Origin of the sequence: uncultured Gilliamella sp., from assembly GCA_945271295.1 — a bacterium.
GTDB lineage: Bacteria > Pseudomonadota > Gammaproteobacteria > Enterobacterales > Orbaceae > Gilliamella.
In genome coordinates this window covers 57,672-115,342 of the sequence record CALYPG010000006.1, presented here as the reverse complement: position 1 = coordinate 115,342, position 57,671 = coordinate 57,672, and the positions used below count along the sequence as shown (strand labels likewise).

Here is a 57,671-nt window from a genome sequence, read left to right as displayed (position 1 = left end):
TAACTAAAGATGCCAAAAAACGTTTAGAGGCGATTGCTTCATTAGAAGATTTAGGCGCTGGTTTTGCCTTAGCCACTCATGATTTGGAAATTCGTGGTGCCGGTGAATTACTAGGCAGCGATCAAAGCGGCCAAATTGAAACTATTGGGTTTAATCTATATATCGAGCTACTTGAAGATGCGGTCAAATCACTCAAAGAAGGTAAAGAACCGACTTTGGAATCACTGCTGAATAACCAACAAACAGAAATAGAATTACGTTTACCAACTTTAATTCCGGATGACTTTATTCCTGATGTTAACACTCGGTTGTCACTATATAAACGTATAGCGAGTATTGAAAATCTTGATGAATTAACCGAAATCCAAGTGGAAATGCGCGATCGGTTTGGTCAATTACCGGATGCAGTATTGTTTTTATTAGAAACCACCAAAATCCGTTATCATGCCAAACAACTGGGTATTAGTAAGATCGAATTTGGTGAAAAAGGTGGTTTTATTGAATTTGGTACTAATAATACCATCTCCATTGATTATTTGATCTCACTAATTCAAAAAGAACCAAAAAATTATCGCTTAGAAAGTTCAAATAGATTAAAATTGCTCAAATTTGACTTGCAACGTTTAGAACGCATTGAATATATTAAAAATCTTTTAGACGCCTTTTCGCAGCATCAGGAAAAATAACAATATTAGATTTTACACAGGGAATTAATGAACATGAAAAAGACTACACTAGGTATTGGTGTTGTAGCCGTATTAGGTATTGCTTACGTTGGTACTGCATGGTATACGGGTAAAGTTATTGAAAGTAATATTGATAATGAGTTTAAAGAAATTACTAAAAAAGTTAATAATTATCAAAACGAATATAATATAGCTATCAGCCACAGTTATTTGGAAAAAAACATCTTTTCGACTAAATTGCATTTAACTGTGACAATGTCACCTAGGGATAGTTATGACACTGATTCCCAACCTAACAAATTATTTGATGATGATATCATAATCCATCATGGTCCATTCCCAATCGCAGCTTTAGCTAAAGGAACATTTTCACCGCAAATGGCATGGATAGAATACCAAATGTCTGAACAAGCAGCGCCTGAACTCTGGAAACTATTAGGCAACAAGCCATTCATAAGTGGCCAGGCAGGTATAAGTTATCAAAATTATCTACGAGTAAAAGTTACCAACCAAGCGCTGGAAGCTTCGCCAGCTGATTTAAAAAATTTTGATGGCATACTTTCAATTTCCGAGGGGAATTATACTTTTGAAAGCGATGCCGATTTTGAAAAAATACTTGTTAATGCCCGTTTAGATAAGTTAAATTATATTGAAAACGATAATAGTTCACTTTCATTAAAAAATTTAAACCTATCTGCCAAACCAAGTAGCGAGAGTAATGTTGTTGATTTTGATGTAAATGTTGGCAATCTGCTTATGCAAGATGGTCCTTATCGTCATTCGCAATTAGAAACTACCATAGATAATTTTAAATTAAAAGGTAGTGTCAATTATAAAAATAATGATATAAATGTGCAAAATAGCATAGATAAATTAATATATAAACCAATAGGTTTAATGCAAATTCAACCAGTTGAATTAAATAAATTTGTTTTAAACCAAAAAAATAACTTAAATGCATCGAATACCGTTGATGGTTTATTACAATTTAATCTTGAATCCATCTTCTATGGTAAACAAAATCTAGGTTCAGTTACATTTGATTTTGATTTCCAAGGGCTTGATAAGAAGTTCTTCCTTTTCTATAGGTTAGGCGATTTATATCGTAATATAGATGAGTCTGGTATGTCCAATGTTGAACTTAAATTAAAGCAACTCAATTGGCACAATACTGCGGGTGATATTAATATTAGTGCTAATGCTAAAGTGGTTGATACTAATCAAGTCAGGGATGCGTATAATTTTGACAAAATTGATAGTTTTAATCTGAAAATCGATGCACCTTTAGATGTGTTAGCTTACATATCAGCTCAAATTGAGGCTGGTAGTAATCAGGAAAATGAAATTTCACAATCTGATATTAATAAAGCAAAACAATCTTTAGGCATGTTGTCGCAAATGTTCTTACAGAATGTTAAATTCCTGACCTTCAAGAAAAATGATACGCTTGGTATTTTCTCCGATGTTGAATATTCAAGAGAAAATGGCATGATAAAAATCAACGGTATGAACATTCCTAGAGAAGAATTCCTAGAGGATTTTATGCAGGAATAGCTGTAAACTCTAAAATTATTCCGCTGCTTTTACCGGCGGAATAATTTCAAACTTACCACTCTTAAGACTTACTTATAAACACTAATATTGCAAAGGATGATTTAATCTCGCTAATCCAAAGAGATCCAAAAAATTATCGCTTAACAAGTTTAAATAGATTAAAATTGCTCAAAGTGGATTTGCAACATTTAGAACTCATTGAATATATTAAAAATCTATTAGCCATATTTTCTAAACCTACAGAAAAATAGCAACATTATATAGGAATAAACAATAATGAAAAAAACTACCCTTGCCTTTGGCATCATTGCAATATTAGGTATTGGATATGTTGGTACCGCATGGTACACAGGTAATATAATTGAGAGTAATATTGATAATAAACTTGAAGAAATTACCGCACAAGTTAATCATTATCAAAATGAATATAATATAGCAATAAAACAAAATAACTTGGAAAAAAATATCTTTTCCACCAAAATGCATTTAATTGTGACCTTGTCACCTAGAGATAGTTATGATACTGATTCCCTACCTAACAAATTATTTGATGATGATATCATCATTCATCACGGCCCCTTCCCCATGGCGGCTTTAGCTAAAGGTGTATTTTCCCCTCAGATGGCCTGGATTGAATACCAAATGTCTGAACAAGCAGCTCCGGATCTGTGGAAACTATTAGGTAACAAGCCATTTATAAGTGGCCATGCAGCTATAAGTTATCAAAATTATGTACAAGCAAAAGTTACCAATCAAGCGCTATCAGCTACACCAACTGATTTAAAAGATCTTAATGGCATATTCACTATTTCCGAGGGTGATTTTACTTTTGAAAGTGATAAAGATTTTGTCAATCTTCAGGTTGATGCTCGTTTAGATAAACTCAATTATATTGAAACAGATGATAGCACATTGTCATTCGATGATTCGATCGCATCAACAAATAATAATTCATTTTCATTAAATAATTTAACTATATCAACTAAACCAAATAAAGAAAAAGCGATGATTGACTTTGATGTATATATTGGCAATTTGCATATAAAAGATGATATTGATAGCTATTCGCAACTAGACACTTCAGTAGACAATTTCAAATTAAATGGCAGTATCAATTCTAAAAATAATGATTTGGAAGTACAAAATAGCATAGATAAATTGATATTTAAGCTAAATGAGAACCGACAAACACTACCGATTGAATTCAACAAACTTTCATTAAACCAAAAAAATACATTAAATAAAGCCGATACTGTTGACGGTTTATTTCGCGTTAATGTTGATTCAGTTATTTATGGACAACAAAATCTTGGCTCAGGCATAGTAGATTTTGCTTTCCAAGGGCTTGATAAGAAATTATTTGATTACTATGATTTATATGGTGATATTGATGACCAAACCAATCACTTTGAAGTATCTAATAGCAATTTTTCATTAAATACATTCAATTGGCATAATGTTGTAGGTGATATTAATATTAGTTCTAATGCAAAAATGATTGATAGCAATAAAATCCCGGACACTAGCTATTTTCTAAATTTTGAGAATTATGAAAATTTAAACTTAAAACTCGAAATACCTTTTGATGTACTAGCTTACATGGCAGTACAAACTGAAGCCGCTGAAAACAATGAAAGTAATGTTTCGCAAGAACAAATTGATAATGTGAAACAACTTATAAGAATGAATACGCAAATGTTATTAAGTAATGTTAAAATTTTGACCTTTAAGAAAGGTAATACCGACGGTATTTTCTCGGATGTTGAATATACAAAGGAAAATGACATAATAAAAGTCAACGGCGAAAAGATGCTTAGACAAGAACTATTAAATGGCTTTTAAGTAGTTATAAATTATAGAGCCAATATTACTTATTCCATCAGTTAAACTGGTGGAATAAATCTCAATAAACTAACTTTAAAACACCTTATGAACGTAAATTCATCATCACAAAGTGGCAAAAATCAATTTAAACGTACCATGAAAACCCGGCATCTAATTATGTTATCTTTAGGTGGTGTTATTGGTACAGGGCTATTTTTCAATACTGGCTATATTATCGCTACTGCTGGCGCTATTGGTGCTATTATTGCTTATTTAATCGGTGCCTTAGTCGTGTATTTAGTGATGTTATGCCTTGGTGAACTAGCGGTTGCTATGCCAGAAACGGGGGCATTTCATACTTATGCTTCGCGCTTTATTAGTCCAGGGACAGGTTATACGGTAGCTTGGCTTTATTGGCTTACTTGGACTGTTGCTTTAGGTTCAAGCCTAACCGCAGCTGGTTTATGTATGAGATACTGGTTTGATAGTGTGCCGGTTTGGGTGTGGTGTTTAATTTTTTGTGGTGTTATTTTTGGTTTGAATATTATCACTGCGCAGTTTTTTGCTGAAAGTGAATTTTGGTTTTCAATTATAAAAGTTATCACCATTATCATTTTTATTATTGCTGGTAGCGGTGCTATATTTGGTTTTATACCGATGAGAAATGATATGCCGGCACCATTTTTACATAATATTACTGATTGTGGTTGGTTCCCCAATGGCATCACACCAATCATTATGACCATGGTTTCGGTTAACTTTGCCTTTTCCGGTACCGAATTAATCGGTATAGCGGCTGGCGAAGCACATAATCCGGAAAGAACTATTCCTCTTGCAATAAAAACCACTATTTTGCGGTTAATCATTTTCTTTATTGGCACTATTTTTGTATTAGCAGCCCTATTACCAATGGATCAAGCCGGTGTCATTACCAGCCCTTTTGTCATGGTGTTTGAAAATATTGGTTTACCTTATGCAGCTGACTTTTTTAATTTTGTGATTTTAACCGCTATTTTATCGGCAGCGAATTCCGGACTTTATGCTTCCGGGCGCATGTTATGGTCGCTATCTAATGAAGGTACTTTACCTAAGTGTTTTAGTAAATTAACGTCAAAAGGTATTCCAGCCTTTGCAATTGGCATTAGCATGCTTGGTGGACTTTTAGCCTTATTATCAAGTGTGATTGCACCAGATACTGTGTTTGTGGCATTAACGGCTATATCTGGTTTTGCTGTAGTTGCCGTTTGGCTTAGTATTTGTGCATCACATTACTTTTTTAGAAAACAATTAACAGTTGTGGAACAAAGTTCATTAAAATATAAAGCGCCATTATATCCATTAGTACCAATTCTAGGCTTTATCTTATGCTTAATTGCTTGTATTGGACTGGCTTTTGATCCAGAACAACGAATTGCACTTTATTGTGGTATTCCTTTTGTTGGAATTTGCTATATAGCCCATCACTTTACCCGAGTTTATCAAAAACGAGATACCAGCAATGCAAATCAATAATCCAATTATAGAATTATTAAAGCATAAAAATTACATTATTATAGATGGTGCACTTGCTAGTGAATTACAACGCCGAGGATGTGATCTTAATGACAGTTTATGGTCAGCCAAAGTATTAATTGAACAACCAGAACTTATTAAACAAGTTCATTATGATTATTTTAAAGCTGGCGCTGACTGTGCCATAACCGCAAGTTATCAGGCTACACCGCGCGGGTTTGCCCAAAAAGGTATGGATAACACTCAATCAATTGCTTTAATCAAAAAAAGTGTTGAGCTAGCACAGCAAGCCAAACAACGCTATTTAGCTGAAATACCGCAACATAAACCACTATTAATTGCCGGTTCTGTGGGTCCCTATGGTGCCTACTTAGCCAATGGTTCAGAATATACTGGGGATTACCAGCTGTCAGAGTCCGAATTTATTGATTTTCATCGCATTCGTATGCAAGCTCTTATCGAAGCTGAGGTCGATCTGTTAGCTTGTGAAACCATGCCCTGTTTTGCTGAAATCAAAGCATTATCTAAACTATTGCAACAATTTCCGCATATGACCTGCTGGTTTTCGATGACATTAAAAGATGCTAAGCATATTAGTGATGGTACACCATTATCAATAGTCGTTGAGTATTTAAATCAAGTTGATCAAGTCATAGCTATTGGAGTTAACTGTATTGCACTGGATAAAGTCACCTCAGCACTAACAACATTGCAACAGTTGACCGCAAAACCTCTTATTGTTTATCCAAATTCAGGCGAACAATATGATCCAAGCACTAAACAATGGCACCACAATCCGCAACATAATTGTACCTTTACTAATCAAATAGCCATTTGGACTAAGTTAGGGGCAAAATTAATCGGTGGCTGCTGCCAAACCACTCCATCTGATATAGTGGAAATTAGTCATTTATTAGTTAATGAAAAATAACACTATTAATAAAGAGTTAAATAATAAAATGGTTGACAAAAAGTTTCAGGTCAACCATACGCTTCAGTATAAATATTCGTGCTAACCGAATGATTAATGCTTAATATTTACATTCAGATTTATTCAATATTAGCGTGTCTGGATTTCATTACTTCAGGTGATTGTTGCAGTTTATTCATCAAACTTAAAATAATACTGTCATAAATGAGAAGCGAAAGCTGTTCAAACGTGCTGCCCATAGGTTGTTTTGATTTAATTATCGTATTTGGCATAACCACCATAATATCAGCTAATTGAGCTAGCGTTGACGAATTATTAGCGGTGAATAATGCTACTTTTGCACCTAATTTTTTAGCTTGCTCTGCATAACAAATTAAACTTTTGGTTTCACCCGAACTTGAACCAATAATTAATAAATCCCCTGCATTTGCTTTGGGTTTGGTGATCTCATTAACCAAACTCACCTCTAAACCTAGATGCATTAATCGATTGGCAAAAGCACCTATCATCAAGCCTGAACGACCACAACCTGATAAAAAAATATGCTTTGAATTAATCAGAGTGTCAATAAAATGATTTAACTGATCTTCAGGAAGATTTTCTGATTGCGTAGAAATTTCAGTTAATATACTTTGCAATATGGTCTTTATGTGCATAATTATCTTTCACTCCTTAATGTATAGCTTTTTTCAATTTAGCTATATTTTGTTCTAGTTCATTATTATTGAAAATAAAACCGCCTGAAACGATATTATTGGCTCCAGCTTTGATACACGGCAAAATTGTCTCGTCAGTAATATTGCCATCAACTTGAATATCATAATGAAAATTATTTTTTTGTTTTTCACTGCTTAATTGTGCAATTTTACTCAGTGTAAACGGCAGAAAAACTTCACCTTTTTGACCAGGATTAATTGTCATCACCAAGACTAAATCAATAAACGGCAATAACATTTTAATACTCTCAATTGACGTGCTGGGGTTAATCGCTATGCCGACTTTGATACCATTTTTTACTAACATATTAATGATAAATATATGGTGAACGGTTGCCTCAAAATGGAAGGTAATAAAGTCAGGTTTTGCTTCAATAAAATGAGTAATAGACAATTCAGGTTTATCTAACATAAGATGACAATCTAATACAAAATGAGTATGTTTTTTCAGATCTTTGACCAAATTAGCGTTAAAACCTAAGTTAGGCACATAATGATTATCCATAACATCAATATGCAAATGAGTAATACCAAGGGCATCTAACTTTTGTAAATTTTCTTTGATCAAGTAAAGATCAGAATTGAATAATGATGGCGCAAGAATCATAGCGAGTCCTTTTTTTAATTACCCATTACCATAAAACTAACTTTGCGCTTTCTTTCTCGCAATGCATCCCAATCCACAAAATAAAGGCGACCAAGTTCACCCAATAATAATTCTCCATCTTTGATAATAAATACTACCGAAAAATGACCAAATAACGAAGATTTAATATGCGCATCAGTATTGAGCATTACCCACTTTTCAGCAGGATAATTCGGATCGCTTAATCCTAATCCAAACTCGATATGTTTTGGTCCGGGGCTATGATATTGATTTTCACTGGTCATGCGTGGCACAATTTTTTCTAAAACATTATTAATATCCACATGCAAATATTCATCCCCAAAATAATTGGTATCATGCATACATTCATCAAAAAAAAGTGAGCATGTTGTATGGGTTGTTGCAACCGTTAATTGTCCATTTTGGATATTGGATTCTTGGACAACTTGTTTTAATTCGTTGTTGATATCATGGTAAGAATGCCGTCCTGCTACTGTATTAATTTCTATAGAATGATGATAGATATTCATACTGATTAATCCTAATTAGTACACTCACCTAATTAATAAATTTTTAGTCATTTAAGCTAAATAAAACTAGATGAGCATAGTGATAATTGTTATTTAGTTAACTGTAGCTAATTACAGATTTAACCGTCTTTTTAATTCAGAAAAAAACTCGGATAAGTTGACACCCGTTAATAATGGCAAACCATTTATTACTTTAGTTTTTATAGAGTCAGGAACAATTGTGGTACTCACCACCACATCATATGTATCCATTTTATTTAGTTCATCAGCAATTTTTGATTGATAAATTTTTACTTGATCAGTTAATTTTTCATCGCTTAGCCATTTATTAACTTTACTCACTGCGATTGTTGAAGTCGCGTGACCTGCACCACACATTATTAGTAATTTTTTCATTTTGATTTATCCCTTTAGTACATTGCAATTTTCTTAATTTTATTGACATATATAAGCAGACATAGAATCACGACAGCTAAACCAATTAAGCCGATATACCCTAGGTTACTTAACAATAAAACAAATAGTGTTACTGGCCATAATCCACATAAAATAACGGTTACAATACCTGCGGTGCCGACATCATAGTTAGCTAAATGGAAAACATCTGTGATAACCGGTGCAAGCCAGGTCGCCATATATAGACAGATAACTAAATAAATGGTGCCGCCTAAAATGGAGCGAATAATATTACCTTTAAAGAATGGAACCATTAAACAAATACCAAATGCGTAGAAGGCTAAATCACCAAAAGGAAGCACTTTGTTACCAGGTAAAATTAAGGCAAGTAATAATGAAACCGGCACCATGATTAACGCTGTCGCCATTACCGCAGGGTGACCGACAGTTAATGCTGCATCCATCCCGATATTAACTTGTTTGCCATTTAATCGTTTACTGGTAAATTCACGCGCTGCTTCGGCAACTGGTAGTAGCCCTTCCATAAACATAGCCACCATTTTAGGCATGATTTTCATAATTGCCGCAGTTGAAATCGCCAATTGCCCAATATGTGAAACATCATATTTTGCCAAAATACCGACGACTAAACCGATAATTAAACCAATAACCACCGTATCGCCAAAAATACCAAATTTTTTAGTTAATGTTTCTGAATCAGCATTCAATTTATTAAAGCCTGGAATACGGTCAAATAACCAATTTAATGGTATTGCAACTATTGCACCGGATAATGCCATCAAGTGAGTAATTGAAATTCCCGGATAACCAAAAAAAGAACTAACTGGTTTTTGTAATAAGTCAGCAAGCAACCATTGCAACATCACGGCAGTAATACAACCGATAATACCAACCCAATATAAACCGGTTACAGAATAAGAGACCAATCCCAAGAAAATAGCAAACCAGAAATTCCAAATATCAACATTTAAAGTCCGAGTCCAACCTAATGAGATGAATATAAAGTTGATGATCAAAGAGACGGGAATAAGTAATAATCCTAAAGTGGTTGAAAAAGCTAGTGGCCCACCGACACCACAACCAATATCCATGATACTTAGTGAGGTTCCGTATTGCTCACCCATTTGTTGAATCGCTACCCCTAAGGTTTGCGATAATAAAGTAATGACCAAGCCTAAACCAACAATACCAATACCGACAGTAATCCCTGACATAATAGCTTTAGAAAAGCTCACTCTAAAAAATAATGCAATGATAAAAATTATGACAGGCAAAAAGACAACGCCTCCCAAATTTATTAACCATTGAAAAATGTTAATTACACTATCCATTTATATCTCCTTAATTAAAAGTTTGAATACCTTTACTTCACTCCGGCATTATTTAAAATAGCGATAAATTCATTGACTGAGTTACATTGTTCTAATAGTTTTATCTCTTGTTCGTTTTGAAATAAGCTGATTAGATTTTGTAAATTTTCAATTTGTTCATGAGGTTGCTTCATCGCTAACATAAAGATAAATTTGACTGGAATTTTTTCGTTTTGATCTGTCATGCCTGAAAAAATAATTGGCTCACTTAACGAGGCAAAACAAATCTGTGATTGATTGACTTTTGATGAATCGGTATGAGGGATAGCAAAACCAGTTGCATTAACCAATAAACCAGTAGGATACTGTTGTTCTCTTTGCAAAATTCCTTGTAAATAATCTTCCTTAACAATGCCATTAGCAAATAACATTTGTGCCATTTTTGTTAGAATTTCTTCTTTGTTCAATGCCTTAACATTAAAAAGGCATAAATGTTGATCAAAGTACATTTTTTATTCCTCATTGATTGTCTAAAAATATTTTTAATTGCTCAAAACTTGTCACACTTTTTAAGTCAGAAACAATTTGCTTATTTGTGACAATTTCATAAATTTCAGTAAAAACATCATTGATATTATTAATATTCTTTTCCGAAAGACTGACCATAATAATGATGCTGACATCAATCATTCCCCATTTAATCGGTTTATTTAACGTCATCATTGATATGCTTGATTTAGATACAAACATGGGCGAACCATGTGGTAATGCAATACCATTTTCAATTGATGTGTCGCCGATTTCCTCTCGATGTAATACTGAATTTCGATAGTTACTGTGGACATACCCTAGTGCTTCAAGTTTTGCTATTAACAATTCTAAGCATTCAGTTTTATTCGTAATTTCGACATTCAATTGAATAAGATCCGGAGTCACAAATTTTGCTATTGATGGGTAATGACTAGATTTTTCAAGATAATTAGACGGTTTATTTAATACATAATTAGCATATGCTTGAATAATATTTTGATAATCTTTGGTGTTTAAAAGGGATGATATTTTTACCACAGGTTTATTTAGATTATTAATATCAAGAGTGGTAATAATCAAATCGATATTACTAATTTTTTCAGCAGTTAGCTTTGAAATTGAATACACTTCGACATTATCTTTTGATGGTAAAAGTTGACGAACTTTGTTGTGAATTAAATTTGAAGACGCGTTACCATATTGGCAGATAATAACAATATTATTGGCATCGGCAGCTTTATCTAACGCTATCTGAAAATGAATTAATAAAAATGATATTTCGTGATCATTTAAATTTACATCAAATTTACGTTCTAAATCTGAAAGTGCATACCATAACACACTAAATAATTTTGAATACTCGACCTTTATTTCATCCAATATAGGATTGATGATTGTTATTTGTTTTTGTAACCGCGTGATCATCGGTGGGAAATGTGCTAATAAAGAATGAAATAATTTAGTATCCTTCGAAAGATCTATCCCCTCAATTGCTCCTACTTTTTTTATGATTTTGCGAATAATTTCAATATAAAAAGGATCATCAGCTGAAACCGATTCATCAATCATTCGATGCGCAAAAAAGAGCTTGCTTAAATATTTAATATCATTAACTGTAAATTGAATCGTGAAATAATTTTCCAATTTTTTAGCAAGATCGGATGCCATCAAATAAGATTGCATATGCCTAATATGATTAAATAACAAATCATCTTCTTCATCCGTAGAATAACCTAAGGTTAATCGTTTTAACTGGATACTAATTGAGATTAACAGAGAAGATAAATAGTACTCAGAAGACTGTTGAACTAAAGATTCATAATGTTCAAACACGAGATCACTAATCTGACGGAAAGAATCATCACCAATAAACGATTGCATTAATTGATTTAAATAATGACTATCTTGTTTGGTAATATATAAAGATAAGAAGTATTTAATCGCGCGTTGAATTTGACTTTCTGTCCCTTTAACAACAATACTTTTATGAGTAACATTTAATGCGACATTCTCGCGGTCTAGGGAATGATTGATAAATTCAATATCTTTATTTAATGATGTTTTACTAACAATGTAATCACTTGATAACTGTTCTAAAGAAACACGCTCTTGATTAAGTAAACAGCGTTTAACAATATCAAGACGACGATATTCAGGCGTCAATCTTCTTGACTTGTTATTGAAATAACCATGACTATTATTCTTTTCTAAATACGAAATTATTGGCTCGATATTACCTTTATTACCAATTAGCATTAACCCTTTACGTGGTGATTTTTCAATATAAATATCCGTATTGGGAACGGTTAATAAAAGTTCATTTAACTTTTCAATATCACCATAAATGGTTTTAGTTGAAATAGATAATGTTGAACTAAAATAAGTAGCAGGTTTAAATTCTGATTCTTTAAAAAGGTGTTTGAGTAATTCTATTTGTCTATGCATTACTAAACTCCTTTTTTATATCTTGTGACAACTCATTCATAACTCGTGATTAAAAGTATAATTAGATAAATAAATATGACGATTACATTTTTTTCCGGATTAATTTGGAATAGCATGTAATCATGATTGATTAGCAGGAAGTCGGATTGCTCAAACGCCAATAATATCCATTAATTACAGCAATATGATTGGAACAAAATGAATAATTAACAATCAATATTAATGACGTAACATACTATTAAAACGCTACTTTTTTGTTTTTGCTCTGTTTTAAAGAGAAAAATAGTGATTAAATTATTGACGTAACTGTTTAGGTGAAAAACCAAAGCGTTTTTTAAAGTAAAAGGCAAAACGGGAACCTGATTCATAACCTATTGCTTGTGAGATTTGTAGTATAGATTTTTGACTTGTTTGTAATAACATCAATCCATAATTAAGCCTTACATCTAATATAATTTGCGATAAGCTATATCCTTCCAGCGCTAAATGTCGTCGTAATGTCGATTCACTTAAAGCAAATTGTTTGGCTAATTCACTGGCATACCATTTTTTATTAGGTTGCATACCAATAACTCGCCGGATTTTTTGGCTAATTTTGTCAGGATTGGTGGGCATAAAAGCAATGTGCATAGCTGACAATCGAATAAGTAACTCATAAAACAGGTGTTTAACCAAAGTTAAATCACGTGATGAATTATTAAAATCTTCGGTCAATAGTTCATTTCCGATTTGCATTAATCGATCAATAAACGTGGTTGTTAATTGTGTTTGTACGCTAATTTTACTTAGCCTAATAGTTTTAGCTGGCAAGTGAGATAGTGCAAACTGATGCAATAACTCACTACACCAAGTAAAACAAAGCGCTTGATACTGTTGGTCATTAATTGATAAGTTAGTTACATTCATTAGCATGTTGGCCGGAATAGCCATTAGCTGCCCTGCTTTTACTATAAAATGCTCCCCACCACATTCGACATGTTTTTCACCATTTAGCACATATACCATCATGGCATCACTGTTCTCAATCTGCTTAAGCTTTTGATTACAGCCTTGCGTAATGTGATTAATTTGTCCAATTGATGTGAAATTCACAATATCAATACTTAATCAGTTATGCTTTGACTTAGCGAGCGTAATTGTAGCTTACGGTCGCTTTAGCGATCTGATGTGAATTAGCAATAAACCCTATTAATGCTGGCGTAGTTTGATCATTTATTGCTATATGATCAATATCAAGTGCATAAAGCGTAAATTGATAGCGGTGATTAGTCTTTTTTGGAGGGCATGGACCACCATAATGACTCACCCCAAAATCATTACGAATTAATTGACTGCCACTGGGTAACAATTCGCTATGCGTACCGGCAGACTGCACAATAGATTGCGTTGATACTGGAATATTCACTATTACCCAATGCCACCAGCCAGATCCTGTTGGCGCATCGGGATCGAACATCGTTAAGACTAGGCTTTTGGCCTGTTCCGGTAAATTCTTCCATAAAATCTGTGGTGATATATTTTCACCTTGGCAACCAAACTGATTAGCAATAAATTTCGCTGTAAATCCGTGTTGTTCTAAATCAGGGATCGTTAATTCCATTGGTGCAGCAATACAATAAGTTGAACCCAGCAACAATGTACCAAAAAGCATTGACCTAAATTTATTGAAATTGAATTGGTGCATGTTTATTCCTTATAATTACTTAAAAAAAACACAATAAACTATTCATTGCAGAAATTCAGCACAGATTCGCCGAAATTAGGTACAAATTCGCTTAATCTACTTTTTTGCAGCCAGCACTCGTTCAACGGTATCAACAATCGCTCGGGTTTGTGAATCAATTTCGATATTGACCTTGTCACCAACTTTTTTAGTATCCAATGTAGTAATCGCAAGTGTTTCCGGAATAAGATGGATTTCAAAACAATTATCTTTAACATCACCTATCGTTAAGCTTGCGCCGTCAATGCCGATAAAACCTTTATACAGCACATATTTCATAAATTGCTCGGGCATCGCTAACCTCATAGCACAATTCGTGCCGGTTTTTTTAATATCTACGATCGTTGCTGTACAGGAAACATGACCAGACATCACATGCCCACCAATTTCATCTCCGTACTTGGCGCTACGCTCAATATTCACCAAATCATGCTGTTTTTTATCGCCTAATGTGGTTAACGCTAAGGTTTCTTCCATAATATCAAAGGTGACCCAGTCATCTGCAAAATCCGTTACGGTTAAACAACAACCATCATTGGCAATCGATGCGCCAATTTCGATATTACTCGTCAATTTATGGGGTAATTTTACTTTATAGGTTCTTAATTTATCTTGGTCCGAAATTTCGACAATTTGACCAATACCCTGAACAATGCCGGTGTACATAATAATCCTTAGATTGATAGTAAATAGTTGCATCATTTTAACGTAAACTAGCAAAAATTTAATATCATTCACATAATTTATTAGCTTTAAATTTAATTTGAGTCGATTAATCAATCTTTAAGTGGCGTAATAATCAAGCTATTAGTAAATCATTCCAATGTTAAAAAGATATTCATTTTGCTTATCAACTGTTATGATCATCTTTAGTTTGTTATACCTGAAATAATCTTCAACATATTTCTTTAAATGAATTTTTGATTTAATTAAGGATCGTTTTTTATGTTAAAACTCATGATTGCCATTGCCATTGGATCCGTTTTTGGTGGACTGTGTCGTTGGTTTTTATCCCTTAAATTTAATATTATTGCTTTTGCCATTCCTTTAGGCACCTTATTATCAAATTTAATTGCTGGCTATATTATTGGTTTTGCTATTGCCTTTTTTAATCATTCAAGTCTATCACCAGAATGGCGTTTACTTGTTATAACTGGTTTTTGTGGGGGATTATCGACTTTTTCAACTTTTTCGGCTGAAATTGTTGATTTTATTCAAGAAGGACGAATAGCATGGGGACTAATAACCATTGCCATTCATGTAATAGGTTCAGTGTTAATGACGTTTTTTGGTATTTGGTCTTATCAATTATTGCGTTCTTAAAAGCGGCACTAATCAAAATAATATAGAAAAAGCATAAAAATAAAGTTTACAACCGCAAAGCGCTGTATTAATATACACTGTATATTAATACAGTATTGAGGTTATTATGCTTATTATACATTCGTCACCACAACTTATGGCGATTAACTTTGAATCACCATTTCAACAAGTTTTACAACAACAACGACCTTTATTACGTTCATTTAATAAAGCCAAAAAATGGCAACTATGGTTATCCGAGAGACCTATGTTAAAACGTTCATGGGTAAACATAATAGGGCTTGATCAACAAAAAGTTATACATTTAACTAATCTTAATAATGAACATCTTATTTCCACCATTGAAAAAGCTTTAAAAAATAAAACCTGTAGTTATGTCGTTGCTTGCATAAATCATCTTAATGATCAGGATAAACAACGCATTCAACAAGCTGCATCAACTAGTGATACTTGTTTATTATTAGTACAGGATGATCAACCAATCCAATATCATTAAGTCATTAATCTACTAAATAAAATAGGATAACTAATTAAATTATCCTATTTTATTATGTGGTTAAAAATCTTATAGTTAATATTTAAGTGCAAATCGATTTAGTAAAAAATCGTTTCATTCAACTGCAATAAATACGTTGCTATTTTTTTGATTAACAGCAAGTCAAACATAATTAATGCGCTAAAATTAGCTTGTTCCATCACTACCTTCATTTAAAATTATCTGTCTTAATAACAATAACTTATATTAGTAGTGATAATAATTAACTCATTTAGTTGCAAAACTGTTTATAATCATCAAGATAATTTTCAAAAATTTGTTTTACAGCGTCTGGTTTGATATCTTGTTCTAAATTTGGTAATTCCCTTACATGATTAACAACTTTATATACTTGACACCAATCATTGTCTAATTCAATTTGAGCTTGAATTAACCCTAATATGAGCGCAATAGCCAAACTCTGTGGTGCTTTGTTGCTGGCATTTTTAGCTATATCTAATGCTCGTGCAACATTAAAGTAATCATCCATTGCTAATAAGTATGCAAAAATAATAGCTTCTTCTGCTGATGTTAAAATACCCGATACTTCATCATAAGATTTTATATTAGGATTTATTCTATTAAGGTATTTAGCTTCATTATGTTTACCTGCTTGTTTAAAACCTAATGCATTAATTAAAGCTAATTTAGCATCCAGCATCACTGTTTTGTCAGTCAAAAATTGAATGTCATTGTCAGTTAATGTTTTATCCTCCCTGTCATGGGCATTCATAACTTGGGGAAAGTCGGAATAACTAAGATAAAATTCACTCGAGGTTAAAGGTGAATCGGCATAAAGATAAGTTGAGAATACCACTAAAATTATAAATATTAATTTTTTCATCTGAATTTCCTTTTTAGATGTTAACAATAGATGTAGTCTGGAAACTTGTTATCTACGCTTCATTTTATATTAATAACATTACTTATCTTGTTTAAGCGATTGCATATCGATCACAAAACGATATTTGACATCACTTTTCTTCATGCGTGCAAATGCTTGATTGATATATTGGATATTAATCACTTCTACATCAGAACTAATACCATGCTCAGCACAAAAATCTAACATTTCTTGCGTCTCAGGAATACCACCAATCATAGAGCCAGCAACGGTTTTGCGCCCAGATATTAGATCAAAACTATGGACAAATGGTTCTAAAGGTCCAAGATAACCCACCAGCACAATGGTACCGTTTAACGATAAAGTGGCTAAATAAGGATTAATATCATGAACGTTAGGAACAGTATCAATAATTACATCGAATTTGCCTTTTACCGCTTGCATTTGTGCTTCATCAGTGGATAACACAATGTGATCAGCACCTAAACGGATAGCGTCTGATGATTTATTTTTAGAACGAGTAAATAAAGTTACTTCAGCCCCTAATCCTTTGGCTAGTTTTATCGCCATATGACCAAGTCCACCTAAGCCAACTACTGCAACTCGGGTATTTTTACCTACTTGCCAATGTTTAAGTGGAGACCATGTAGTTATCCCAGCACATAATAAAGGCGCTGCAGCCTCTAATGGTATCCCCTTAGGAATTTTCAAAGCAAACCTTTCTGAAACAATGATTCTTTCTGAATAACCACCATAAGTAGGCATATTATCATGGGGATCTATGCCATTATATGTCTCAATAAATCCTGCCTCACAATATTGCTCAAGCCCATGTTCACATGGGGAACAATGTCGACAAGAATCAACAATGCACCCAACACCCGCTATATCACCTACTTTGAATTTGGTTACCTTATCACCCACTTTAACCACTTTACCGACAATCTCATGACCTGGTACTAAAGGATAATGCGACATTCCCCAGTCATTTTCTACTTGATGAAGATCAGAATGACAAACACCACAATATAGGATTTCAATTTCTACATCATCAGCCCGCACTTCTCTACGTTCAAAATGCAAAGGTGCCAGATTCGCTTTAACTTGAGTAGCACCATAGCCTAAAACTTTTATCGTCATACAATATCTCCTGTATAGTTAAATTAACTCATCGCCAAAAGATTGATACTAATATTTTATATAAGTTCAATAATGATAAGTAGGTTGAAAAATGCTAATTAAGAAAAAACAAGATGGTTAAGAGGTAATAAATATTGTATTAGTTTATTAATGATCTGCTTTTTTGAGATTTTTTCATTTTTGCTCGTGTCTTTTTGAATACAAAGAATAATATAAAGAATAATAGAATATCTACGCATAGAATTACAGTGTATAAAAAAATATTTTCTAATAAAATAGCTTCTGTCTCTTCACAGCCACATATAAACTCATCAGTACTATGACTAAGTACATCGTAAAGATCTGTTACCAAAACTACCAAAAATAATAATGTTAATAAACAAATAATTGCTAATGTAATAGTAACCAAAATAAACAGTATTGAGTAAATTGTTTTTTGGCGCATTGAAATTTCCTTATTATCGATGCTTATGCTATGCAGTTGTCGAATATTTTATCCCACTAATTATTTTGTACCAATATGTATTAATACTATCTGTTTAATCATCATTTCCAAACAAGGGTAATTGTCTTTAGATAATTGTAATTAATTTAAATTTGCAAAAAATTGGTTGTAAATTTAATAAGTAATAATATAATATGTACACTTATTATATTAAGGAGCAAATAATGTCAAATATATCCATCACTTTTACTTTACCTACTATCGCTAACCCAGAAAAAGTTTGGCAATACTACACCAATATTTCTTTACGAAAATTATGGGAAACCGATCTTGAGGAATTTAGTCTTCAAGGCGAACTTAAAACTGGGGTAAAAGGAGTATTTAAACTACAAAACATGCCGGCAATGGCTGTAACTTTATCTAAAGTAATTATTAATCAAGAATTCACTGAAGAATTTAATATGACCGATATAGGGAAGTTATATTTTTCCCATCAGATAATAACTGTGGCACCCAATCAATATGCACTGAAAGCAGAAATAGCCTTACAACCTGATAAACAAATGGATGATAAATCATGTTATGATTTTATAAAACAGATATCCGATGATATTATTGATAAAGCCTATTTATTAAAAAGTCTTATTGAAAGGTAAATTATGACCAAAGACGTTAAGTTTTTATCCAAATTCCAAAACGATGCTGATTCAGTCGGTTTTTTATTTATGAGAACTTATTCGTCTTGGCATGGTAGCATAAAAAAATGCCTGAAACAGCAGTCAATTACGCATCCCCAATTTGTAGTGCTAGCTACTCTGGCCTATTTGTCACAACAACCAGATGAAATAACTCAGGTTATTTTAGCCACTAAAACCAATATTGATGTAATGACAATTTCACAAATTCTGGAAAATTTGGAGAAAAAAGCTTTTATAATGCGAACGACATCGATTAAAGATAGTCGAGCTAAATCCATTACCTTGACCCCAAGTGGTTTAGATATGGCCAATAAAACGGTACCTTTAGTCGAACAAATAGATAAGCAATTTTTTGAAATTCTAGGTAAAGATGCTAAGCAATTTCATAAAATGCTGTTGACGCTATTACACCAAGATTAGTTAATTTACTATTGCTAAGCATTTATTTCAGGAGATTAACCAACCAATTAAATTTTAAATATAGGTCTAAATTAAAATAGTATAGCGAAAACTAGATAAAATTCTCAGTGCTAAACGCAAAATGCGATATTTGAAATATACAATTTGAAAGTTATTCTTTAACTGAATAATACTTTATTGCTAATTTATTTTTATCTTCCGCTGAAATGGGTAATTCATTAAAAGAACGATAATCCAACATCTCATCATCAACATAAAGATTATGTCTATCTTTAGCTAAATAAATGAAAGGATATGCTTGTTCATTACTTTTTATTTTTACTATCGAGAATGTTAGTGTATCAATATCCGGAAGAATATAGAAATAACCGCCATCTAATGTAGATTTTAAGTAATAAACGTGATTTTTATCTTTTGAATAATTTGAATGATCAAAATGTTGATAACTGTCAACATCGATCACTTTTGATAATTCTTGATCTTTACCTTGATACCAGATTTTCGATAAATAATTATATTTAGGGCAATCTATATTGGTACTATCAATCATACGAATAAGAAGTTTTCCATCATTATCTGAATATAAATTACCATGAATCAATTGATATTCTTCTTGCAAACAAGGGATGCTATTAACCACAGTGAACGAATTATTTATCAGATAATAAGAATTTTTTTTATCCTGAGAATAACGCGTTACCCCTAAATTATGATAAGTTTCTTTATCCAAAATTTTGTTAATCGGTAGTTTGGTATTATTTACAACAACCTCAGAAATATAAGTTTGCTCATTATCATCATTAAATGATGATATATACAAATATTCATTATTATCTTCATATAGATTTTCTCTTATATGAATATATTCTTTTGTTGCAGATAAGCATACCGCAGTTGGGAAAATTGCTAATACAAAAAAGATAAAAAGCATAGCAGTTAATTTATTTTTCATTGAACTGACCAAGTAAATGTTACATTAAAACTCTAATCTTCGATAAACAAAGCTACTTAAAATTACTATATAGGCATATTTTAGTCCACTTGTCGGAACAACACTATCCCGGGTTCTAATAGGTAACGATATCACTAATGGTTTTGTCAAAAAATAAAGATATATAACAATTATCAGTATCAGCTGGTGATATCTATTCACCTTTTTATCTATAATTCATCAAGTAAATAAACATTAATTCTTACATGATAACCTGCTTGCCAAGTGTTTCATTCTGAATTTACCAGGATAATTGATCACTATGGCTTGTTTTAAATTTTGATATTGTGAGCTTCATCACATTACATAATAAAAGTAATAAAGATACAATCTGAATAAAATGCTTCCGTTTTAATTACTATTTCTTTCCCTAACCGTAAGTTAATTAAATTAAATTTAGAAAATTTGCTACTTATATTGTTATGTTTAATATTTCATTTTGTTACAAACGAAAGTATTTTATGACCAATTTTAACAATATACAAACTGCTACCATGATCACAATTTGATTGTTTAACCTTACTTATACTATTTACCTAATTAGTTAATCTTTTCGTTAAGTTTTTTATCAAAAGTGAGGTAATAATGAAAAAATATATGAAAAATTGGATAACCGTCGGAATAATATCCTCTCTGTGTCTGCCTGTATATTCTGTTTGGGCTAAGGATTATCAACTGGCTGGGCAAAATGCCATAATTAAAATATCAGATAATAACGATCAAACAAGTATTACTTCCTTAGATTTTATTAATGCCAAAAATAATGATCTAATCAAGGTTAACACATTATTTGAAATCACACTGAGCTCAGGTAAAAAATTGACTGATAAAGATTTGCGATTAGAAAATTTAAAACAAAAGGATAATAATATTACGTTAACTTATAGTGGTGAGAATATCACTATTCAAACAGTGTTTGATTTAAATGATCGTAATCATTTTGCTAGTTTCGAACTACAAATCACCCCTAAAAGCAAACCACTTTCAATGACGGCTATTTCGTTGATGCCATTTCATTCACAGGCGCCATTTGTTTATGGTTCTATCGTCAGTTCACCCATAATTAGTGATACGTTCTTTATTATTCCCGAAAATCCGTTAACTAATACTGTTGCTTATGAAGGTGGCGTAACACAGAAAATTCCTCAAGCCATTCCATTACAACCTAACCATACTTTGACATACAAAACTTATATTGGTACCTATGAAAATGGGCAGCTAAGGCGAAATGTGAATGAATTCCTCGACGCTGTTCGAGATCGTCCATATAGCCCTTATCTTCATTATAACTCTTGGTTAGATATTGGCTTTTTCAATCCTTATACTGAAAAAGAAGCCTTATTGCGCATTGATCAGTATGGAAAAGAATTGGTTGAAAAACGCAACGTTAAATTAAATGGTTATCTTTTTGATGATGGCTGGGATAATTTAAAAGGAAATTGGGGATTTAGTGAGAACTTCCCTGATGAGTTTAATAAGCTTAAAGTGGCTTCTGAAAAATATCATGCAGCTTTAGGTATTTGGCTATCACCATGGGGTGGATACAATAAACCACGCGATAAACGCGTTGCGAATGCTCCTCAACTTGGTTATGAAACTATGGATGGCAAATTAGCTTTATCAGGGCCTAATTATTATACCAATTTTCATAAACGCATACTGGAATTGATTAATAACCAGAATATTACTATGTTTAAGTTAGATGGTACTGGCAATGCGGATAAAGTCATTGCTGGAAGTCAGTTTACCAGCGATTTTGATGCAGCGATTCATCTAATGCGTGATATGCGAGCAGCTAACAGTAACCTTTATATTAATTTAACAACCGGCACACAAGCTACACCTTCTTGGTTATTTTATGCTGATTCAATATGGCGAGGTGGGGATGATGTGAATTACTATGGTCTGGGTAGTAAAGTTCAGCAATGGTTAACTTATCGTGATGCCGAAACTTACCGCTCAATTGTATTGAAAGGACCATTGTTTCCATTAAATTCATTAATGCTCCATGGTATTGTGTATGCAAAACAAGCTAAAAATCTTGAACAAGAAAGTGAAGATGATTTTGCTGATCAAGTTTGGAGTTACTTTGCAACTGGTACCCAACTTCAAGAAATGTATATCACACCAGAACTACTTTCTACTCAAAATTGGGACACGTTAGCTACGGCGGCGAATTGGGCTAAAGATAATCAAAAAGTATTGTTTGACTCTCACTGGATTGGTAAAGATCCAACTAAATTAGGGGTATACGGTTGGGCTGGTTGGACTAAAGATAAATCAATTATCACGTTGCGTAATCCGTCAGATAAAGAACAAGTTTATTATCTTGATCTTCAAAATGATTTAGAATTACCAACTAATGCAATACAAAGTTATAAAATCAATATTGATTATGCGAGTAAATTACATGCTGAAAAACCATCTTCTATTAATAAAACAGCTATGATTACCTTGCAACCACTTGAGACTGTAGTTATGTCTTTAACTCCTCAATAATAAAATTGATCTGTCTTGCCCCATTTGGGGTAAGACCTTTTTCCTTTTAATATTTAAACTTCGATATTTGATCTATAATTATTAAATCAATCTAACTAAAGCTTATATGATACATAACAATTATCAGTATCAGCTGGTGATATTTATTATCTTTTCTAGTTAAAGTTCATCAGGAAAATAGATATTAATTTCCACATAATAATCTGTTCTCCAAATGTTTTCTTCTGGTTTTACTGGGACAATATCGGTTTTAACTCCAACACTGAACTTTACCCCTTCTTCTAATGGAATATTTATCTTACTTTCATTCGAATAAAGGTAATCAATTCCTGTTGGGTTACTGAATAAATCACGATTTAATATAGCTAGAGACCATTTTTGTACTTTTCCAAAATTAATCCCATTGACTTCAAAATGTAATTTTAAAGGATAATCCATTGTATCTGTAAATTGGCAATCCATAAACATAAATCCGGATTCATATTTCAAATTTAATTTATCTATGTATTTATAACATAAGTCAGATTGCTCTTTTATAAATAAAATTCGTTGTTCTCGATTTAGTTTATTTACCTTATTAGTTTCATATTGGACATTACAACAATGCATAAGAGAATTAATAAAAATTTGATATTAACCATATGATTATAAATTAGTATTTAAAATGTGAATTATACAATTATTTGGCTGCGATTAGGGTTAGCGAGCTAATAAATATGCCATTTTTAGGTTACAATTTGTATATTTTGTCTTTTCAGATGTCAAATTCATCTTTCTGCTTAATTATTGAGAATTTTCAAGTTTTAGCTAGTTATTTTTAAATGGACTATTACTATTTTAAATCTTGATTATATTGCAATTTATAGAATTGTTCAGTTATTGATTAACTCTCTTTTCAGTACTTTTATAAGCCAAATAGCACATAACAATATTAACCATAAGAATAAACCACAAAAAGCGCCAAAAACCGCATAAACAACACCATAGGGAAAAAGAATATGAATAACTATATCGTAATTTAAATTCACTACAGGCTCAAAATTATCATCTAATGAGTCGATGGGACCAAACTCAAGAAATGACATAATTAAACCAGCTACTAATCCAATAATAATTAACAAATACTTAACTAATTTCACTATGTTTGTTTACTACTCTACTATTTATTTTGGTATTTATATTATTTAACCTTTTTGGTTTTATCATATTATTGGTGAGATAATATAGTGAATAATAACAACCACCCGAAAGTGGTTGTTAATGTTTAAATTGTTTCAGATTTTTAGTTATTTTAATCACTCCAATTTAGTCGAAGAGATTATTTTTGTTAGCCATTTCGATTACTTCAGCCCCCGTTTTACCATCTAATTTCTTTTTAAGAACTTCCTGAAGTTTATCATCATCACCTTGACTTTTTAAAGTCGCTGCTATAGTAATTTTAGCGAAAGCTTGCTGAAATGCTTTTTGGTCTTCTGCACTTAAACTTTTAGAAATTTCTTGCATAGAATTTTTCAAAGACTCAGGGCTACTTCCATCTAATTTCTTTTCACCACAGGCGGTTAATAGTGTGAGTGATATTAAAATAATAATTAGTTTCTTCATTTTTATCTTCCTTTCAACGTTTTGAGTTTGTTGTATTAATATAATTAAGATGAATAAAGTAAATTTATTCCTTTTTGCGATCGTAAGTTATTGCTACTTACAATTTATTAAATTCAATTTAAACATCATAATGGTTTTCTCTAATAAGTGTAATCTTAAATTTATCGTAAGTTAAATAATCAATACTTCTTGAGGCTTTTACATGAGTAACTAGATAGGATTGAGTTATTTGAGGTTTTTCATAAAAAAGAATTAAACTTATTTTTTTCACATCCAAGTAAAAACAGAACGATAATACCAACCAATATAATTTTCTTAATCTAATTTTCATATAATTAAGTGAACTAATAGTACAAAATTTAATAAATTAGGACAATAAAAACTTTTGCTAAGTTAGCAGGTTAAACCCCAAAATGTGCCGCTTAGAACTAAAATAATTAAGAAACTTACCAGTATTGGGTAGTTTATTATCAACTTTTTGGAGTATTAGCTTTTATTTTTAGTTAAGATCCTATTAGCATCGGTTTATAAGTAATTCCCATATTAACCATTAATACTATACAATAAAAAAACCACCTGAAGGTGGTTGCTAATGTGTTAACGATTAAATTGTTTTTGATGTTTAGTTATTTTAATCACTCTTTAATTTTCCCAACTTATTTGAGGATTATTTTCTTTTTCAGCAATTTCGATTACTTCAGCTACCGTTTTACCATTAAATTTCTCTTTAAAAATTTCCTCAAATTTAACATTATCACCTTGAGTTTTTAAAGCCGTTACCATAGTAATTTTAACAATAGCTTGCTGGAAGGCTATTTGGTCTGCTTCATTTAAACTTTTACTGATTTCTTCCACAGATTTTTTAAAAGATTCGGTAGTACTTGCGTCTATTTTTTTTTCACCACAGGCAGTTAATAACATAACTGATATTAAAATAATAATTAGTTTCTTCATTTTATTTTCCTTTCAACGTATCGAGATTATTGTAGTAATATAATTAAGATGGATAAAGTTAATTTATTTTTTTCGATCGCAAGTTATTGCTACTTGGAATTTATTAAATTCAATTTTAACATCACAATGGCTTTCTCTAATAAGAGTAATCTTATATTTATCGTAAATTAAATAACCAATACATCTTGTGGTTTTTATATGAGTAACTCGATAGGATTGAGTTATTTGAGGTTTTTATAAAAAAGAGTTAAATTAGATGTTTCTGATTTTTCCTGTATTTTTGCAAAAAGCTGACCATCTTTTTTTAAAATTTTATATCTACCTTCTGACCTTGGCGTATATTATCATCAATATCAAGATTATTCATCCACATGTCAGTTTGCTCAAAAAGAACACCGTTTACCCAAGTATCCATTTTATACTTACACTTCCAATCACCATATCTTCGGTCACTTTTTTGCATATTCAAACAAAACATGACTGAATAAACTTAAATTAAAATTCTTTTCATATAATTAAGTGAACTAATAGTACAAAATTTAACAAATTAGGACAATAAAAACTTTTGCTAAGTTATTAGGTTAAACGCCAAAAATGTGCCGCTTAGAACTGAAATAAATTATGTCACAATAGCAATGTTTAATATAATTATTCATCACGGTGATTGGCTATCATTTTATGTAAATATATTATTTCTTTTGCTAAATCTTGGCAAAGCATTGCTGTCATCAAATGATCTTGAGAATGAACCATCAACAGATTTAATGGAACTTTCCCACTACCCTCATCTAGACCAATTAGTTTTGTTTGAATACTGTGGGCTACAATAGAAAATTGTTTCGATTTAGTCATAGCTACTTCAGATTCATCCCATTTTTTTTCACGAGCAAATTTAATTGCAATCATTGCCTGAGATCTTGCCTCTCCTGCATTGATTAATAGTTCCATAATTTCTTCTTGAAATAAAAACTCATTTTCGGTGTTCATTTTTACATCTCCGGTATACCAATAGCGGTGCATTTCTTTATTTTATTATTGTAGTGGAATTCCAATTCCGAAATCTGTGAATAAGATCACGGATTAAATTATCAATAAAGATTATTTTTGGTATATCAAAAATCTTAAACCACAATTGGAGATCGTAAAATATGTCTAGAGGAAACGAAATTATAGACAAACTAGGTCAATTCGCTAATAAATTTAATAGTTTAAGATATATCATGGCGATAAAAGCTGCATTCATTACTCTTATGCCAGTTATTATCGTTGGAGCTTTTTCTGTTCTAATGTCAAATATAATTTTTGATAGGCAAAATGGATTAGCGTATTTTGATATATTTTCAAGTTTAGCTGCGTTAAAACCTATAGCCGGTAATTTAGGTTATGCAACACTAAACTTTCTTACTATCGGGGCTGTTTTCCTTATTGCCAACGAATTAGGAAGAATTAATGGTAACAAAACACTATTCCCCGGGATGCTAGCAATTATCTGTTTTGTGTCTGTTCAACCAACTTTTATAAATGTGATGCTTGATGGTAAAGAATTTCAAGTTACCAATGTATTAGCTCGCCAATTTACTGATACCAAAAGTCTTTTCCTTGGTATGTTTATAGCGATTATCTCGGTAGAAATATATTCAAAATTACTGAAAGTTGACAAATTAAGAGTGAAAATGCCTGACAGTGTGCCATCTAATGTTTCAGCATCTTTTTCAGCCTTAATTCCAGCCATCATTACAACATCATTAATTGCTGCTTTTGGTTTTGCTTTTTACAAATTAACAGGTATGTTTTTATATGATGCAATCTATATGGTTGTTCAAAGACCGTTAGAGTCGGTCATGCAAAGTTTACCTGGATTGTTATTATTAATGTTTGTCGCGCAGATATTTTGGGTAATCGGTATTCATGGCAATCAAATGATAAAACCAATCCGTGAGCCATTATTACTTGGCGCAATAATGGTGAATATGAATGATTTTCAGCAAGGAGTTGAACCAACTAATATTATTACCATGCCATTTTGGGATGTGTATATGAGCATTGGCGGCTCAGGTTGTACCATTGGATTACTCATCGCTATTTTTGCCGCGATTAAACGTAAGGAAATGCGCGAAATAGCTAAACTTTCATTAGGACCGGGAGTCTTTAATATTAATGAACCTGTTATTTTTGGTATGCCAATAATGTTAAATCCTATTTTAGCGATCCCGTTTATCATAACTCCGCTTATTACCGGAACTATTGGTTATATTGCCACAAGTCTAGGTTTTGCTGGTAAAGCAGTGGTAATGATCCCTTGGACTACTCCACCTATTATAAGTGCCTATCTATCAACTGCTGGTTCAATTGGCGCGGTGATAACTCAAATAATCTGTATTATTGTCGCTATTTTTATCTATTTACCTTTTTTAAAAATAGCAGCAAAGCGTTCTGAACTTCAGTCATTAGCTGAATAACTAAATATAAGGAGTAACATGATGAGTGATTTAACGATCAATATCCCACAAAATTTTATTTTAGGAGCCTCATCTTCAGCATGGCAGACTGAAGGTTGGACAGGTAAGAAAGACAATCAAGATTCTTATATTGATATTTGGTATAAAAATGATCGACATGTTTGGTATGAAGGTTATGGCCCAGCGATAGCTACAGATTCAATAAATCGCTATCAAGAAGATGTCGATTTGATGAAAAAAATAGGTTTAACTCATTACCGAACATCAATTAATTGGTCACGATTTTTAACAGACTATGAAAATGCTATCGTCGATGAAGATTATGCTAGCCATTATGATAAATTCATAACTGCAATGTTAGATAGTGGTATTACCCCTATGATTTGTTTGGAACATTATGAATTACCGGCAGAACTATTCAATAAATACGGCGGTTGGGGTTCAAAACATGTGGTAGAACTTTTCACCAAATATGCTCAAAAAGTTTTTGAACGTTATAACCATCTTGTTAAGCGTTGGTTTGTTTTTAATGAACCCATTGTGATTCAAACAAGGGTTTATTTAGATGCCGTGCGTTGGCCTTATGAACAAAATACTAATACATGGATGCAGTGGAATCATAACAAAAATTTGGCTACAGCCAAAGTTGTTCAACTATTCCGTAACAATAATTATCAAGGGACCATTGGTACTATTTTAAATCCAGAAGTAACTTATGCTCGGTCGAATTCAAAAGAAGATCAACAAGCAGCAAAACTCTATGATCTTTTTTATAATCGCGTATTTCTTGATCCGGCGTTTAATGGTGAATATCCTCAAGAGCTTATTGAACTTTTAGCAAAACATCATGTTAAGTGGGATTATTCTGACCAAGAGTTAGAAATTATTAAGCAGTATCGTGTTGATGAGGTTGGTATCAATTTATACTTTCCGCATCGAGTTAAAGCGGCAACAAAAGAGTGGAATAAAAATATGCCATTCCACCCTGCCTATTATTATGAACCGTTCGATTTACCAGGCAAAATAATGAATAAATCTAGGGGCTGGGAGATTTATCCAAAAATTGTTTACGATTTTGCAATGAGGGTTAAACAAGAATATAACAATAAATCATGGTTTATTTGTGAAAATGGTATGGGCATAGAAGATGAAAAACGATTTAAAAATAGTGATGGTATAATTCAGGATGATTATCGAATTGATTTTATTTCAATGCATATTTATTGGGCGCTTAAAGCAATTAATGATGGTGCCAACTGTGGAGGTTATATGCTATGGGCATTCACTGATAACGTTTCACCAATGAATGCATTTAAAAATCGCTATGGTCTAATTGAAATTGATTTGGCACAAAACCGAGCAAGATCTATGAAAAAATCGGCTTTTTGGTTTGAAAAATTAATCAAAACACGACAACTTACAATTAAATTAGATGACCAATATAAATGAGAGGTAAAAAATGAAACAAGTTATTTTTGCATGTGCGGGCGGAATGTCTACGTCATTATTAGTGAATAAAATAAAAAAAGAAACAGCTGAAAGAGGAATTGAATTAGATTTCATCGCAATTAGTGAACAAGTATTATATCAACAACTAAATGCTGATCATGATAACATTATTGCGGTATTATTAGGGCCGCAAATGAGATTTGCTTTAGAAGAATGCAAAAAACAAACCGATAATTATGGAATACCAATTGATATTATCGATCCAGTTGCTTATGGTACAATGAATGCCACTAAAGTTTTGGATCAAATTTTAAAAATGACTCAGAAATAATAAATTATAATCCGTACACTTACCGATGTTATTATTAGTATGTGTACGAATGTAAACTGATAGCGGGTGAATTTTGTCTGAAAATAACATTAATCAAGATTATAAGAAGCAATATCAAGAAATAGCACAGGTATTATTAGAACAAATTAGTTCTGGAGAGTATCCTCTGGGTTCTAAATTACCACCTGAAAGAACTATTGCCGATGCTTATGGCGTTAGTCGAACCATTGTTCGCGAAGCATTGATCGCCTTAGAAGTCAAAGGTTTTATCTCTATAAAACAAAGTTCTGGTGTTTATGTTATTAATAAACCCAATTCATTACAATCACGAATTATGGGGCCATTTGAGTTATTACAAGCTAGTCAGTTATTAGAAACTAATATTGCAGCGTTTGCTTCCCAAATGATTACGATAGCGAATATTGAGACTCTAAAAAGAATACTTGAACAAGAATTACAAGCGACAACTAATAATAAATCTAATAAAGAAAACGATTTACAATTTCACCTTACTATAGCTGAAGCGACTCAAAATCAAATGCTAGTTAATGCTCTTAAAAATTTATGGGAACATAAAAAAAAATCGTTTAATTGGGAACAACTAGCTGAACACACCAATACTAAAGGTTATCGCCTAAAATGGTATGCAGATCACCAGCAAATATTAGCTGCATTATGCCGCCGTGATAGTGAAGGAACTTATAAAGCGATGTGGCAACATATTGAAAATGAAAAAAATGTATTAATGAATATATCAGATAAAACATCGATTGATTTTGACGGCTATATTTTTTCTTCAGTAAATCTACTTGAACATTTTAGTTAAAAATACAATTTATATTAATAGAGATGACTGGACACATAATTTATTGAAATTAGCTATAAATAATTAATAAGACCTTTAATAAAAATAATTAATTAGAAATAGAAAGAGATTTATATCTGGTATGCCTAAATTTAATGATGAGCCTGAACACGTACGTACAGAAATGATTCAACGCACTGAAAAATTAGCTCATTGTTACAGCAAAAATCTTATTGATCCAAGCAAGGCAAGACAATAATTATTTTGTTCTTGGTACCAAAGGTGATAGCCCAAGAGTTATTCATATCTTCAACTCACAAAAACGCTATAAGTGATTAATAACGCCTTAACCATGAAGACACAACAAAATGTCCAGCTGCCATGATGTATAAACCCAATTTAAAACAGCTATTACCTACTGGCGAAACCAAACCAGCGTCACAGGACGAACCGACACTATTGCCCCACATAGTTTAAAGTATGCTTGGGCTCAAGATGCGATACAATACTACAAAGAGCAGGGTTATTCAGACAAAGAAGCCCTTGCCATGACTTCGATGGATTTGGGGCATGGGGATGGCAGGGGGAGGTATATTAAAACTGTTTACAATTTATGAATGAGCTAACTCGGATATTAATTTATCAGTAAGTAATGTGATCTAAACTAAAACGATTCTTAATTCTTTTATATTGAAACTTACTTAATATAAACATCTGAATAAAAATTAAATGTTATCATCGTTATTTTTATTAATTACTTCACATAAATAATCTATATGCGTAAGCATTACTCGGCAAATCAGGGACATTAGCAATAATTTTTGCTAACTGCTGAGAGTACCGAATAGTAACTGGAACAGGATCATAAAGTGCATCATTATTCCAATCCATTTTCGTTAATGCTAGAGCTTCTAACGCACTGAACTGCATCGGACTATCCCCTGTAAAACGTGTTATATTTATTGGGCAAGGAATACTTTTTTTCCCTTGATAATAATCATTTTTTAAAGAAGCACTTGGTGCATTACCGGCAACCCATATTAATGCTGATTTCTCAGTTCTCTGTAAAACAGTTCCTCTAGGAACTGGATACCCATCAGGCTCACTTATCTTTCCACTTTCTTGGCTTTTCTTTAGCCATACTCCACGTAAACCAGGATTACTGGTTACTTGAATACATTCAACCTCTTTAATCGCTGATAGCGCATCAAAAGCTCCATCTAATTCATCTGTTTTAAAAGGAGTAGTTTTATGTATAACTAATCTACGAGGTAGCATCCCACCATTACGAGTTTGATATAAATTTAAACTTCTAGCTAATACAGAACGCATATCATTACGACTTAAGAAAGGATTTCTTCTAGCATCTTCAATATTTTCTACAGGATCACGTGCTTCAAATGCAACAAACTGCATTCCACCACCGTCTGCATCAAACACTTGGGAACAACAGGTGACATAGTGTGTTCCTTGTAAATTATCTTTTAATGCATATGCAAGACCAATATAAGCTGTATTTTCAGGAATTCCTGGTAAGGGGGCTAATTTCCATGGAATACCACCTGCTTTTACATATAAAGCAATTGATAGTCGCCATGCTAAAGATGCTTTGTAATTAAAAGTAAAAGCACGATCATTTATTACTTGTGTTGGTATTCCAGACTGAGCGCTTATAGCTTTAATATAATCATGAGCATCAAAGCTAGGGGTTTTGAGAGCAAACTCCCATATTTTAGGAAGATAAATCAAAACAACATCAAATTGATCTCGAATATTCATTAATTGTTCAATGCTATTTTTTATTGCCTGCATTAACTTTACTGAAGGGTTACCATTATATAAAAAATTATTGAGATCATTAGGCCATTTAATATGTGCGAGTTTTGTTTGGGACGCAACCAAGGGGATACCAAATAATTTTTCAAATCCATTAAATTCTGAGACATATTCTTTACGATCATTCGGATAATGAGGTGTTCGTAGTGTATTAACTAATTCTTTAATTTTAGAACCCCCATTTTCTGGAATTATTGTGGCAATTCGCACTGCGGTTGTATATTTTTGAAAACTTTCTTTATTATAAGCTCCAAATTTATTAAGCCCACGTAACGGATTCACATCAAGAAAAGAATCATCGGGATTAAATGTTAATTGGGGTTCATCTAAAAGTAGAAATGGAGGTAGCTTTGAATTTTTATAATCCATATTGCTTTTCTCCTCGATGAAAGTAGTGATGGTCATGACTAGGTCGACTCCATGCTGTTATTGAAGATATTTGAAATACAGCATCTTGTCCTTCATCACTATTAATATTAAATGTTTCTAACCTGCCGCCATTATCCCCAGATAAAATATTTGCCCACGCTGTAATGATTTTTGCCCATTTAGAATTATATCTTTTTGCCCATAACTCTCTACGCCAATCAGTTATTATACTTCGAATTTGCTTATCATCACCTATTTGATCCGCTACGAAAGTTGTAGGTTCAAAACAGCACCACCATTTATCGAGGAAATTCTCCAACTTAATTTGAACACCTTCATTATAGTTTATATTACATTTAGAGATACTACCAAATAGAGGGGCTGAATATGCAGCCTTAAGTTGGGACAACTTGAGAGTATTATGTTCCCCTCCCTTAATTTCACTACTTTTTACTAAAATTAAATGCCCACTACGACGCATACGTGCAAATAGAGGTTGGTTTCTACACATTGCACGCGTAAGGGCATCATAAATCAATCCTAAAGCCCAACTATCTTTTGCTGCATCTAATTCTATTCTACCTAATAATTTTCCATTAACATCTTTAAAAGCTCTTTCTAACTCTTTATCTGCCCCAAATGCTGCAATTTCCAAACCATTACTAGTTACAATTGCTCTAACCTTTGCTTCTTTGATTAACTCTCTAGCTTGTATTGTTGTCAGTGGCTTATCAATCTTAATATGTCGTGCAAATTTAGGTAATGAAAGAATTGGAATTGTTGAACATTGTAAAACGGGAAAAGAGCGATTTTCCTCATAAATTCTAAAATTATGAGAAGTATTTATTTTTGTTTTAGATTGATAAATATAATCATTAAGCTTTTCTGGAAAATCAATCTGTTCTGCGATATCGGCATTAAGCTCATCAAACGTTTGTGACTTTATAAGTGTTACATTAATCCCTGCATCAATAGCAGTATTAAAAAAAGCTTTTACGGCAGGTAGAAGATTTTTTTCTGAACGAGCTACCCAATATATCCCACCAGGGAATGGGTTAGGTTGAGATATTGCCTCAGTCAATGTATCCATAATTGATTTATCTCTACCACTATAGCCAACAATGATAAAACCAAATCGAGAACAACAAGATGTTAGTATTGTTCTCATTTTACTATCTTGTGTTTGTAATTCTTCGTTTGTATTTTTTAATTGAATAGATTGAAAATCCCCATGCAACTTAGCCAATAACGGCCAACGCGATTCCCTCATGCAATGTACAGCCCTATCGGCGTTATCTATTGCAGCTACGGTTAAATGAGCCCGAAGTGAAGCATCAACCATTTGGTCAGTAACCGTTGCTGTACTTTCAATAAGAGAGTCAAAATTAGTAGTAAAAAGACAAGGTATTTTCTTTGTAGTTATTAGAGATGCTAAAACTTTATGACCAAATGAAGGAGAACCTTTTCTAATAGCATTCTCTATATAAATTCTCCTCAAATCTGGAGTAGGATAAATTTTCTCAAATGCAGCAGCATATTCAAGAGGATCATTAGAAGGAGGTAGCGATGAATGTTTAGATAGATAATAGTTAATTCTTTCGAGCCAAACTGGATCATTAGCATCAACTTCTCGTGGTTTGATACTTGATAACTGACAGAATAATTTTTTTTTAAAGTCAATTATCATATCATAACCAGTCGGTATTCCCGCTGATGCTGATGCCCCAGCTCCCAAAAACCATGCTAGTTGTCTGTCTTTCAAACAGAACTCAGTAGCGAATTGTGATCCTGTTATTTCTCTTATCTCAGACACAGTATTACTTATCCTAATAAAACGCAATATAATTAAAACTTGCGTAATTGTTGTTATTTACTTAAAAAAACAGTTTACTCTCGAACTATGATTTTCTTCTTTAAAATATTTTGGATATCTTTAACCGTTATATTTAAAATTTTTGCTATCTGCTCTATAGGGATCTCTTTGCATTTCAAAAAATGAACTGCTGCAATAATCTGTTGTTCTAACTCTTTAGATTTATCTTTTGCAACTTTTGTCTTATCTTTCTCTAAAGCTAACTTCTCCTTAGCAATCCTCCTTTCTTCTTTCCTAATCTGCTCAATTACCAAATAAGTAGGCACATATTTAAGGCTTTTTTCTAACTCGTCCATTAAACCAGTTGCTCTAAAACTAGAATAATTAACAGGTGAAATAATCAAATGATCAACAAAGGTAATATTTAAAATACGTCCTACTTGAATTAAACGATCCGTTACTTCTTTATCGGCATCAGAAGGCTCTAGTCGTCCAGTAGGATGATTATGAACAGCAATAACGCGGGAAGCATTTTTCATAACAGCGACCCGAAATACATTCATAGGTTCAATATCAACTGATCTATAAGTACCAAGGGCAATCAGCTCAATATAAAGAATGTATCCGGCTTCGTTCATGCCAATCATCCAGAAATGCTCTTTTTCTTGGTCAATTTTATTATCACGTAAAAGGACACGCTGCATGATGCTATATACATCATCAGCGCCTTCAATATAACGTTTATCATTTTTAGCTAATTTGATATCCATTGAACATTAACAGTTAGGGGGAATTAGGGAAAATATAACACAGAATATAATGTATTGTAAGTAAAGGGTATTAAGTAAAAAAGAGGATGTAATCATGCTAATACTTTTCAAGCTTTTGATTTGGTATTGTTAACTTTTATTAATTAGCTATATTTAAGAAAATCACCGTTCGGTAAAAACCAATATTTATTGGGTGAGTTATCTACGCTTTGAATGTCACTTAGAATAAAAAACAAAACGTAGATTGATATCATATCTATGATTTATCAAAGAGATTAAAAATTAAACTCATTGCGAGTGGTTAAATCAGTAAGTGTCCCTTCTAAACCATAACCCACTTCAATGCGGACAGCAGGATCAGCAAGTGCACCAATAACAATACCCCAGCATCAACCTTATAACGCCCCAACCGCCAATGATTAAAAAATTAAAGGGTTTGCTATTTTTTTTGGAAAAATTCATTTTTACAACTAGCACAAGCTATATAACAATTGTAATGCATTAAATTTTTTTCAACAAAAGTTATTAATGGTGATTGATCTATAGGGCAACAACATCTATTTTTTACTATAATGAGCGGGTGTTTATTTAATGGATATTCAGAATTAGTGAATCTGATATCTAGCTTACCTTTTGCACCACAACAACATTCAAAATCAAAATGGCATTTATCGTAAGTCACGTAGCATAAATAAGCAATGGTCTGTTTACAACCGGTGCAATAAACCCAACTGGCATATTCTTTTAATAGAGATACACCATTAAGCTGCTGGTACTGAGGCGGCAAAAAAGCCAGTTAAGGACATCATCAATAAATGTATTTGGTAGGAATCAACCACACTGGCTATAACTAAACAAAAGATCGTCCCAATACAACCAAACAGTACTAATAATCTGGTCGCTACTCTATCTAATTAAAAACTGATTTTAATGACTATTATTACAGATTAAATTCATTAAATACTGTGACCAATTAATCACACTACTTTACAATTAGGCAATCATAACTTTATTAAAGAGATTTTAACGATTTTTTATCATTATCCTATAAGCACCAGTAGTATAAATTACCCCGCCAATCACCAAAACGGCGCCTACTAGTTGTAATACATTTGGGATTAGGCCTGTTATTAGAGCAAGCAACATCGTAAAAACCGGGACTAAATTAAAAAATACTGATGTAGTTGCAGCACCTAGTTCTTTTATGCCAACATTCCAGAATAAATAAGCTAATACCGCGCCGGCTATTGCCAAATAAATAAGAATCATATGATTAGATAGAGAGATATTTTCAATCTCTTTTAATAAGTTACCTTGATATATTGAGAAAAGTAATATACCAATTGAGCCAAATAACATCGTAAAACTGGTGGTTTGTAATGGGGTTGAGTTGGCGATAAATTTGCGACAGCCGACGGTATAAATCGCCCAAGCTAAATTGCCTAATAAGATAATTAAATCTCCACCACTGAATTGTAATTTGATGATATTAGTTATATCGCCATTACTGATCACCAAAACCACACCAATCAAACTAATTAGCATCCCCACCCTTTGTGACCAAGTTACTTGGTGTTTATCTATGATTGAGGCAATTAACGCGGTAGTTACTGGCGAAGTAGCCATAATAAGAGCACCATTAATTGCCGAGGTGGTTTGCAACCCAATAAAGAACGCTAAATTAAACCCTGTAATACCACATAACCCTAGTAAAATAAGTGCCAGCCAATTTAATTTAAATACACTAATATTATTTTTAGCCTTAATAATCATGTAAATAAAAATAACTAAACTCGCAATAATAAAACGTTCAGATGCGGCAACCAGAGGAGGCACTTTTGTGACAACTATTGCTGCAGCGTTAAAATTAGATCCCCAAAAAAAGGTAGATAATGTAACCAGTAACAATGCCATTTGACGATTATTCATTTTAAACTCCATTATTTCTAAAATAAAGCATCTAAGATTATTGAAGCTATCAGTAATTCTTGTTGGAGAATTAATTCAAAATATTGAAATTTCGACAACATCACTATCTTTAGGTGTTTATGATTTTTAGATTTCCGTAACGCTGATATTTGATTCAATGACTCGTTATAATTTGAGTCAACTTAGATGTTTATTAGTAAACTAAATTTAATTTTAAGTTCATTTCATTTATAGTACAATGAACAAAATAACAACATTAAATTTCAAAAATGAAACTATCTTTTGATGATCTCATAATTTTTATTAGCGTAATTAAAGAAGGCAGTATTGTTAAAGCCGCCAAAAAGCTATCAATGCCTTCACCAACTATAAGCAGGCGCTTAACACAATTAGAACAAGCTATTGGTGGCCTTTTGATGTATAGGAGTAGCAGGAAGATCACGCTTACCACATTAGGGCAAATGTATATGGCTAAATTTACCAACTTAGTTGATGAATTCATTGAAACCGCAGAAAATCTAGAGGATTATCACCAAAAACTATGTGGAACCATTAAAGTAACCGCACCAATTAGCTTAACTCATCAATGGTTTGGTAAATGTATTTTTTCATTTAAAAAAGCGTACCCGGACATAAAAATAGATTTAATGGCAACGAATAAATTGGTTGATTTAGCGGATATGAACATTGATATTGCAATTAGAGTTGGCGATCTAGCCGATAGCGATTGGATAGCCAAAAGACTGTTAATATCGAAAAATATATTATGTACCTCTAAAGAATATTTACCACACCTACATGATTGTGCTAATCCTGTTGATTTATTGGATAAAAATTTGATTAATATCAACAATAATCTAATTTGGCCATTAAAGAATACCAATAAAGCCGAATACTACGAAGTTCACGCCAATCCTTGCTTAGTTATGGACGACACCGAACTTATCATAGATGCCGCCAAGGCAGGAATGGGGATCTGTTTTGTCCCATCGCAATTTGTCAAAAATAGCCTGGCTAAAGGTGAACTAGTACAAATTTTGCCGGATTGGATAGGTAATGCCAGATCAATCTATCTCATATTTAAGGACAGAAATTACCTACCTAACCGGGTGAGAGTTTTTAAAGAATACATTGAAAATTATGTTAATAAAAATTTATAGAAATCAAAGGGGGGGCTTTTGATAACCCTATAATTTTGCATAAAAATTTGCCAAAAAAATAATTTGATTTTAAACTCTTCACTACAAAAATTTAAGTAATATCTAATTTAGATTTTTTGATATACATCTATAATTAATAGCATTTTTAAGAAAAGGAAATCAATGTATGACAACTTCATCCTTGGGTATAAAGATTGTTCATCTTACTAAACTAGGACTTGGTCCAAAATTGACAGTTTATATTCTATCTGCATTCGAATTTATATCTCTTATAGCCCTTCACCTAATCCATCTATTACCCTTAGACCAAACTATTGTACTTATTGCTGTTGCGATCATCATCAATTTAATTCTTTATGCGGTATTTGTCTTTTTTGCACGTAAAAATACTGACATACAATTTTATGAAAAAGGTTTAATAATCAAAAAAAGGAAACAATCGGTAAGTTATTTCTATAATCAGGTAAAAAACTTCTATATATTCCCTGATCGACATGGTTTTATTTCTATTCTCATTATCCAAATGGATGATGACCAAACATACTACAGTTCTAATAAATTAGGTGGAGGCAACAAAGAAGCTTGGTTACAAAACTATATAGATGAAGTATTTGAAGAAAAGCTGGCGCTTCTTGCACAAAATCAATCATTAAGTTTTGAATATATAGAAAATAAAAACAATTTACTAAACTATGCAATTGGTCGTAATTATTTAAAAAATTTTGATAATCAGAAAAAAAATATTGTGTTAACTCAAAATAAAATTCAATTTGATAACATAAATTCATGCCATTATTATCAATTACAATCAATTAGTACCAATGATTGGACCAATACTATCACTATAACTGACATTTATGGTAATGAGTTTTTCTCTAATGATTACTCCAGTCTATCTCAATGTTCGCTATTGATTTGTTTAATTAACTATCTGATTGCAGAAGCAAATGAGAAAATTAATTAACATTTATTTAATTACCATAAAAAAGGAATTTTTGCTAACAAGATATTTTTTAGTATCTTGTTAGTTTTATATTTCTAACGGTTTTAACTTATATGAAATTACACAATCTATATTAGGTTAATTGATATATTACTAGATAGATATTTGTAAAGATGTTTCAGGAATACTATACGTTTGAATATTAATAGCACAGGCTGAAAGCTACATTACTTGTTATCATTTTTATATATCAACTTAAATACTATTTCATTTTATATTTAGAATGTTTTGTAGTTGTACTAATTATTAATAATAAAATAATTTAATACCTGCGAACTGCTAAACATAACAACTTTACTTCAATTGCTGGTATTCTTGTTCCGACACTGGCTCACACCACTCATTACGTAAATCTTCTCCCGGGACTTCTATAGCAATGTGACTAAACCAAGAATCGACTTTAGCACCATGCCAGTGCTTGACTTCTGGCGGTATGACAATAACAAAGCCCGGTTGTAAACTAACTGCCTGTTTACCCTGTTCTTGATACCAACCACTGCCGGCGGTGCATAACAAAATTTGCCCACCACCTTTGCTGGCATGATGGATATGCCAATTGTTCCTGCAACCCGGTTCGAAAGTTACATTAGCTAGAAATAAGGATATATTGGCTGGATCGATTAACGGTTTAAGAAAGGAATGACCAATAAAATAGTTAGCATAGGCGGTATTAAGTTCTCCTACTCCAAATATATCTGCCTTGGCAAATTCAGTTTTGTCGATTATTTTCATATTAATTATCCTTAATATTAACAAATAGTTAAATAGCGCCCATAATGCGATGGGGCAAATACAATTCTTCAAGATAATTAATATCTTCCTGAGTTAATTTTATCTTGAGTGCGCCAATTGCATCATCAAGATATTTTGTTTTAGTGGCGCCAATAATTGGTGAAGTCACACCTTTGGCAAATTGCCAAGCTAACGCAATTTGTGTCATGCTAGCACCATATTTTTCAGCCAGTTCATGTACTCTTAGTGCTATATTGCTATCATTCTTTTGCGTACCATCATACTTAGCAATAGCGACTTTATCTGTCTTGCTGCGTAAAGTATCAGTTTGCCAATTTAAACGAGAAAGTCTGCCAGCGGCTAAAGGACTATATGGAGTTAGTGCAACATGATATTGTTTACAAATAGGAATAAGTTCACGCTCATCTTCGCGATATAACAAATTGTAATGATTTTGCATGGAAACAAATGGTGTCCAACCGCCCTTTTCAGCTGCAAGCTGGAGATTAAAAAACTGATAGCCATACATGGCTGATGCGCCTAACGCACGGACTTTGCCTGCTTTGACTAACTTATCTAACGCTTCCATGGTTTCTTCAATCGGGGTGTTATAATCAAAACGATGAATAATATAAAGATCGACATAATCAGTACCAAGGCGTTTAAGTGAGTCGTTAATTTCTTTTGCTATTGCCTGTTTGGAAAGATGCCCTTCATTAAAATAGACTTTGGTTGCTAATATGACTTTTTCGCGCGCAATATTGTTTTTTAGTGCCCGTCCAACATATTCTTCACTGGTTCCATTAGAGTAGGTATTGGCAGTATCAAAAAAGTTAATACCTAGATCTAATGCATGTTTAATAATGGTTTCGGTTTCAGTTGGGTTAAGCGTCCATGCATGCATTTTACTTGCCGGATCACCAAAGCTCATACATCCCAAACAAAAATTGGATACAGTAATATTAGAATTACCAAGTTTTACGTAGTTCATATAATCTCCACTTTTTAAAATCTATTAATCAGTCCAAATATCTTTAGCAAAACGAAAAGCAGCCCAGGCTTTTGGCCAACCAATATAAAAGGCTACATGGGTAATCACTTCAGCAATCTCTTGTTTAGTTATGCCATTGTCTTTAGCTGTTTGCAAATGATATTGCAAAGAACTATCTAAAATACCACTGGCTAACAAAGCGGTTACTGTGATCATACTTCGGTCTCGTTTAGCAAGCTGCTTTTCGCGTGACCACACTTCACCAAATAATACATCATCATTAAGTTGTGCAAACTTTGGGGCAAAATCGCCCAAAACATCTCTACCTGCGGTTACCTTGTTCATTTTTATTCCTTAATTACTTATTAAGCTTAAACTCAATTAGTCAGCTTGATCCCACCAGAATTTTGCCGTGGCACCACCATCAATTAAAAAATCACTGCCAGTAATATAAGCGCCTTTTTCGGACATAATCAGTTCCGCCAGATTGGCAACTTCATCGGGTGACCCACCGCGCCCCACCGGTAAATTTTTAAGCATATTACGGTAAAATTGTTTACGTTCACCATTAAGCTCGTCATTAGCAAGAGGAGTATGAATAATACCCGCACTAATACAGTTTATTCTGGCACCACGATGCCCCCATTTCACTGCTTGCGCTTGCACGCGCAAAGCATTACCGCGTTTAGAAAGTTGATAGGCCGTTAAACTGTCATCAATTGCTTGAATAAAGGGTAACTTAAGTAAATCTTCGGTAGGTGTTAATGCTAGTGCTTTGGTTTGTTCAATCGGTAACGGTTCTAACCGATGGGCCGATTGCGAACCGATCACTAACGCACTACTGCCTTTTGCCATCACGTCAGCAAAGGAATCTAATAACAGCGCCGTGCCATATAGATCAACGGCAAATAAGCGTTTAGCCGATGCTTGTGATGGCGATAAACCAGCAGTATTAACCAGTCCCATAATATCGCCAAGTTTAACTGCAAAATCGACTAAGTTATTAACATCGTCTGGATTTGATACATCACAACCAATGGTATGCACAGCAAATCCGGCATTACGCAGTTCTTGGGCTTGCTTTTCCGCATTGGCTATGTTGACATCGGCTAACACCAATTGTTTACCTACGGCAATGCGCCTGGCAATAGCTATACCAATCGCACCAGCACCACTCAAAACAATCACTTGTTTAGACATTATTAACCTCAATTGTCGCTGTTTATATGGAGATAATTCATTTTTTTAGATGATTAGGTAGCAATCATATTGCTTAAACTAACTAATCGTTGACAGTTATTCTAGACATTCCCTTTATTGAGATAAATTAGTTATTGTTTTATAGTATGATGAATAAAATTCAATAATGGCCTTACATATTATGTATAACTTCAATGAATTGAATTACTTTATTACTATTGCCCAAACCGGTAATTTTGTAAAAGCCGGTAAGCAGCTTGGAATTTCCTCTTCTGCGGTGAGCCACAGCATGCGCAAATTAGAAAGTCGCTTAAATTTACGTTTATTTAATCGTTCTACCCGTAATGTCTCACTCACTGAGGCAGGCAAACAACTTTACCAACAAATTTCCCCACTATTTAACTCTATTAATCAAGAAGTTAATGCATTAAATAGTTATCTAGATACGCCTACCGGCACTATTAAAATTAATGCCCCAGATTTTGCCATTGAACACATTATCTATCCTAAATTGCGTGATTTTTTACCCAAATATCCACAAATTAAAATCGAAATTCAAGCTGACAATAGTTGGGCAGACATCGTCAAACAAGGCTTTGATATGGGATGCCGTTTAGGTAACGATCTTGCCAAAGAAATGATTGCGGTCAAAATATCGGCCCCGCTAAAAATGGCATTAGTGGCTAGCCCTAGCTATTTAGTCGGTAAAGATCAACCTAAACAAATTACAGATTTAAATAATCACCGCCTGGTAGGTATGCAAATTTCTGCCCAACATGGCACTGAATTAACGTGGGAATTTATTGAAAATGGCAAAATAGTAAAATACCAACCACACTCACAATTTAAAATTAATAGTAGTGTGCGTAAGCAAGCCGTCTTAGATGGTTTAGGCATTTCATGGTTAGGCCGGCCCGATGTAGAAAACGAATTAGCCAGCGGTCAACTAGTTGAATTATTAACTGAATTTGCTATTAGCTACGATTCTTTTTATATTTATTACCCTAGTCGTCAAGGCCACTCAAACGTATTCAAACTCGTTGTTGATGCATTAAAATATTAATACCTTAAAAGCGATAAAAATGCCTATTTTATGCAACAAATTGCCTTAATTATGTATTCGGTTGCTCGCGGCAGCATGTTACTCTCATTTAACAGCCAATTTTCACCAGTGAACGCTTAATGCTAGTAGAAGGTAAAGATGTTAAAACGGTAGCTTTTCAAGTTGGCTAAGCGAGTCTATTATTAATTAAATAAGTGTTTTCAATCAAATATAAGAGTATTATTTTTAATTTAGTTAACACGCTGGAAGTTTGCAGATGAACTTTATCAAAAATTATGGGGTGGTAATGCTTATTGGTTTGACAGGATTCATTTCTGCCGCTGACAATTGGGTCGCTTCACTTTTATTGCCAAATATTGCAGCTGACTTTGGACTTACCATCTCACAAGTTAGTATCGTGCTTACAGCTTATTTGCTTCCTTATGGTTTACTACAGCCTTTTTATGGATATTATAGTGACAAATATGGTAGAAAAAATATATTACTGGCCTTAATGTTGTTATTATCACTTGCCACCCTGCTTTGTTCTTTTGCACCAAATTTGCTATTGCTAACCATTTATAGATTTATTACAGGACTATTTGCTGCTGGCATTGTCGCCGTCTCACTTGGTATTTTAGGTGAATTATATAAAAATGAAGTTTTAGCCAAACTAGTTGGTATTTTTCTGGGTTTGATTTTTTTAGGGCAAGGATTGAGTTCGGGAATTGGTGGTTGGTTAATAGAAATTAGCACTTGGCGAAATATATTTCTAATATTTTCTATATTATCCCTTTTATCTTTTATGACAATTTTCAGCTTACCAACTAGTCCGAAAAACATAGCAAAATCAAATTTCATCCCTACAACTATTCTATTACTGAAAAATAAAGCCTTATTAACGGTATATTTTCTAGCTTTTTGTAATGGATTTATAGTACTAGGCAGTTATTCTTTTATCGGCTCGTATTTTTTCAAATCGCTGGCTATCGATTATAAGTATATCGGTCTGGGACTAATGTTATTTGGTTTAGCTTGTTTTTTTACCGGTTTTATCAATAGAATTTTTTTAAAAAATATTACCTCGCAAAATATCGTTATTTTAGGTTTGAGTTGCTCGTTAACATCGTTATTATTATATTGCTGTAATAGTGTTATATTAGCTTATCTAGCAACAATATTACTTGGCATTGGCTATATATTAGTTCAATCGATCTTAGCGAGTAAAGCCCTTGAACTTGCAGGAGACAATAAAGGCTTATCGTCCGGACTCATTGGCGTGGCTATCTTTGGTGGTGGCGGTATAGGAACTTATTTAGGCAGTTTCATATTAAACATAATGCAATACCGAATGCTATTTACCATCTATATTGGCTTATTATTAATACCTTTTTGGTTAATTTTAAAAAGCAAAAAAATTTAATTGATTAATAAAGATAAATATAATAAATCGTTTTTTGATTTTATTTTACTAATTACAACCAGATAAAATAGCCGGATAAGCTATTTCGTTTATTGACTCAATCGCGTTTTTATCTAAGGCTTCGCCATCTAAATAACATCTGTTTTTATCTTTTCCGATAATAAAATAGCGATTATTTTTTCCATCTTTATAATTTAAACGAAATACAGAAAAAGTCGAAGCCTGAGCATTATTCACTTCGGCTATGTAGGTATACGCACCATAATGATAAACATGATTATTGCTTATTAAATACCTACCATCAAGTATGCTTATATCTTTAGATGATAATAACTCATCAACAATCACAAAAGGATAATTCGAATATTCAGTTCCGGTATAAAAATAGACATGATATTTATCCTTAAAAATAAGTTCATCAAGCATTTGATAACTTTCAATGTCAATCACTTTTGATATTGGAATTAAACTACCACTATTTTTATCATATATTTCTTTTTGTAAAAAGGTACCTAATTTTTTAGGAATAATAGTGACATCATCAGACGAAGAATGTTTTATATAATCGGCCATAAAATAAAGATTATTTTCCTTATCTTGGTATAGATTATTTTTAATAAGAGTAAGTCCTTCTGGCTTATCAATTTTTTCATTATCACTATTATAATATGCGGTTAGATTTTCTGCCCTAGCAGAGAAGCTTAATACTAGAGTCAATAAAAATAATAATTTTTTCATTTTCAGTTATTTTTTATTTTACATTTTTCAACTTTAATTGATGTTATATTACAATAAATCATCTTGTTATTTGTACAATAATTGTTATTTTCAACTTTATCTACAGCCCTTTTATAGATTGAAACGTATAGTGTTCCTGAAAGTTCTTTACAAATATTTTACTGAGTATGAATGTTGAAGTTTAAACTAAATCCCTACTTTTAGTTTTTTTGTCATCAGCAAAGTTGCAATCGTTCAATTAGCTACATTAACCTATAAAAATATAATATTACATTAGCTAAATTTGCTGAAATCATCATACAATTGCAAAGAACAGTTAATTGAACTTCTATTTGGTTAATGACAATTACCATAAATCATAGTTTAATAATTTTACGGATTTTTTTATATCAGTTCATTTATCTTTGTCAAATTAAATCAAATTTTGAACTTGGATTATAATTAACAGAGCATTGTATATTAACTTATGCCTAAACTTTTACTCTTTATCATTACATTATTAGGGTTAACTTCGATGACTAGTGCCAATACATTACAAAAAAAGGATTTTTATATTGAATCATGCTTTGACAAGCAACACTTATTTATCAGAGAAATTAAGCTTAAAGCAAATAAAAATGTTAATAAACCCGCCCCAGTACTTTTAATTCATGGAGCCAGAGTACCAGCCATAGGCTCTTTTGATTTACCCGTTGCGGGAGGATCGTTAGCAGAGGAACTCGCTAAAGCAGGAATAGATACCTATTTATTAGATCTCAGGGGATATGGTCAATCGACAAGACCAACTGCAATGTCACAGCCGGCAGCACAATCCGCACCCTTAATTAGAACAGATTCAGCCGTAGCTGATATTGCCTGTGCCATTAATCACATTATGCAATTGTCAGCTTCGTCTAAAGTCAATTTATTAGGATGGGCAACCGGTGGGCATTGGTCTGCGGCTTATGCGACTAAATATCCTGCAACAGTCAATAAACTGGTAATCTATAATTCACTGTATGGCACAACACAAAATCATCCAATACTTGGTAAAGTTTCTTTTTTGGACGATCCTGCACATTCAGGCCAACTTAATCCACACATAGGTGGTTATCAACTCAATACCCAAGAAAGTCTGTTCCCGGCATGGGATAACAGTATTACTGTAGAAGATAAAAATTTGTGGCGCGATCCTTTAGTGAGCCAAGCCTATGCACAAGCAGCATTAGCCTCCGATCCACAATCTTATAACCATACCCCCCCACAATTCCGCTCGCCCAATGGTGCAATGGCCGATAGCTTTGAACTGGCAATTGGCAAACGTCAATGGCAAGCAAAAGATCTCACTATGCCAACGTTAGTGATCTTTTCACAAAATGATTTTTGGAGCCGTAAAGAAGATGCCTTAGCTATCATCAATGAGGCACCTAATGCACAATTAGTCGAGATCCCAAAAGCTACGCATTTTGTCCATCTTGATAAAAATGAACACGGACGAAAAATTTTTGTAGATAATGTGATTGATTTCCTCACTATTAATTAAAATTAAGCAGATACTTATTATATTTAACTTACCTATGCATGATTAATTTATAATAGGTACTGCTTATTGGCCTTGCCGATTATTTAGCCTTTTTAATTCGATCTTGTTTGCTACAAAACATCAGCAACTTTAGCCAACAGCTAACCCACTGCTATTGGTTATTTTTACTCTTTTGATTATATCTGAATGAATAAATAAACATACAGATTAGTATTATGATATTCAATCCCCACAATAGTTGATACATTTCTGCCTTTTGTGCTAAATCAACATTACTTATATTGGTGCCTAAAATGGCTAAAGCATACTCGGTACCTAAAATAATGCCTAAATTTTGACACAGTCTTAACATTCCACCAATCGTAGATTGTCTATCTGGCTGTTGTTGCATTGCTACATGGATTAATGAACTTTGCAATAATCCACCACCAATACCGTAACCTAAAGCGGCTACAATATATGCACATGCTGAAATATTTAAACTTATGCCCCAAAATAAGGTAAATGCCAGCAACATTGTTGGTAAAGCATAGATCATGATTATTTGGTTAACATCGTTAGCTAATAATTTTTTAATTAAAACACTTAAAGTTACCCCAACTGGCGAAGCCATACTAATTAAGCCTATAATATCAATAGGATAATTAGTTTCCCTAATCAATATAATTGGGAAAGCTGAAAAAATAACCCCAGCAGTAAACCCAAAGATAAAACTGCCAATTGCCACATACCTAATAGTTGACTGAAGTAATAACTCGAAAGAGAATAAAGTATCGGCACGGTGCCTGCTGTTAGGTAACTTAGCTAGTGATAATGTCACTGCCAAACCTAAAATACAAAAAGGAATATTAATAAAAAATAGTAGTCGCCATTGCCAATATTGTAAAATAAAACCACTTAAACTCGGTCCCAATATTGGTCCTATACTAATAGCTAACATAATTACAGCATTCAATTGCAATTTTTGTTTAGTTGATTGTATTCCAGCTAATCCTAAACAATTTGCCTGTAATAATGCCGCAGCTATTCCTTGACCACATCTGGCTAAAATAAATTGCCAAGCTGATTCACTGAATCCGGCTAAAAACGAGGTTATGGCAAACAGCAAAAAACCTAATATTAACGCAGCTTTTTGCCCATACACATCACCAAACCAGCCACTTGGTATAAGCAAAATAATTAAAAATAATAAATATAAAGTGACCGATAAACCTATAAACGTTAATGAAGTAGCAAAGTTAATTGCTAGTGAATTAAGAATTAAATTAATAATCCCAGTATCAAGTGTTGATAAAAACAAGCCTAAACCACAAATAATATAAATAGAATAACTGGGTTTTGCATCAGTGATTTGATCACTCATTAGCTACCTACTATAAAGCGTTTTTTAATAACAAACATATTTAATGAGTTTATTTATAATTAGCTAGTTATGTTTAAAATTACGTTGAAACATATATTACAAAAGAGGAGTAAGATGTGCTGGTAATTAATTTATTGCGGTAATATTAAATCGATGAGTGAAAAATTATATTGTGAAGATTTAATCCATTTTTCTGATGTCATGTCGGATTTTAATCGAGTAATGATTATCATTGAGTTAATGAATGGCCGTACCCTTTGTGCATCATGGTTGGCAAAACAATTAAATTTATCACCGTCGGCAACGCGGTTTCATTTAAAAAAACTAGAAGATGCTCAACTAATTCATCATAGAACTTGTGGCAGGCACCGTTACTATGAAATTAACAATCAAGATACTGCCGATTTTATAGAATCAACCTTTAGAATTATTCCGCCCAATGATTATCTATTTTTAACCGGTACCAACAACAAACAAAAATTTCAGCAAGCGCGAACTTGTTATAAGCATTTAGCTGGATCATGGTCGGTAAAATTAACACAATCATTACTACAAAATAACTTAATAACAATTCAAGAAGATCTGTTTTTAATTACTACAGCAGGAAAAAATTTTTTAAATCACTACCAATTATTACCGGATGACTTTGACAACAAAATTGTTGGTAAACGTTGTATAGATTTTACCGAACATCGCGATCATATAGGTGGTCAATTAGGTTCACAACTACTTAAAGCAATGCTACACCAAGCTTGGTTTAAACAAGACATTAATCGTCGGGAACTAAGCATTACCCCATTAGGCAGAACTAAACTTCATGCTATTATTAATGTTAACTGCAGACAACAGCATCAACATGAAGTTGGATTTCCGAACCGCGATTATTAAGCACATCACGCGAAAATTAGATAAAATATTGAGTGAAAAAGTAGACTGATTGGTATCCATGCCCCGTTGATTGGCGGTTTCAGTAGTATTGCCTAGTGCTAATTGCCCCAGTAATGGCAAACTAGCAAACGTGCCTTTACCAAACAGCGCTATGTCAGTGTCAATCACTTGTAAGTCAGTGATTTTACCGGTGATGATTTGATAGTGGTCGTTATTTGCTTTCATTTTTTTCGCTTACGGTTGTTCTTTTCGGTATGGATAACGGTAATATAGTCGGGGATGGGTGGCGCTTCGCGGTAGAAGGCGACCCATTTGACCCCAGGTGGATCTTTACGGATAAATTCGTCAGTTGTGACATCGATATAAAAACCAGGTTCTTTCATGGATTTATTATTAAAGAACATCTCCATATATTCTTGTTCCATATTCACGGTTTTGGGTTTAGGGTAACCAAGGGTAGCAAATATTTTATCGGCTTCTTTAGAACCACCACCTAACATATTTTTATAACTCCAGTAGTAAAATAAAAAAAATAGCCCATCGACTAATATACAAATAATAATTGTAGAAATAAAAAAATAAAAATTATCACTAATAATTGAAATTGCTATGAAAGTTGCTATGAAAATAAGAAGTGATAAAGGTGCTGTTGCTTTTAATGCATCAGTCTTATTTGCTTTGGTTCCTTTCATTGCCCAAGGGTAGAGCCATAGGCGATGATCGATGGGTCGACGTAGGGCATAAGCATAATAGCTGCCGTCCTCCATTGGTTCAACCACTACTTCGACCTGATCACCATTATGAAAAAAAGCCCGGCAAAAAATGCCTTGTATGGTTAACTCGCCAAGTTTACAGCGAAAATATTGTACACTATTGAGGTAGTCGGCAGCCTCTTGCTGACCGCTAGCCATGCCTACCTGACTGGCGGCTTCGGTCGTGTTACCTAGTGCCAATTGCCCCAGTAAAGGCAGGCTGGCAAACGTGCCTTTACCAAACAGCGCTAAGTCAGTATCAATCACTTGTAAGTCAGCAATTTTACCGGTGATGATTTGATAGTGGTCGTTATTCATTTGTTTATTCTACCTTTAATTTAAATCATAAGAATAATTCGCACGCGCATTGGGATTGAACGGGTAAGTTTGTTTAAGTTGCGGTCTTTTTGCAAGTTCGGCTAATTTCATTTCATGCCGGCGCTGTAGATCATTGGTGATAAGCATCAGCGCATCAAATTCGTTAAAATCCTCGTCAGCTTCACTGTCTGGTTGTTGGGTTAGTTGATTTTGTTTATTAAAACATATCTTCAAGCTACCTGAATGATCACCAGAAAAATCTAGATAGGTTGATTCATTCCATTTATATGGATCATTGTCCCATTGTAATGACCATTCTCTATTACCGATAATTTCAGTAATATCAATATGCTTTTCTTCGTATTTTATTATTCTACCGATACCATCAGGATAAAAACTAATATCTTTCACTGTACAGCCGTTAATATATAATATTTCACCTGATACAAATTCCACAAAATAATCATAAAAATAAATTAATAACCACTTCTGTTTTCTAATTGATTTAGTTCAATTCTCACTTTTCATCTCCTATTTACTTCTACCTTCGTTTTGCCTGTCATTTATGATGATTGAAGCTCTATTCTTATTCTGTTGGTCGGCGTTTTATTGAGGCTTCAATGGTTTTGGCCAGTTGATAAATTTCATCTTTACTTAGTGGAGTATGCCCTTTCGCTTCGTCACGTTTACCAATTACCGTTAACAGTAACCATGGATGATTGACCTGACTTTTGTCATTTCTTGAATAATAGGAGACCACACCGTAATAACCATAATCCGAAGGCGATTTATCTTTATAACGTATCTCAACAAATCCGGCGGTTCCGTTTCGTCCATCCATTTCTATATCTCTATATTTTGTTGGGAAACCCAATAATTTGATGTCTTTGATATTATTATTGTTGATATCATAATTATCGTTCCAAAAAAGGTTTATTTCATCTTTCGCCTTAAAACTAAACGAATTAGTAAATTAACGGGTATTTTCTGAGAACGAAATCACAATATCAGGATGATCATTTAAACGAAAAGATACGGTAAGATTGAGCGGTGTAGTTGGATCATTACCGGCGACAAAGCCATATGGAATACACTTACCGGCCGTTTGTGGCACTTCAAACAGCTCACGGGTAGAAAATCCATTAATTATCGCCTCGGTATTTTGTTTATAAAAGTCATAATTTCTTTTTTCACCTTGATAACGTTCAGAAGTACGAAAAGAATAAATTCTATTTTTTTTTATAAAGATCACTCGTGAAGCTTCTGTTGAGTAAAAACCAAAACTATCCGTTTTTTCCCATGGTTCAACTAAATGATTCGGATTTTTAATTTTAATATTTTGAATAGAATTCGATAATTGTTTTTTTGCTTCGATTAAATTGCTATGATCCAAATTTGCAGTAATAGACAATTTATTATCATTATAATTAAATGTTGATAGAATCGCCCATTTACCATCAGCAAAATAGATTGGATAGCGTGATTTGGGTTCTAAATACTGTTTAGTCGGATAAAGCGCAACTTCAAGATTATCTGGTAAATCCACAGTATAAGAGCCTATACACTCGGTTTTATAGTTCAACTCAACCGCTTGAGTAGCAAAACAACTACCGAGCAAAGCGGTTAATAATATCACTCTCCTTATCATACTGTTTTCCTTCCCCCTCTTTTACTTAAACCACGCTTTGCCTGTTATTTTTGCGATTGAAGCTCTATTCTGTTGGTCGGCGTTTTATTGAGGCTTCAATGGTTTTAGCCAGTCGATAAATTTCATCTTTACTTAGTGGCGTATGCCCTTTCGCTTCGTTGCGTTTACCAATTACCATTAACTGTAACCATGGATGCTTATTTGGGCTTTTCTTGTTTATTGAATCATAGTCAACTACACCATAATAACCATAATCCGAAGGCGATGCATCTTTATAACGTATCTCAACAAATCCTGACACTCCTTTTCGTCCATCCATTTCTATATCTTTATATTTAGGTTTTTCTTGTAATTTAATATCCTTGATATTTCTATTACCATTATCATAATTGTAACCCCAAAAATGACGTATCTCGTCTTCGGCGCCAACCCTTAATGAATTGGTAAAAATATTTGTATTTTCAGTAAACGAAATCACAATATCAGGATGATCATTTAAACGGAAAGATACGGTAAGATTGAGCGGAATAGTTGGATCATTACCGGCGACAAAGCCATATGGAATACACTTACCGGCTGTTTGTGGCACTTCAAAAAGTTCTCGGGTAGAAAATCCATTAATAATTGCTTCAGCATTTTGCTTATAAAAATCAAAACCTTTTTTATCTCCGTCATAATAATTAGAACTTCGAAAAGAATAAATTCTATTTTCTTTAATAAAAATTACTCGAGATGCACCTTTTTCAAAATAACCAAAGCTGTCTTCTTTTTCCCACGGTTCAAATAAATGATCTGGATTATTATTTTTAATACTTAAAAAGGAATTAGTTAATTGTTTTTTTGCATTGGTTAATTCATCAGCATTCCAATTTGCTGTAATGCTTAAATTATTTCGATTATAATTAAAAGCAGATAAAATAGCCCATTTACCATCAGCAAAATAGACTGGATAATGTGATTTGGGTTCTAAATACTGTTTAGTCGGATAAAGCGCAACTTCAAGATTATCTGGTAAATTTACAGTATAAGAGCCTATACACTCGGTTTTATAGTTCAATTCAACCGCTTGAATGGCAAAACAACTACCGAGTAAAGTAGTTAATAATATAACTCTCCTTATCATACTGTTTCCCTTTTCCCCCTTAACCTAAATTATCGCTTTGTCTGTTATTTTTGGATATTTGAAGCACTATTCTGTTGGTCGGCGTTTTATTGAGGCTTCAATGGTTTTGGCCAGTTGATAAATTTCATCTTTACTTAGTGGAGTATGCCCTTTCGCTTCGTCACGTTTACCAATTACCGTTAACAGTAACCATGGATGATTGACCTGACTTTTGTCATTTCTTGAATAATAGGAGACCACACCGTAATAACCATAATCCGAAGGCGATTTATCTTTATAACGTATCTCAACAAATCCGGCGGTTCCGTTTCGTCCATCCATTTCTATATCTCTATATTTTGTTGGGAAACCCAATAATTTGATGTCTTTGATATTATTATTGTTGATATCATAATTATCGTTCCAAAAAAGGTTTATTTCATCTTTCGCCTTAAAACTAAACGAATTAGTAAATTAACGGGTATTTTCTGAGAACGAAATCACAATATCAGGATGATCATTTAAACGAAAAGATACGGTAAGATTGAGCGGTGTAGTTGGATCATTACCGGCAACAAAACCATATGGAATACACTTACCGGCCGTTTGTGGTACTTCAAAGAGTTCTCGGGTAGAAAATCCATTAATTATCGCCTCGGTATTTTGTTTATAAAAGTCAAAATCCCTTTCTTTTCCTTGGTAATGTTTAGATGAAAAGAATGAATATACCCTATTTTCTTCAACAAAAGTTACATGAGATCCACCACTTGCATAAAAACCAAAACCATTTTTTTTGTTCCACAATTCAACTAAATCATCAGGATAATCAACTTTAACACTCTGATTGGATTCAATCATTTGTTTTTTTGCTTCGATTAAATTGTTATGATCCCAATTTGCAGTAATAGATAATTTATTTCGATTATAATTAAAAGTAGATAAGATAGCCCATTTACCATCGGCAAAATAGATAGGATATTCAGGTTTTGGTTCTAAATACTGTTTAGTAGGATATAGCGCAACTTCAAGATTATCTGGTAAATCCACAGTATAAGAGCCTATACATTCGGTTTTATAGTTCAATTCAACCGCTTGAGTAGCAAAACAACTACCGAGTAAAGCGGTTAATAATATCACTCTCCTTATCATACTGTTTTACTTCCCCCTCTTTTACTTAAACCACGCTTTGCCTGTTATTTTTGCGATTGAAGCTCTATTCTGTTGGTCGGCGTTTTATTGAGGCTTCAATGGTTTTGGCAAGTTGATAAATTTCATCTTTACTGAGTGGCGTATGCCCTTTCGCTTCGTCGCGTTTACCAATTACCGTTAACAGTAACCATGGATGATTGACCTGACTTTTATCATTTCTTGAATAATAGGAGACCACGCCATAATAACCATAATCCGAAGGCGATTTATCTTTATATCGTATCTCGACAAATCCGGCAGTTCCGTTTCGTCCATCCATTTCTATATCTCTATATTTTGTTGGGAAACCCAATAATTTGATGTCTTTGATATTATTATTGTTGATATCATAATTATCGTTCCAAAAAAGGTTTATTTCATCTTTCGCCTTAAAACTAAACGAATTAGTAAATTAACGGGTATTTTCTGAGAACGAAATCACAATATCAGGATGATCATTTAAACGAAAAGATACGGTAAGATTGAGCGGTGTAGTTGGATCATTACCGGCAACAAAACCATATGGAATACACTTACCGGCCGTTTGTGGTACTTCAAAGAGTTCTCGGGTAGAAAATCCATTAATTATCGCCTCGGTATTTTGTTTATAAAAGTCAAAATCCCTTTCTTCACCTTGGTAACGTTTAGATGAAAAAAATGAGTATATTTTTTTCCCTTCAACAAAAGTTACAAAAGATCCGCTTTTTGCAAAGAAGCCAAAGCTATTGGGTTTTTCCCACAATTCTACTGACTCATCAGGATTATCAATTTTAACTTTTTTACTAGAATCAATTAGTTGTTTTTTTGCATCAATTAATTCGTTATTATCCCAATTTGCTGTAATGCTTAAATCATTTCGATTATAATTAAAAGCAGATAAAATAGCCCATTTACCATCAGCAAAATAGACAGGATATTCAGATTTTGGTTGTAGATATTGAGCTGTAGGGTAAAGCGCAACTTCAAGATTATCTGGTAAATTTACAGTATAAGAACCTATACACTCGGTTTTATAGTTCAATTCAACCGCTTGAGCCGCAAAACAACTACCGAGCAAAGTGGTTAATAATATCACTCTCCTTATCATACTGTTACCCTTTTCCCTTTTTACCTAAACTATCGCTTTGTCTGTTATTTTTGGATGTTTGAAGCACTATTCGGTTGGTCGGCGTTTTATTGAAGCTTCAATGGTTTTGGCGAGTTGATAAATCTCATCTTTACTGAGTGGCGTATGCCCTTTCGCTTCATCACGTTTACCAATTACCGTTAACAGTAACCATGGATGATTGACCTGACTTTTGTCATTTCTTGAATAATAGGAGACCACACCGTAATAACCATAATCCGAAGGCGATTTATCTTTATAACGTATCTCAACAAATCCGGCGGTTCCGTTTCGTCCATCCATTTCTATATCTCTATATTTTGTTGGGAAACCCAATAATTTGATGTCTTTGATATTATTATTGTTGATATCATAATTATCGTTCCAAAAAAGGTTTATTTCATCTTTCGCCTTAAAACTAAACGAATTAGTAAATTAACGGGTATTTTCTGAGAACGAAATCACAATATCAGGATGATCATTTAAACGAAAAGATACGGTAAGATTGAGCGGTGTAGTTGAATCATTACCGGCGACAAAACCATAGGGAATACACTTACCGGCCGTTTGTGGCACTTCAAACAGTTCACGGGTAGAAAATCCATTAATAATCGCTTCAGCATTTTGTTTATAAAAGTCAAAATTCCTTTCTTCACCTTGATAATGGCTAGAAGTAAAAAATGTATATATTTTATTCTTCTCAATAAAATTTACAAAAGATCCGCTTTTAGCATAGAAGCCAAAGCCATTGGTTTTTTCCCATAATTCGACTGACTCATCAGGATTATCAATTTTAACTTTTTTACTAGAATCAATTAGTTGTTTTTTAGCATTAATTAATTCATTATTATCCCAATCTGCTGTAATAGACAATTTATTATCATTATAGTTAAATCCAGATAAAATAGCCCATTTACCATCTGCAAAATAGACAGAATATTTAGATTTTGGCTGTAGATATTGAGCTGTCGGGTAAAGTGCAATTTCAAGGTTATCCGGTAAATTTACAGTATAAGAGCCTATACACTCGGTTTTATAGTTCAATTCAACCGCTTGAGAGGCAAAACAACTACCGAGCAAAGCGGTTAATAATATCACTCTTTTCATAATATTTTTCCTTAAGTCACTAACCTTATATGATAAGGAATGGCATTATTTTCACCTTCGGTCCAATGGATAGGTACCAATGTAATATACCCTTTGACTTTTTGTAATTCGGAAGGTTGATTAATAGTATAATTTTGCCAAAAAACAGTATTAAAAGGCATTAATAATTCGTGTTTAAAATAATAATATGCCATGTTATCTTTAGCTAACTCTTCTATGTCATCAATAGGGACCGATTCGTATTTTGGATATTGTCCCTTGTTTTTTTCGGTTCTAGCTTTAATCTCTTGCCATTTTTCACTATTACGTTTTTCTAATTTTTTATAATCTAAAGCCGGCCAAATTGAAGCAAATTCAACCGTAACATCCATGCCAACTTTTTCTTTAAAATAATTCCTCGGTATAAATGGAAAAACCGATTCAAAAATATCAGTATTAGCTTTAGCTCTAGATTGAATGGCTTTAACGCTACTGGCTAGTTCAGGTACTTTAATTGCTTGTTCTAACCCCTCACCATACAAACCTTGGCAGATTTTTTTACGTAATTGATAAGCAAACTTTCTAACCGGTATCTCAATACCACGTTCCGGGCATTGTATTGTTTGGGCATCATTATCGACAATTAATGCTGCCAATTCAGAATCCCGATCACCCAACAAACTACGATCATTAATATTGGCACTGCCCACCAATACATATAGATCGTCAACAATGGTTAATTTACTATGTACATAAATTTGTTCGGTTACGCTACGATCGCCTAACTGCGTCCAACTACGTAAATTAAGCAAAGTAACATATTTAGCACACTCTTCTAACGGGACGGTTTTGTATTCATCACCCATCTTATCATAATAGGTTGGGCGCAGTTTATTCCATTGTTTACGTGGTA

General features: G+C 32.9%; 61 protein-coding genes and 2 pseudogenes (2 of these 63 cut by a window edge). 21 read left to right on the top strand and 42 right to left on the bottom strand.

What is annotated here, in order from left to right; genetic code table 11:
* From mfd to mmuM, 5 genes are all read left to right on the top strand, one after another.
* Nucleotides 1-686 carry the 3' end of a transcription-repair coupling factor gene (mfd, locus tag Q0K76_RS05265; protein WP_294612477.1) on the top strand. Its footprint begins 2,776 nt before the window's first position, so the window shows 686 of its 3,462 coding nt (coding positions 2,777-3,462); the start codon falls outside the window, past its left edge; it ends in the stop codon at nucleotides 684-686.
* A gap of 33 nt (nucleotides 687-719) precedes the next feature.
* Nucleotides 720-2,240 carry a DUF945 family protein gene (locus tag Q0K76_RS05260; protein WP_294612475.1) on the top strand — a complete coding sequence of 507 codons (1,521 nt, stop codon included), beginning with the start codon at nucleotides 720-722 and terminating at the stop codon, nucleotides 2,238-2,240.
* A gap of 276 nt (nucleotides 2,241-2,516) precedes the next feature.
* Complete coding sequence (locus Q0K76_RS05255) at nucleotides 2,517-4,082, top strand: DUF945 family protein (RefSeq protein WP_294612473.1); 1,566 nt, start codon at nucleotides 2,517-2,519, stop codon at nucleotides 4,080-4,082.
* A gap of 87 nt (nucleotides 4,083-4,169) precedes the next feature.
* Nucleotides 4,170-5,576, top strand: coding sequence for an S-methylmethionine permease (gene mmuP / locus Q0K76_RS05250; protein WP_294612471.1), 1,407 nt, complete (start codon nucleotides 4,170-4,172; stop codon nucleotides 5,574-5,576).
* Nucleotides 5,563-6,507 (top strand): homocysteine S-methyltransferase, encoded by a 945-nt coding sequence (gene mmuM / locus Q0K76_RS05245; protein WP_294612469.1) that lies wholly within the window; start codon nucleotides 5,563-5,565, stop codon nucleotides 6,505-6,507. The genes mmuP and mmuM overlap by 14 nt, the downstream gene beginning before the upstream one ends.
* A 119-nt stretch (nucleotides 6,508-6,626) precedes the next feature.
* On the opposite strand, the gene hxlB is transcribed toward mmuM, so the two are convergent.
* From hxlB to Q0K76_RS05195, 10 genes are all read right to left on the bottom strand, one after another.
* Entirely contained in the window at nucleotides 6,627-7,163 is a 537-nt protein-coding gene (gene hxlB, locus Q0K76_RS05240) for a 6-phospho-3-hexuloisomerase (protein ID WP_294612467.1), read from the bottom strand.
* Between the two features lie 16 nt (nucleotides 7,164-7,179).
* Entirely contained in the window at nucleotides 7,180-7,830 is a 651-nt protein-coding gene (locus tag Q0K76_RS05235; protein ID WP_294612465.1) for a ribulose-phosphate 3-epimerase, read from the bottom strand.
* Between the two features lie 14 nt (nucleotides 7,831-7,844).
* A complete protein-coding gene (locus Q0K76_RS05230) occupies nucleotides 7,845-8,360 on the bottom strand; it encodes a YjbQ family protein (protein ID WP_294612462.1) in 516 nt (171 codons plus the stop codon).
* A gap of 111 nt (nucleotides 8,361-8,471) precedes the next feature.
* A complete protein-coding gene (locus tag Q0K76_RS05225) occupies nucleotides 8,472-8,756 on the bottom strand; it encodes a PTS sugar transporter subunit IIB (protein ID WP_294612459.1) in 285 nt (94 codons plus the stop codon).
* A 14-nt stretch (nucleotides 8,757-8,770) separates the two neighbouring features.
* Nucleotides 8,771-10,108, bottom strand: a complete 1,338-nt coding sequence (locus tag Q0K76_RS05220) for a PTS transporter subunit IIC (RefSeq protein ID WP_294612456.1) — start codon at nucleotides 10,106-10,108, stop codon at nucleotides 8,771-8,773.
* Nucleotides 10,109-10,140: 32 nt separating this feature from the next.
* Nucleotides 10,141-10,596, bottom strand: coding sequence for a PTS sugar transporter subunit IIA (locus tag Q0K76_RS05215; protein ID WP_294612453.1), 456 nt, complete (start codon nucleotides 10,594-10,596; stop codon nucleotides 10,141-10,143).
* Nucleotides 10,597-10,606: 10 nt separating this feature from the next.
* Entirely contained in the window at nucleotides 10,607-12,562 is a 1,956-nt protein-coding gene (locus tag Q0K76_RS05210) for a PTS sugar transporter subunit IIA (RefSeq protein ID WP_294612451.1), read from the bottom strand.
* 294 nt (nucleotides 12,563-12,856) lie between these two features.
* Nucleotides 12,857-13,654 carry an AraC family transcriptional regulator gene (locus Q0K76_RS05205; protein ID WP_294612449.1) on the bottom strand — a complete coding sequence of 266 codons (798 nt, stop codon included), beginning with the start codon at nucleotides 13,652-13,654 and terminating at the stop codon, nucleotides 12,857-12,859.
* Nucleotides 13,655-13,685: 31 nt separating this feature from the next.
* Nucleotides 13,686-14,246, bottom strand: coding sequence for a YbhB/YbcL family Raf kinase inhibitor-like protein (locus Q0K76_RS05200; protein ID WP_294612447.1), 561 nt, complete (start codon nucleotides 14,244-14,246; stop codon nucleotides 13,686-13,688).
* Between the two features lie 96 nt (nucleotides 14,247-14,342).
* Nucleotides 14,343-14,951: a riboflavin synthase subunit alpha gene (locus tag Q0K76_RS05195; RefSeq protein ID WP_294612445.1), complete on the bottom strand. Its 609-nt coding sequence runs from the start codon at nucleotides 14,949-14,951 to the stop codon at nucleotides 14,343-14,345.
* 279 nt (nucleotides 14,952-15,230) lie between these two features.
* On the opposite strand from Q0K76_RS05195, the gene crcB reads away from it, so the two are divergent.
* Nucleotides 15,231-15,608: a fluoride efflux transporter CrcB gene (gene crcB, locus Q0K76_RS05190; protein WP_294612443.1), complete on the top strand. Its 378-nt coding sequence runs from the start codon at nucleotides 15,231-15,233 to the stop codon at nucleotides 15,606-15,608.
* Nucleotides 15,609-15,714: 106 nt separating this feature from the next.
* The gene (locus tag Q0K76_RS05185) at nucleotides 15,715-16,104 is read left to right on the top strand and encodes a SulA-like leucine-rich domain-containing protein (RefSeq protein WP_294612440.1); all 390 of its coding nucleotides are present in this window, start codon (nucleotides 15,715-15,717) and stop codon (nucleotides 16,102-16,104) included.
* Between the two features lie 271 nt (nucleotides 16,105-16,375).
* On the opposite strand, the gene Q0K76_RS05180 is transcribed toward Q0K76_RS05185, so the two are convergent.
* The 3 genes from Q0K76_RS05180 to Q0K76_RS05170 all read right to left on the bottom strand — a co-directional run bounded on the left by Q0K76_RS05180 (nucleotide 16,376) and on the right by Q0K76_RS05170 (nucleotide 18,572).
* The gene (locus tag Q0K76_RS05180) at nucleotides 16,376-16,987 is read right to left on the bottom strand and encodes a hypothetical protein (protein ID WP_294612438.1); all 612 of its coding nucleotides are present in this window, start codon (nucleotides 16,985-16,987) and stop codon (nucleotides 16,376-16,378) included.
* A gap of 78 nt (nucleotides 16,988-17,065) precedes the next feature.
* A complete protein-coding gene (locus Q0K76_RS05175; protein ID WP_294612435.1) occupies nucleotides 17,066-18,127 on the bottom strand; it encodes an NAD(P)-dependent alcohol dehydrogenase in 1,062 nt (353 codons plus the stop codon).
* Nucleotides 18,128-18,266: 139 nt separating this feature from the next.
* Nucleotides 18,267-18,572 carry a hypothetical protein gene (locus Q0K76_RS05170; RefSeq protein ID WP_294612431.1) on the bottom strand — a complete coding sequence of 102 codons (306 nt, stop codon included), beginning with the start codon at nucleotides 18,570-18,572 and terminating at the stop codon, nucleotides 18,267-18,269.
* Nucleotides 18,573-18,796: 224 nt separating this feature from the next.
* Here Q0K76_RS05170 and Q0K76_RS05165 point away from each other — a divergent pair, with 224 nt between their 5' ends.
* Nucleotides 18,797-19,228 carry a hypothetical protein gene (locus tag Q0K76_RS05165; protein ID WP_294612428.1) on the top strand — a complete coding sequence of 144 codons (432 nt, stop codon included), beginning with the start codon at nucleotides 18,797-18,799 and terminating at the stop codon, nucleotides 19,226-19,228.
* A 3-nt stretch (nucleotides 19,229-19,231) separates the two neighbouring features.
* On the top strand, nucleotides 19,232-19,690 hold the full coding sequence (locus tag Q0K76_RS05160) for a MarR family winged helix-turn-helix transcriptional regulator (RefSeq protein WP_294612425.1): 459 nt from the start codon (nucleotides 19,232-19,234) through the stop codon (nucleotides 19,688-19,690).
* A gap of 151 nt (nucleotides 19,691-19,841) precedes the next feature.
* Here the strand turns inward: Q0K76_RS05160 and Q0K76_RS05155 are convergent, their stop codons facing one another.
* A complete protein-coding gene (locus Q0K76_RS05155; protein ID WP_294612423.1) occupies nucleotides 19,842-20,642 on the bottom strand; it encodes a hypothetical protein in 801 nt (266 codons plus the stop codon).
* Between the two features lie 624 nt (nucleotides 20,643-21,266).
* On the opposite strand from Q0K76_RS05155, the gene Q0K76_RS05150 reads away from it, so the two are divergent.
* On the top strand, nucleotides 21,267-23,180 hold the full coding sequence (locus tag Q0K76_RS05150; RefSeq protein WP_294612421.1) for an enterotoxin: 1,914 nt from the start codon (nucleotides 21,267-21,269) through the stop codon (nucleotides 23,178-23,180).
* Nucleotides 23,181-23,339: 159 nt separating this feature from the next.
* On the opposite strand, the gene Q0K76_RS05145 is transcribed toward Q0K76_RS05150, so the two are convergent.
* From Q0K76_RS05145 to Q0K76_RS05125, 5 genes are all read right to left on the bottom strand, one after another.
* A complete protein-coding gene (locus Q0K76_RS05145; RefSeq protein WP_294612418.1) occupies nucleotides 23,340-23,642 on the bottom strand; it encodes a hypothetical protein in 303 nt (100 codons plus the stop codon).
* Between the two features lie 410 nt (nucleotides 23,643-24,052).
* Complete coding sequence (locus Q0K76_RS05140) at nucleotides 24,053-24,265, bottom strand: hypothetical protein (RefSeq protein WP_294612415.1); 213 nt, start codon at nucleotides 24,263-24,265, stop codon at nucleotides 24,053-24,055.
* 220 nt (nucleotides 24,266-24,485) lie between these two features.
* Nucleotides 24,486-24,782, bottom strand: a complete 297-nt coding sequence (locus Q0K76_RS05135) for a DUF6694 family lipoprotein (RefSeq protein WP_294612413.1) — start codon at nucleotides 24,780-24,782, stop codon at nucleotides 24,486-24,488.
* 642 nt (nucleotides 24,783-25,424) lie between these two features.
* Nucleotides 25,425-25,736 (bottom strand): DUF6694 family lipoprotein, encoded by a 312-nt coding sequence (locus Q0K76_RS05130; protein ID WP_294612410.1) that lies wholly within the window; start codon nucleotides 25,734-25,736, stop codon nucleotides 25,425-25,427.
* A 648-nt stretch (nucleotides 25,737-26,384) separates the two neighbouring features.
* The gene (locus tag Q0K76_RS05125) at nucleotides 26,385-26,723 is read right to left on the bottom strand and encodes a PTS lactose/cellobiose transporter subunit IIA (RefSeq protein ID WP_294612407.1); all 339 of its coding nucleotides are present in this window, start codon (nucleotides 26,721-26,723) and stop codon (nucleotides 26,385-26,387) included.
* A 161-nt stretch (nucleotides 26,724-26,884) separates the two neighbouring features.
* Between Q0K76_RS05125 and Q0K76_RS05120 the strand changes: the two genes are divergently transcribed.
* From Q0K76_RS05120 to Q0K76_RS13015, 5 genes and pseudogenes are all read left to right on the top strand, one after another.
* Nucleotides 26,885-28,195, top strand: coding sequence for a PTS transporter subunit EIIC (locus Q0K76_RS05120; RefSeq protein ID WP_294612404.1), 1,311 nt, complete (start codon nucleotides 26,885-26,887; stop codon nucleotides 28,193-28,195).
* Between the two features lie 21 nt (nucleotides 28,196-28,216).
* Nucleotides 28,217-29,644 (top strand): glycoside hydrolase family 1 protein, encoded by a 1,428-nt coding sequence (locus Q0K76_RS05115; protein ID WP_294612401.1) that lies wholly within the window; start codon nucleotides 28,217-28,219, stop codon nucleotides 29,642-29,644.
* Between the two features lie 10 nt (nucleotides 29,645-29,654).
* Nucleotides 29,655-29,975, top strand: a complete 321-nt coding sequence (locus tag Q0K76_RS05110; RefSeq protein ID WP_294612399.1) for a PTS sugar transporter subunit IIB — start codon at nucleotides 29,655-29,657, stop codon at nucleotides 29,973-29,975.
* A gap of 73 nt (nucleotides 29,976-30,048) precedes the next feature.
* Nucleotides 30,049-30,801 carry an FCD domain-containing protein gene (locus Q0K76_RS05105; protein WP_294612397.1) on the top strand — a complete coding sequence of 251 codons (753 nt, stop codon included), beginning with the start codon at nucleotides 30,049-30,051 and terminating at the stop codon, nucleotides 30,799-30,801.
* A 380-nt stretch (nucleotides 30,802-31,181) separates the two neighbouring features.
* Nucleotides 31,182-31,397 (top strand): annotated as a pseudogene (locus tag Q0K76_RS13015) (DNA-binding protein); the annotation flags it as partial.
* Between the two features lie 142 nt (nucleotides 31,398-31,539).
* Here Q0K76_RS13015 and Q0K76_RS05100 read toward each other — a convergent pair.
* The 5 genes and pseudogenes from Q0K76_RS05100 to Q0K76_RS05085 form a co-directional block, all read right to left on the bottom strand.
* On the bottom strand, nucleotides 31,540-33,021 hold the full coding sequence (locus tag Q0K76_RS05100; protein ID WP_294612395.1) for a hypothetical protein: 1,482 nt from the start codon (nucleotides 33,019-33,021) through the stop codon (nucleotides 31,540-31,542).
* Nucleotides 32,975-34,798 (bottom strand): SIR2 family protein, encoded by a 1,824-nt coding sequence (locus tag Q0K76_RS05095; protein WP_294612393.1) that lies wholly within the window; start codon nucleotides 34,796-34,798, stop codon nucleotides 32,975-32,977. The genes Q0K76_RS05100 and Q0K76_RS05095 overlap by 47 nt, the downstream gene beginning before the upstream one ends.
* A gap of 74 nt (nucleotides 34,799-34,872) precedes the next feature.
* Nucleotides 34,873-35,568: a JAB domain-containing protein gene (locus Q0K76_RS05090; RefSeq protein WP_294612390.1), complete on the bottom strand. Its 696-nt coding sequence runs from the start codon at nucleotides 35,566-35,568 to the stop codon at nucleotides 34,873-34,875.
* A gap of 293 nt (nucleotides 35,569-35,861) precedes the next feature.
* Nucleotides 35,862-35,983, bottom strand: a pseudogene (locus tag Q0K76_RS13010) (TPM domain-containing protein); the annotation flags it as partial.
* 608 nt (nucleotides 35,984-36,591) lie between these two features.
* Entirely contained in the window at nucleotides 36,592-37,497 is a 906-nt protein-coding gene (locus tag Q0K76_RS05085) for a DMT family transporter (protein ID WP_294612387.1), read from the bottom strand.
* Between the two features lie 269 nt (nucleotides 37,498-37,766).
* On the opposite strand from Q0K76_RS05085, the gene Q0K76_RS05080 reads away from it, so the two are divergent.
* Nucleotides 37,767-38,657, top strand: a complete 891-nt coding sequence (locus tag Q0K76_RS05080; RefSeq protein WP_294612385.1) for a LysR family transcriptional regulator — start codon at nucleotides 37,767-37,769, stop codon at nucleotides 38,655-38,657.
* A gap of 166 nt (nucleotides 38,658-38,823) precedes the next feature.
* Entirely contained in the window at nucleotides 38,824-39,621 is a 798-nt protein-coding gene (locus Q0K76_RS05075; protein ID WP_294612383.1) for a hypothetical protein, read from the top strand.
* A gap of 333 nt (nucleotides 39,622-39,954) precedes the next feature.
* On the opposite strand, the gene Q0K76_RS05070 is transcribed toward Q0K76_RS05075, so the two are convergent.
* From Q0K76_RS05070 to Q0K76_RS05055, 4 genes are read right to left on the bottom strand one after another with little or no spacing between them, the layout of a single operon-like run.
* Nucleotides 39,955-40,392: a cupin domain-containing protein gene (locus Q0K76_RS05070; RefSeq protein ID WP_294612381.1), complete on the bottom strand. Its 438-nt coding sequence runs from the start codon at nucleotides 40,390-40,392 to the stop codon at nucleotides 39,955-39,957.
* Between the two features lie 28 nt (nucleotides 40,393-40,420).
* Nucleotides 40,421-41,383 carry an aldo/keto reductase gene (locus Q0K76_RS05065; RefSeq protein WP_294612378.1) on the bottom strand — a complete coding sequence of 321 codons (963 nt, stop codon included), beginning with the start codon at nucleotides 41,381-41,383 and terminating at the stop codon, nucleotides 40,421-40,423.
* Nucleotides 41,384-41,407: 24 nt separating this feature from the next.
* Nucleotides 41,408-41,728 carry a carboxymuconolactone decarboxylase family protein gene (locus tag Q0K76_RS05060; RefSeq protein ID WP_294612376.1) on the bottom strand — a complete coding sequence of 107 codons (321 nt, stop codon included), beginning with the start codon at nucleotides 41,726-41,728 and terminating at the stop codon, nucleotides 41,408-41,410.
* A gap of 36 nt (nucleotides 41,729-41,764) precedes the next feature.
* The gene (locus tag Q0K76_RS05055; RefSeq protein ID WP_294612373.1) at nucleotides 41,765-42,583 is read right to left on the bottom strand and encodes an SDR family oxidoreductase; all 819 of its coding nucleotides are present in this window, start codon (nucleotides 42,581-42,583) and stop codon (nucleotides 41,765-41,767) included.
* A gap of 181 nt (nucleotides 42,584-42,764) precedes the next feature.
* Here Q0K76_RS05055 and Q0K76_RS05050 point away from each other — a divergent pair, with 181 nt between their 5' ends.
* Both Q0K76_RS05050 and Q0K76_RS05045 read left to right on the top strand, forming a co-directional pair.
* A complete protein-coding gene (locus tag Q0K76_RS05050) occupies nucleotides 42,765-43,646 on the top strand; it encodes a LysR family transcriptional regulator (protein WP_294612370.1) in 882 nt (293 codons plus the stop codon).
* A 256-nt stretch (nucleotides 43,647-43,902) separates the two neighbouring features.
* Complete coding sequence (locus Q0K76_RS05045) at nucleotides 43,903-45,048, top strand: MFS transporter (RefSeq protein WP_294612367.1); 1,146 nt, start codon at nucleotides 43,903-43,905, stop codon at nucleotides 45,046-45,048.
* Nucleotides 45,049-45,096: 48 nt separating this feature from the next.
* Here the strand turns inward: Q0K76_RS05045 and Q0K76_RS05040 are convergent, their stop codons facing one another.
* On the bottom strand, nucleotides 45,097-45,786 hold the full coding sequence (locus tag Q0K76_RS05040; RefSeq protein ID WP_294612364.1) for a DKNYY domain-containing protein: 690 nt from the start codon (nucleotides 45,784-45,786) through the stop codon (nucleotides 45,097-45,099).
* Nucleotides 45,787-46,300: 514 nt separating this feature from the next.
* Here Q0K76_RS05040 and Q0K76_RS05035 point away from each other — a divergent pair.
* Nucleotides 46,301-47,308, top strand: coding sequence for an alpha/beta hydrolase (locus Q0K76_RS05035; RefSeq protein ID WP_294612362.1), 1,008 nt, complete (start codon nucleotides 46,301-46,303; stop codon nucleotides 47,306-47,308).
* Nucleotides 47,309-47,459: 151 nt separating this feature from the next.
* Here the strand turns inward: Q0K76_RS05035 and Q0K76_RS05030 are convergent, their stop codons facing one another.
* Nucleotides 47,460-48,671 carry an MFS transporter gene (locus tag Q0K76_RS05030; protein ID WP_294612358.1) on the bottom strand — a complete coding sequence of 404 codons (1,212 nt, stop codon included), beginning with the start codon at nucleotides 48,669-48,671 and terminating at the stop codon, nucleotides 47,460-47,462.
* A gap of 153 nt (nucleotides 48,672-48,824) precedes the next feature.
* Between Q0K76_RS05030 and Q0K76_RS05025 the strand changes: the two genes are divergently transcribed.
* The gene (locus tag Q0K76_RS05025; protein WP_294612355.1) at nucleotides 48,825-49,559 is read left to right on the top strand and encodes a helix-turn-helix domain-containing protein; all 735 of its coding nucleotides are present in this window, start codon (nucleotides 48,825-48,827) and stop codon (nucleotides 49,557-49,559) included.
* A gap of 221 nt (nucleotides 49,560-49,780) precedes the next feature.
* Here the strand turns inward: Q0K76_RS05025 and Q0K76_RS05020 are convergent, their stop codons facing one another.
* From Q0K76_RS05020 to Q0K76_RS04965, 12 genes are all read right to left on the bottom strand, one after another.
* Nucleotides 49,781-50,629 carry a putative type VI secretion system effector gene (locus Q0K76_RS05020; protein WP_294612352.1) on the bottom strand — a complete coding sequence of 283 codons (849 nt, stop codon included), beginning with the start codon at nucleotides 50,627-50,629 and terminating at the stop codon, nucleotides 49,781-49,783.
* Between the two features lie 15 nt (nucleotides 50,630-50,644).
* Nucleotides 50,645-51,085 (bottom strand): hypothetical protein, encoded by a 441-nt coding sequence (locus Q0K76_RS05015; protein ID WP_294612348.1) that lies wholly within the window; start codon nucleotides 51,083-51,085, stop codon nucleotides 50,645-50,647.
* 130 nt (nucleotides 51,086-51,215) lie between these two features.
* Complete coding sequence (locus Q0K76_RS05010) at nucleotides 51,216-51,470, bottom strand: hypothetical protein (protein WP_294612334.1); 255 nt, start codon at nucleotides 51,468-51,470, stop codon at nucleotides 51,216-51,218.
* A 132-nt stretch (nucleotides 51,471-51,602) separates the two neighbouring features.
* Nucleotides 51,603-52,277, bottom strand: a complete 675-nt coding sequence (locus tag Q0K76_RS05005; RefSeq protein ID WP_294612345.1) for a T6SS immunity protein Tli4 family protein — start codon at nucleotides 52,275-52,277, stop codon at nucleotides 51,603-51,605.
* 64 nt (nucleotides 52,278-52,341) lie between these two features.
* A complete protein-coding gene (locus tag Q0K76_RS05000) occupies nucleotides 52,342-53,400 on the bottom strand; it encodes a T6SS immunity protein Tli4 family protein (RefSeq protein WP_294612343.1) in 1,059 nt (352 codons plus the stop codon).
* A 66-nt stretch (nucleotides 53,401-53,466) separates the two neighbouring features.
* The gene (locus Q0K76_RS04995; protein ID WP_294612334.1) at nucleotides 53,467-53,721 is read right to left on the bottom strand and encodes a hypothetical protein; all 255 of its coding nucleotides are present in this window, start codon (nucleotides 53,719-53,721) and stop codon (nucleotides 53,467-53,469) included.
* A gap of 132 nt (nucleotides 53,722-53,853) precedes the next feature.
* Nucleotides 53,854-54,528, bottom strand: coding sequence for a T6SS immunity protein Tli4 family protein (locus tag Q0K76_RS04990; RefSeq protein WP_294612340.1), 675 nt, complete (start codon nucleotides 54,526-54,528; stop codon nucleotides 53,854-53,856).
* 64 nt (nucleotides 54,529-54,592) lie between these two features.
* Nucleotides 54,593-54,847, bottom strand: coding sequence for a hypothetical protein (locus Q0K76_RS04985; RefSeq protein WP_294612334.1), 255 nt, complete (start codon nucleotides 54,845-54,847; stop codon nucleotides 54,593-54,595).
* Nucleotides 54,848-54,979: 132 nt separating this feature from the next.
* The gene (locus Q0K76_RS04980) at nucleotides 54,980-55,654 is read right to left on the bottom strand and encodes a T6SS immunity protein Tli4 family protein (RefSeq protein ID WP_294612337.1); all 675 of its coding nucleotides are present in this window, start codon (nucleotides 55,652-55,654) and stop codon (nucleotides 54,980-54,982) included.
* 66 nt (nucleotides 55,655-55,720) lie between these two features.
* A complete protein-coding gene (locus Q0K76_RS04975) occupies nucleotides 55,721-55,975 on the bottom strand; it encodes a hypothetical protein (RefSeq protein ID WP_294612334.1) in 255 nt (84 codons plus the stop codon).
* Between the two features lie 132 nt (nucleotides 55,976-56,107).
* A complete protein-coding gene (locus Q0K76_RS04970) occupies nucleotides 56,108-56,779 on the bottom strand; it encodes a T6SS immunity protein Tli4 family protein (RefSeq protein WP_294612331.1) in 672 nt (223 codons plus the stop codon).
* Nucleotides 56,780-56,790: 11 nt separating this feature from the next.
* Nucleotides 56,791-57,671: the 3' end of a hypothetical protein gene (locus Q0K76_RS04965; protein WP_294612329.1), read on the bottom strand. The gene runs 1,654 nt beyond the window's last position; only the last 881 of its 2,535 coding nucleotides appear in the window; its start codon lies beyond the right edge, outside the window — the gene reads right to left on this strand; the stop codon is at nucleotides 56,791-56,793.

Coding starts and splice junctions, on each gene's coding strand:
- Q0K76_RS05260 (WP_294612475.1), top strand. CDS start 720: ATGAAAAAGACTACACTAGGTATTGGTGTTGTAGCCGTATTAGGTATT.
- Q0K76_RS05255 (WP_294612473.1), top strand. CDS start 2,517: ATGAAAAAAACTACCCTTGCCTTTGGCATCATTGCAATATTAGGTATT.
- mmuP (WP_294612471.1), top strand. CDS start 4,170: ATGAACGTAAATTCATCATCACAAAGTGGCAAAAATCAATTTAAACGT.
- mmuM (WP_294612469.1), top strand. CDS start 5,563: ATGCAAATCAATAATCCAATTATAGAATTATTAAAGCATAAAAATTAC.
- hxlB (WP_294612467.1), bottom strand. CDS start 7,163: ATGCACATAAAGACCATATTGCAAAGTATATTAACTGAAATTTCTACG.
- Q0K76_RS05235 (WP_294612465.1), bottom strand. CDS start 7,830: ATGATTCTTGCGCCATCATTATTCAATTCTGATCTTTACTTGATCAAA.
- Q0K76_RS05230 (WP_294612462.1), bottom strand. CDS start 8,360: ATGAATATCTATCATCATTCTATAGAAATTAATACAGTAGCAGGACGG.
- Q0K76_RS05225 (WP_294612459.1), bottom strand. CDS start 8,756: ATGAAAAAATTACTAATAATGTGTGGTGCAGGTCACGCGACTTCAACA.
- Q0K76_RS05220 (WP_294612456.1), bottom strand. CDS start 10,108: ATGGATAGTGTAATTAACATTTTTCAATGGTTAATAAATTTGGGAGGC.
- Q0K76_RS05215 (WP_294612453.1), bottom strand. CDS start 10,596: ATGTACTTTGATCAACATTTATGCCTTTTTAATGTTAAGGCATTGAAC.
- Q0K76_RS05210 (WP_294612451.1), bottom strand. CDS start 12,562: ATGCATAGACAAATAGAATTACTCAAACACCTTTTTAAAGAATCAGAA.
- Q0K76_RS05200 (WP_294612447.1), bottom strand. CDS start 14,246: ATGCACCAATTCAATTTCAATAAATTTAGGTCAATGCTTTTTGGTACA.
- Q0K76_RS05195 (WP_294612445.1), bottom strand. CDS start 14,951: ATGTACACCGGCATTGTTCAGGGTATTGGTCAAATTGTCGAAATTTCG.
- crcB (WP_294612443.1), top strand. CDS start 15,231: ATGTTAAAACTCATGATTGCCATTGCCATTGGATCCGTTTTTGGTGGA.
- Q0K76_RS05185 (WP_294612440.1), top strand. CDS start 15,715: ATGCTTATTATACATTCGTCACCACAACTTATGGCGATTAACTTTGAA.
- Q0K76_RS05180 (WP_294612438.1), bottom strand. CDS start 16,987: ATGAAAAAATTAATATTTATAATTTTAGTGGTATTCTCAACTTATCTT.
- Q0K76_RS05175 (WP_294612435.1), bottom strand. CDS start 18,127: ATGACGATAAAAGTTTTAGGCTATGGTGCTACTCAAGTTAAAGCGAAT.
- Q0K76_RS05170 (WP_294612431.1), bottom strand. CDS start 18,572: ATGCGCCAAAAAACAATTTACTCAATACTGTTTATTTTGGTTACTATT.
- Q0K76_RS05165 (WP_294612428.1), top strand. CDS start 18,797: ATGTCAAATATATCCATCACTTTTACTTTACCTACTATCGCTAACCCA.
- Q0K76_RS05160 (WP_294612425.1), top strand. CDS start 19,232: ATGACCAAAGACGTTAAGTTTTTATCCAAATTCCAAAACGATGCTGAT.
- Q0K76_RS05155 (WP_294612423.1), bottom strand. CDS start 20,642: ATGAAAAATAAATTAACTGCTATGCTTTTTATCTTTTTTGTATTAGCA.
- Q0K76_RS05150 (WP_294612421.1), top strand. CDS start 21,267: ATGAAAAAATATATGAAAAATTGGATAACCGTCGGAATAATATCCTCT.
- Q0K76_RS05145 (WP_294612418.1), bottom strand. CDS start 23,642: ATGGATTGCCAATTTACAGATACAATGGATTATCCTTTAAAATTACAT.
- Q0K76_RS05140 (WP_294612415.1), bottom strand. CDS start 24,265: ATGTCATTTCTTGAGTTTGGTCCCATCGACTCATTAGATGATAATTTT.
- Q0K76_RS05135 (WP_294612413.1), bottom strand. CDS start 24,782: ATGAAGAAACTAATTATTATTTTAATATCACTCACACTATTAACCGCC.
- Q0K76_RS05130 (WP_294612410.1), bottom strand. CDS start 25,736: ATGAAGAAACTAATTATTATTTTAATATCAGTTATGTTATTAACTGCC.
- Q0K76_RS05125 (WP_294612407.1), bottom strand. CDS start 26,723: ATGAACACCGAAAATGAGTTTTTATTTCAAGAAGAAATTATGGAACTA.
- Q0K76_RS05120 (WP_294612404.1), top strand. CDS start 26,885: ATGTCTAGAGGAAACGAAATTATAGACAAACTAGGTCAATTCGCTAAT.
- Q0K76_RS05115 (WP_294612401.1), top strand. CDS start 28,217: ATGAGTGATTTAACGATCAATATCCCACAAAATTTTATTTTAGGAGCC.
- Q0K76_RS05110 (WP_294612399.1), top strand. CDS start 29,655: ATGAAACAAGTTATTTTTGCATGTGCGGGCGGAATGTCTACGTCATTA.
- Q0K76_RS05100 (WP_294612395.1), bottom strand. CDS start 33,021: ATGACCATCACTACTTTCATCGAGGAGAAAAGCAATATGGATTATAAA.
- Q0K76_RS05090 (WP_294612390.1), bottom strand. CDS start 35,568: ATGGATATCAAATTAGCTAAAAATGATAAACGTTATATTGAAGGCGCT.
- Q0K76_RS05085 (WP_294612387.1), bottom strand. CDS start 37,497: ATGAATAATCGTCAAATGGCATTGTTACTGGTTACATTATCTACCTTT.
- Q0K76_RS05080 (WP_294612385.1), top strand. CDS start 37,767: ATGAAACTATCTTTTGATGATCTCATAATTTTTATTAGCGTAATTAAA.
- Q0K76_RS05075 (WP_294612383.1), top strand. CDS start 38,824: ATGACAACTTCATCCTTGGGTATAAAGATTGTTCATCTTACTAAACTA.
- Q0K76_RS05070 (WP_294612381.1), bottom strand. CDS start 40,392: ATGAAAATAATCGACAAAACTGAATTTGCCAAGGCAGATATATTTGGA.
- Q0K76_RS05065 (WP_294612378.1), bottom strand. CDS start 41,383: ATGAACTACGTAAAACTTGGTAATTCTAATATTACTGTATCCAATTTT.
- Q0K76_RS05060 (WP_294612376.1), bottom strand. CDS start 41,728: ATGAACAAGGTAACCGCAGGTAGAGATGTTTTGGGCGATTTTGCCCCA.
- Q0K76_RS05055 (WP_294612373.1), bottom strand. CDS start 42,583: ATGTCTAAACAAGTGATTGTTTTGAGTGGTGCTGGTGCGATTGGTATA.
- Q0K76_RS05050 (WP_294612370.1), top strand. CDS start 42,765: ATGTATAACTTCAATGAATTGAATTACTTTATTACTATTGCCCAAACC.
- Q0K76_RS05045 (WP_294612367.1), top strand. CDS start 43,903: ATGAACTTTATCAAAAATTATGGGGTGGTAATGCTTATTGGTTTGACA.
- Q0K76_RS05040 (WP_294612364.1), bottom strand. CDS start 45,786: ATGAAAAAATTATTATTTTTATTGACTCTAGTATTAAGCTTCTCTGCT.
- Q0K76_RS05035 (WP_294612362.1), top strand. CDS start 46,301: ATGACTAGTGCCAATACATTACAAAAAAAGGATTTTTATATTGAATCA.
- Q0K76_RS05030 (WP_294612358.1), bottom strand. CDS start 48,671: ATGAGTGATCAAATCACTGATGCAAAACCCAGTTATTCTATTTATATT.
- Q0K76_RS05025 (WP_294612355.1), top strand. CDS start 48,825: ATGAGTGAAAAATTATATTGTGAAGATTTAATCCATTTTTCTGATGTC.
- Q0K76_RS05020 (WP_294612352.1), bottom strand. CDS start 50,629: ATGAATAACGACCACTATCAAATCATCACCGGTAAAATTGCTGACTTA.
- Q0K76_RS05010 (WP_294612334.1), bottom strand. CDS start 51,470: ATGGATGGACGAAACGGAACCGCCGGATTTGTTGAGATACGTTATAAA.
- Q0K76_RS05005 (WP_294612345.1), bottom strand. CDS start 52,277: ATGATAAGGAGAGTGATATTATTAACCGCTTTGCTCGGTAGTTGTTTT.
- Q0K76_RS05000 (WP_294612343.1), bottom strand. CDS start 53,400: ATGATAAGGAGAGTTATATTATTAACTACTTTACTCGGTAGTTGTTTT.
- Q0K76_RS04995 (WP_294612334.1), bottom strand. CDS start 53,721: ATGGATGGACGAAACGGAACCGCCGGATTTGTTGAGATACGTTATAAA.
- Q0K76_RS04990 (WP_294612340.1), bottom strand. CDS start 54,528: ATGATAAGGAGAGTGATATTATTAACCGCTTTACTCGGTAGTTGTTTT.
- Q0K76_RS04985 (WP_294612334.1), bottom strand. CDS start 54,847: ATGGATGGACGAAACGGAACTGCCGGATTTGTCGAGATACGATATAAA.
- Q0K76_RS04980 (WP_294612337.1), bottom strand. CDS start 55,654: ATGATAAGGAGAGTGATATTATTAACCACTTTGCTCGGTAGTTGTTTT.
- Q0K76_RS04975 (WP_294612334.1), bottom strand. CDS start 55,975: ATGGATGGACGAAACGGAACCGCCGGATTTGTTGAGATACGTTATAAA.
- Q0K76_RS04970 (WP_294612331.1), bottom strand. CDS start 56,779: ATGAAAAGAGTGATATTATTAACCGCTTTGCTCGGTAGTTGTTTTGCC.